The 57,130-nt window shown below is 72.7% G+C and carries 50 protein-coding genes (1 of these 50 only partly in view); 19 read left to right on the plus strand and 31 right to left on the minus strand.

From position 1 onward, the window contains the following. Positions 1-569: 569 nt before the first annotated feature. Together AB0H64_RS14755 and AB0H64_RS14760 are read right to left on the minus strand one after the other, a co-directional pair. On the minus strand, positions 570-977 hold the full coding sequence (locus AB0H64_RS14755) for a site-specific integrase (protein WP_357623938.1): 408 nt from the start codon (positions 975-977) through the stop codon (positions 570-572). After that, positions 974-1,852, minus strand: a complete 879-nt coding sequence (locus AB0H64_RS14760; RefSeq protein ID WP_357623939.1) for a site-specific integrase — start codon at positions 1,850-1,852, stop codon at positions 974-976. The genes AB0H64_RS14755 and AB0H64_RS14760 overlap by 4 nt, the downstream gene beginning before the upstream one ends. A 364-nt stretch (positions 1,853-2,216) precedes the next feature. On the opposite strand from AB0H64_RS14760, the gene AB0H64_RS14765 reads away from it, so the two are divergent. Genes AB0H64_RS14765 through AB0H64_RS14775 form a run of 3 tightly spaced genes read left to right on the plus strand, consistent with a single transcriptional unit; the run spans position 2,217 to position 4,134 of the window. Then, positions 2,217-2,414, plus strand: a complete 198-nt coding sequence (locus AB0H64_RS14765; protein WP_357623941.1) for a hypothetical protein — start codon at positions 2,217-2,219, stop codon at positions 2,412-2,414. Next, positions 2,411-3,391 carry an alpha/beta fold hydrolase gene (locus tag AB0H64_RS14770; protein ID WP_357623943.1) on the plus strand — a complete coding sequence of 327 codons (981 nt, stop codon included), beginning with the start codon at positions 2,411-2,413 and terminating at the stop codon, positions 3,389-3,391. Before AB0H64_RS14765 ends, AB0H64_RS14770 begins: the two co-directional genes overlap by 4 nt. After that, entirely contained in the window at positions 3,388-4,134 is a 747-nt protein-coding gene (locus AB0H64_RS14775) for a glucose 1-dehydrogenase (RefSeq protein ID WP_357623944.1), read from the plus strand. The genes AB0H64_RS14770 and AB0H64_RS14775 overlap by 4 nt, the downstream gene beginning before the upstream one ends. 120 nt (positions 4,135-4,254) lie before the next feature. Here AB0H64_RS14775 and AB0H64_RS14780 read toward each other — a convergent pair whose 3' ends face one another. From AB0H64_RS14780 to AB0H64_RS14790, 3 genes are all read right to left on the minus strand, one after another. Then, positions 4,255-4,770, minus strand: a complete 516-nt coding sequence (locus tag AB0H64_RS14780; RefSeq protein WP_357623945.1) for a protein-tyrosine phosphatase family protein — start codon at positions 4,768-4,770, stop codon at positions 4,255-4,257. Between the two features lie 81 nt (positions 4,771-4,851). Continuing rightward, a complete protein-coding gene (locus tag AB0H64_RS14785) occupies positions 4,852-5,442 on the minus strand; it encodes a CGNR zinc finger domain-containing protein (RefSeq protein WP_357623947.1) in 591 nt (196 codons plus the stop codon). A gap of 336 nt (positions 5,443-5,778) precedes the next feature. Next, positions 5,779-6,525 carry a TetR/AcrR family transcriptional regulator gene (locus AB0H64_RS14790; RefSeq protein ID WP_357623948.1) on the minus strand — a complete coding sequence of 249 codons (747 nt, stop codon included), beginning with the start codon at positions 6,523-6,525 and terminating at the stop codon, positions 5,779-5,781. A 185-nt stretch (positions 6,526-6,710) separates the two neighbouring features. Between AB0H64_RS14790 and AB0H64_RS14795 the strand changes: the two genes are divergently transcribed. Beyond that, positions 6,711-7,994 (plus strand): serine hydrolase domain-containing protein, encoded by a 1,284-nt coding sequence (locus AB0H64_RS14795; protein WP_357623949.1) that lies wholly within the window; start codon positions 6,711-6,713, stop codon positions 7,992-7,994. Between the two features lie 216 nt (positions 7,995-8,210). Here AB0H64_RS14795 and AB0H64_RS14800 read toward each other — a convergent pair whose 3' ends face one another. Next, entirely contained in the window at positions 8,211-9,320 is a 1,110-nt protein-coding gene (locus AB0H64_RS14800; RefSeq protein ID WP_357623951.1) for a LacI family DNA-binding transcriptional regulator, read from the minus strand. 266 nt (positions 9,321-9,586) lie between these two features. On the opposite strand from AB0H64_RS14800, the gene AB0H64_RS14805 reads away from it, so the two are divergent. The 3 genes from AB0H64_RS14805 to AB0H64_RS14815 are packed head-to-tail and all read left to right on the plus strand — an operon-like array spanning position 9,587 to position 12,818. Continuing rightward, positions 9,587-10,504: a sugar ABC transporter permease gene (locus AB0H64_RS14805; protein WP_357623952.1), complete on the plus strand. Its 918-nt coding sequence runs from the start codon at positions 9,587-9,589 to the stop codon at positions 10,502-10,504. A 2-nt stretch (positions 10,505-10,506) separates the two neighbouring features. Then, positions 10,507-11,424 (plus strand): carbohydrate ABC transporter permease, encoded by a 918-nt coding sequence (locus AB0H64_RS14810; protein WP_357623954.1) that lies wholly within the window; start codon positions 10,507-10,509, stop codon positions 11,422-11,424. Between the two features lie 50 nt (positions 11,425-11,474). Further along, positions 11,475-12,818, plus strand: a complete 1,344-nt coding sequence (locus AB0H64_RS14815; protein ID WP_357623955.1) for a sugar ABC transporter substrate-binding protein — start codon at positions 11,475-11,477, stop codon at positions 12,816-12,818. A gap of 60 nt (positions 12,819-12,878) precedes the next feature. Here AB0H64_RS14815 and AB0H64_RS14820 read toward each other — a convergent pair whose 3' ends face one another. The 5 genes from AB0H64_RS14820 to AB0H64_RS14840 form a co-directional block, all read right to left on the minus strand. Then, the gene (locus AB0H64_RS14820; RefSeq protein WP_357623957.1) at positions 12,879-14,924 is read right to left on the minus strand and encodes a beta-galactosidase; all 2,046 of its coding nucleotides are present in this window, start codon (positions 14,922-14,924) and stop codon (positions 12,879-12,881) included. Between the two features lie 109 nt (positions 14,925-15,033). Beyond that, positions 15,034-15,921, minus strand: coding sequence for a carbohydrate ABC transporter permease (locus AB0H64_RS14825; protein WP_357623959.1), 888 nt, complete (start codon positions 15,919-15,921; stop codon positions 15,034-15,036). Continuing rightward, entirely contained in the window at positions 15,918-16,805 is an 888-nt protein-coding gene (locus AB0H64_RS14830) for a sugar ABC transporter permease (RefSeq protein ID WP_357623961.1), read from the minus strand. The genes AB0H64_RS14825 and AB0H64_RS14830 overlap by 4 nt, the downstream gene beginning before the upstream one ends. A gap of 4 nt (positions 16,806-16,809) precedes the next feature. After that, positions 16,810-18,129, minus strand: coding sequence for an extracellular solute-binding protein (locus AB0H64_RS14835; protein ID WP_357623963.1), 1,320 nt, complete (start codon positions 18,127-18,129; stop codon positions 16,810-16,812). Beyond that, complete coding sequence (locus AB0H64_RS14840; protein WP_357623965.1) at positions 18,126-19,046, minus strand: PfkB family carbohydrate kinase; 921 nt, start codon at positions 19,044-19,046, stop codon at positions 18,126-18,128. The genes AB0H64_RS14835 and AB0H64_RS14840 overlap by 4 nt, the downstream gene beginning before the upstream one ends. Positions 19,047-19,222: 176 nt before the next feature. Here AB0H64_RS14840 and AB0H64_RS14845 point away from each other — a divergent pair, with 176 nt between their 5' ends. Together AB0H64_RS14845 and AB0H64_RS14850 are read left to right on the plus strand one after the other, a co-directional pair. Continuing rightward, positions 19,223-20,302, plus strand: a complete 1,080-nt coding sequence (locus tag AB0H64_RS14845) for a LacI family DNA-binding transcriptional regulator (RefSeq protein ID WP_357623966.1) — start codon at positions 19,223-19,225, stop codon at positions 20,300-20,302. A gap of 190 nt (positions 20,303-20,492) precedes the next feature. Further along, complete coding sequence (locus AB0H64_RS14850; RefSeq protein ID WP_357623968.1) at positions 20,493-21,527, plus strand: phosphotransferase; 1,035 nt, start codon at positions 20,493-20,495, stop codon at positions 21,525-21,527. 122 nt (positions 21,528-21,649) lie between these two features. On the opposite strand, the gene AB0H64_RS14855 is transcribed toward AB0H64_RS14850, so the two are convergent. After that, complete coding sequence (locus tag AB0H64_RS14855) at positions 21,650-22,567, minus strand: branched-chain amino acid transaminase (protein WP_357623969.1); 918 nt, start codon at positions 22,565-22,567, stop codon at positions 21,650-21,652. A gap of 72 nt (positions 22,568-22,639) precedes the next feature. Between AB0H64_RS14855 and AB0H64_RS14860 the strand changes: the two genes are divergently transcribed. After that, on the plus strand, positions 22,640-23,956 hold the full coding sequence (locus AB0H64_RS14860) for a PLP-dependent aminotransferase family protein (RefSeq protein WP_357623971.1): 1,317 nt from the start codon (positions 22,640-22,642) through the stop codon (positions 23,954-23,956). Positions 23,957-24,042: 86 nt separating this feature from the next. Here AB0H64_RS14860 and AB0H64_RS14865 read toward each other — a convergent pair whose 3' ends face one another. From AB0H64_RS14865 to AB0H64_RS14890, 6 genes are all read right to left on the minus strand, one after another. Further along, entirely contained in the window at positions 24,043-24,657 is a 615-nt protein-coding gene (locus AB0H64_RS14865; protein WP_357623973.1) for a response regulator transcription factor, read from the minus strand. Positions 24,658-24,689: 32 nt separating this feature from the next. Next, entirely contained in the window at positions 24,690-25,847 is a 1,158-nt protein-coding gene (locus AB0H64_RS14870) for a histidine kinase (RefSeq protein ID WP_357623975.1), read from the minus strand. Further along, complete coding sequence (locus AB0H64_RS14875; RefSeq protein WP_357623976.1) at positions 25,844-26,545, minus strand: ABC transporter permease; 702 nt, start codon at positions 26,543-26,545, stop codon at positions 25,844-25,846. Before AB0H64_RS14875 ends, AB0H64_RS14870 begins: the two co-directional genes overlap by 4 nt. A 41-nt stretch (positions 26,546-26,586) precedes the next feature. Further along, complete coding sequence (locus tag AB0H64_RS14880) at positions 26,587-27,465, minus strand: ABC transporter ATP-binding protein (protein ID WP_357623977.1); 879 nt, start codon at positions 27,463-27,465, stop codon at positions 26,587-26,589. 209 nt (positions 27,466-27,674) lie between these two features. Next, positions 27,675-28,313: an HAD family hydrolase gene (locus tag AB0H64_RS14885; RefSeq protein WP_357623979.1), complete on the minus strand. Its 639-nt coding sequence runs from the start codon at positions 28,311-28,313 to the stop codon at positions 27,675-27,677. Positions 28,314-28,381: 68 nt separating this feature from the next. Next, entirely contained in the window at positions 28,382-29,383 is a 1,002-nt protein-coding gene (locus tag AB0H64_RS14890; RefSeq protein ID WP_357623981.1) for an SIS domain-containing protein, read from the minus strand. A gap of 162 nt (positions 29,384-29,545) precedes the next feature. Between AB0H64_RS14890 and AB0H64_RS14895 the strand changes: the two genes are divergently transcribed. After that, on the plus strand, positions 29,546-30,628 hold the full coding sequence (locus AB0H64_RS14895; RefSeq protein ID WP_357623982.1) for an MFS transporter: 1,083 nt from the start codon (positions 29,546-29,548) through the stop codon (positions 30,626-30,628). Between the two features lie 21 nt (positions 30,629-30,649). On the opposite strand, the gene AB0H64_RS14900 is transcribed toward AB0H64_RS14895, so the two are convergent. After that, positions 30,650-31,879 (minus strand): hypothetical protein, encoded by a 1,230-nt coding sequence (locus tag AB0H64_RS14900; protein ID WP_357623984.1) that lies wholly within the window; start codon positions 31,877-31,879, stop codon positions 30,650-30,652. Positions 31,880-31,957: 78 nt separating this feature from the next. Here AB0H64_RS14900 and AB0H64_RS14905 point away from each other — a divergent pair, with 78 nt between their 5' ends. Next, positions 31,958-33,361 (plus strand): citrate/2-methylcitrate synthase, encoded by a 1,404-nt coding sequence (locus AB0H64_RS14905; protein WP_357623986.1) that lies wholly within the window; start codon positions 31,958-31,960, stop codon positions 33,359-33,361. A 178-nt stretch (positions 33,362-33,539) separates the two neighbouring features. Here the strand turns inward: AB0H64_RS14905 and AB0H64_RS14910 are convergent, their stop codons facing one another. The 3 genes from AB0H64_RS14910 to AB0H64_RS14920 all read right to left on the minus strand — a co-directional run bounded on the left by AB0H64_RS14910 (position 33,540) and on the right by AB0H64_RS14920 (position 39,770). Then, complete coding sequence (locus AB0H64_RS14910; protein WP_357623988.1) at positions 33,540-36,689, minus strand: chromosome partitioning protein ParA; 3,150 nt, start codon at positions 36,687-36,689, stop codon at positions 33,540-33,542. A 149-nt stretch (positions 36,690-36,838) separates the two neighbouring features. Continuing rightward, a complete protein-coding gene (locus tag AB0H64_RS14915; protein ID WP_357623990.1) occupies positions 36,839-38,536 on the minus strand; it encodes a hypothetical protein in 1,698 nt (565 codons plus the stop codon). A 34-nt stretch (positions 38,537-38,570) separates the two neighbouring features. Next, positions 38,571-39,770, minus strand: a complete 1,200-nt coding sequence (locus tag AB0H64_RS14920; protein ID WP_357623991.1) for a hypothetical protein — start codon at positions 39,768-39,770, stop codon at positions 38,571-38,573. An 84-nt stretch (positions 39,771-39,854) separates the two neighbouring features. Between AB0H64_RS14920 and AB0H64_RS14925 the strand changes: the two genes are divergently transcribed. Continuing rightward, positions 39,855-40,841, plus strand: coding sequence for a winged helix DNA-binding domain-containing protein (locus AB0H64_RS14925; RefSeq protein WP_357623992.1), 987 nt, complete (start codon positions 39,855-39,857; stop codon positions 40,839-40,841). Between the two features lie 66 nt (positions 40,842-40,907). On the opposite strand, the gene AB0H64_RS14930 is transcribed toward AB0H64_RS14925, so the two are convergent. Further along, entirely contained in the window at positions 40,908-41,255 is a 348-nt protein-coding gene (locus AB0H64_RS14930; RefSeq protein WP_357624074.1) for a helix-turn-helix domain-containing protein, read from the minus strand. 153 nt (positions 41,256-41,408) lie between these two features. On the opposite strand from AB0H64_RS14930, the gene AB0H64_RS14935 reads away from it, so the two are divergent. After that, positions 41,409-42,299 (plus strand): alpha/beta hydrolase, encoded by an 891-nt coding sequence (locus AB0H64_RS14935; protein WP_357623994.1) that lies wholly within the window; start codon positions 41,409-41,411, stop codon positions 42,297-42,299. A gap of 53 nt (positions 42,300-42,352) precedes the next feature. Here the strand turns inward: AB0H64_RS14935 and AB0H64_RS14940 are convergent, their stop codons facing one another. Then, a complete protein-coding gene (locus AB0H64_RS14940; protein WP_357623995.1) occupies positions 42,353-43,234 on the minus strand; it encodes an LLM class flavin-dependent oxidoreductase in 882 nt (293 codons plus the stop codon). A 47-nt stretch (positions 43,235-43,281) separates the two neighbouring features. Between AB0H64_RS14940 and AB0H64_RS14945 the strand changes: the two genes are divergently transcribed. Next, on the plus strand, positions 43,282-43,692 hold the full coding sequence (locus tag AB0H64_RS14945) for a MarR family transcriptional regulator (RefSeq protein ID WP_357623997.1): 411 nt from the start codon (positions 43,282-43,284) through the stop codon (positions 43,690-43,692). 15 nt (positions 43,693-43,707) lie between these two features. On the opposite strand, the gene AB0H64_RS14950 is transcribed toward AB0H64_RS14945, so the two are convergent. Next, positions 43,708-44,406: a M50 family metallopeptidase gene (locus AB0H64_RS14950; protein WP_357623998.1), complete on the minus strand. Its 699-nt coding sequence runs from the start codon at positions 44,404-44,406 to the stop codon at positions 43,708-43,710. A gap of 258 nt (positions 44,407-44,664) precedes the next feature. Between AB0H64_RS14950 and AB0H64_RS14955 the strand changes: the two genes are divergently transcribed. Then, positions 44,665-45,774 (plus strand): magnesium and cobalt transport protein CorA, encoded by a 1,110-nt coding sequence (locus tag AB0H64_RS14955; RefSeq protein WP_357624000.1) that lies wholly within the window; start codon positions 44,665-44,667, stop codon positions 45,772-45,774. Positions 45,775-45,787: 13 nt separating this feature from the next. On the opposite strand, the gene AB0H64_RS14960 is transcribed toward AB0H64_RS14955, so the two are convergent. The 3 genes from AB0H64_RS14960 to AB0H64_RS14970 all read right to left on the minus strand — a co-directional run bounded on the left by AB0H64_RS14960 (position 45,788) and on the right by AB0H64_RS14970 (position 49,661). Then, entirely contained in the window at positions 45,788-46,837 is a 1,050-nt protein-coding gene (locus AB0H64_RS14960; RefSeq protein ID WP_357624001.1) for a hypothetical protein, read from the minus strand. Further along, positions 46,830-47,480, minus strand: a complete 651-nt coding sequence (locus AB0H64_RS14965; protein ID WP_357624002.1) for a sigma-70 family RNA polymerase sigma factor — start codon at positions 47,478-47,480, stop codon at positions 46,830-46,832. Before AB0H64_RS14965 ends, AB0H64_RS14960 begins: the two co-directional genes overlap by 8 nt. A gap of 180 nt (positions 47,481-47,660) precedes the next feature. Further along, positions 47,661-49,661, minus strand: a complete 2,001-nt coding sequence (locus tag AB0H64_RS14970) for a glycoside hydrolase family 6 protein (RefSeq protein ID WP_357624004.1) — start codon at positions 49,659-49,661, stop codon at positions 47,661-47,663. A gap of 285 nt (positions 49,662-49,946) precedes the next feature. Between AB0H64_RS14970 and AB0H64_RS14975 the strand changes: the two genes are divergently transcribed. From AB0H64_RS14975 to AB0H64_RS14985, 3 genes are read left to right on the plus strand one after another with little or no spacing between them, the layout of a single operon-like run. Continuing rightward, the gene (locus tag AB0H64_RS14975) at positions 49,947-52,622 is read left to right on the plus strand and encodes a glycoside hydrolase family 48 protein (protein ID WP_357624005.1); all 2,676 of its coding nucleotides are present in this window, start codon (positions 49,947-49,949) and stop codon (positions 52,620-52,622) included. Positions 52,623-52,629: 7 nt separating this feature from the next. Beyond that, positions 52,630-52,824 (plus strand): hypothetical protein, encoded by a 195-nt coding sequence (locus AB0H64_RS14980; protein ID WP_357624007.1) that lies wholly within the window; start codon positions 52,630-52,632, stop codon positions 52,822-52,824. 48 nt (positions 52,825-52,872) lie between these two features. After that, the gene (locus tag AB0H64_RS14985; protein WP_357624076.1) at positions 52,873-52,965 is read left to right on the plus strand and encodes a hypothetical protein; all 93 of its coding nucleotides are present in this window, start codon (positions 52,873-52,875) and stop codon (positions 52,963-52,965) included. 6 nt (positions 52,966-52,971) lie between these two features. On the opposite strand, the gene AB0H64_RS14990 is transcribed toward AB0H64_RS14985, so the two are convergent. The 3 genes from AB0H64_RS14990 to AB0H64_RS15000 all read right to left on the minus strand — a co-directional run. Then, positions 52,972-54,240 carry a serine/threonine-protein kinase gene (locus AB0H64_RS14990; protein WP_357624009.1) on the minus strand — a complete coding sequence of 423 codons (1,269 nt, stop codon included), beginning with the start codon at positions 54,238-54,240 and terminating at the stop codon, positions 52,972-52,974. Further along, complete coding sequence (locus AB0H64_RS14995) at positions 54,227-55,210, minus strand: LacI family DNA-binding transcriptional regulator (RefSeq protein ID WP_357624011.1); 984 nt, start codon at positions 55,208-55,210, stop codon at positions 54,227-54,229. Before AB0H64_RS14995 ends, AB0H64_RS14990 begins: the two co-directional genes overlap by 14 nt. Before the next feature lie 131 nt (positions 55,211-55,341). Then, positions 55,342-57,130, minus strand: partial view of a thiamine pyrophosphate-dependent enzyme gene (locus AB0H64_RS15000; RefSeq protein ID WP_357624013.1) — the 3' portion only. It continues 431 nt past the right edge of the window; only the last 1,789 of its 2,220 coding nucleotides appear in the window; its start codon lies beyond the right edge, outside the window — the gene reads right to left on this strand; the stop codon is at positions 55,342-55,344.

Consider the following 57,130-nt stretch of genomic DNA (forward strand, 5'->3'; position numbering starts at 1 on the left):
AGACCTCCGCGGCACCATGTACACCACGGAGTGATGAGTGGAATCCCCCACGCAGCCTGTAATAGCTCAGGGCTACGTACACGACCGCCCTGACGTTCCCCAGCGGTGACCACGGCGGTCACGGCGAGGCTGGTCGTACGGTCGGAATTCCCAAGGCTGGACAGCCAGCTCAACACCTTTGTGACCCCACGTCGACGGTCCGCTCGGGTGGCCTTGGCCACCGGCAGGAACGGTGGTGCGGTCAGCCGGTGCAGCACCTGCTCCGTCGTCTGCGCGGTTGCCTGCCACCATGTCTCGGCGGGCCGGGGCGGGAACTGCTCCCGCAGCACGCTGTTCCGTGCCCGGGCCTGCTCGGTGGTCGCGTTCGCGGCTTGTAGCGGCCGGCGCGTCGAGTGCTTCTTGGTGATGGTCATGACGATCGCCCGAACAGCACATCCAGGGCTTCCGGGTCGTAGCCTGGTGCGGGAGGTGGCGGCACTGGCTCGGCGTGCCGGCCTGGCGGGCGTGGTGGGCCAGCACCTCGGCAACGACCTCGTCGTGGCGCGGCGCGAGGTAGACCTCGGTGGTGGTCAGTGCGCGTGTCCGAGGACCCACTGCACGTCGGTCAACGTCAACTGCGGGTCCCGGACCATGCGGGCGGCGGCGCTGTGACGAAGGTCGTGAAGCGTCCAGTCCGCACCGAAGGCGGCGTTCACCCGCTCGAACATCCGGTGAGCACCGTGGTAAGTCAGCGGCCGGATGGGCCGCCGCAGCGTCCACCACACCGGCTGCGTCCGGCCGCGCGGCACCAGCCCGTGCAGCTCGGTCTGGTAGAGCCGCAGCCACACGAACGCGTCCGCCGACGACGGCACCTGCTGCCGAGCCCGAGAACCCTTCCGCGCGACGCTGATCAGCTGCTGGCCTGGGTCGACGTCGCACTGGCGCAGGCCGATCAGCTCCGAGGCCCGGACCCCACTGGAGATCCAGAACGCGATCAACGCTCGATCGCGGTTCGACGGCAGCGCCGCGAACAGCGTGTTGAACCACTCGTCCGGGATCGAGCGCGGGATCCGGCGCGGAACCGTGGGCCGGTAGCGGCCCGCCCGCTCTGGAGCCCAGGCGTCCATCGGGTTGTGGTGCGCGTGTGCGCGGCCGGAGCGACGCGCCAGGTCCACGGTTCGCTGGCGCGGGCGCCGTTGCTGACGGCCAGCGCGAGGATCGCCCGGTCGCGGTTGGAGCGGAGGGCGGCGAACAGCTCGTTCCACCGCTTGTCGGGCATCTGCCGGGGTTGGCGCCGGGGAACCTTGGGGTTGTAGCGCAACCGGCCCTCGGCACGGTAGGGCTCCAGCGGGTTGTGGTGGGCGTGCGGTCGGCGCTTGTCGCTGCGGGCCAGCGGCACCGGGTTGACCAGCGGCCCGCCGCCCGACTCGATCCAGAAGTCGTAGAAGCTGCGCAGCACCGCGTTGCTGTGCCGGATCGTCCGTGGCTTGTAGCGGTCGTCCAGGTAGGGCTTCTTGGTGATCGGATTGGTGGTGCCGACGGTCTTGACGGAGACGGTGCGCGAGGCGGCGCTCGGCTTCGTGGCAGCACCCAGCCACAGCACGAAGTCGCGTACCTCGGCCGAGGTCGCCTTGTTCCACTCCACCTGGACGACTCGCAGCCACCGCCACCAGCGCAGCAGGTCGTAGGCGTAGCTGCGGACGCTGCCGGTGCGGTTGTCACGGGCGATGAAGTCGAGGAGGAATCGGTGGATCGGTTGCACGATTCTCCCTTCGTCGTCGAGGACCAGCCAGGGCACCACGCCCGGGTCGGGAGCCACCCGTCCCCAAAGGGGCAGGTGGATCGATCGGATGGCGCGAGATGGTTCGTTCACGTCGTTGCGCTCCCTGCGCTCGGGGGTGCGCAACGTGTACCTGCTACGTCACGGAGAGGTGGTTATTCATCACGGCGTGTCGCGTGGTAGTCCGGTCAACGGCGCGGTGTTTCCCGCCTGCGCAACCAAGAGCGATCACTTTCGGGCCGGCGGGCGAGAACGCGTAGGCGACGAGGTTGTCGATGAGCTCTGAAGCTCCGGGGGTGTTGAGGACGATGTCCTGCACAAGGGGATGCAGGCCGTCCAGGTCGAAGCGCGGCGGTCACCGAGATCCACGCCTGTCACCACAGGCGACAACCGGTGGTTGTCGGCCTGTCGCTTCCGTTGTTGGATCACGAGCCAGGGATGCCGGTTTCATGGCCGCATGCGTAGATTGATCCCCGCGGGGGACGCGACGCGGCCGGTGGAGTTCGTCCAGGACACCCTGCCCGCGCCCTCTCCCTCCGAAGTGCTGGTCAAGGCCGAGTCGTGCTCGCCGGATCGCGGTGCGCGCCTGCGCGAGCTGGGCCCCGCGGCGGTCCTGCCGGGCGAGGCCGTGCCGACGATCGGAGCATCACGATGAGCGCCGCGGAGTTCGCCGCCGCCAACCTGTCGCGCGCCACCGGAGCCGGGCTGGACCCGCACGAGTACCTGCGCGTCACCGGCGACCTCGCAGACCTGGCGGACTGGGGCGCGGCGTTCATGCGCGCCGCGCGTGGGCATCTGGCGCGCGCCGGGCAGGCGGCCACGCCGATCTCGGCCGGCGAGCACTTCCAGGTGGCGGCGCGCTGGTTCCACTTCGCCACCCTGGGGCCCAACCGTGAGCAGGCGGTCGCTGCCGCCGAGGCGGACACCGCCATGGGCCGCGCCCTGGAGCTGCTGGAGCCGGGCGCGCGCCGGATCGAGGGACCTGGTTTCGCGGGCTGGCTGCGCGGTCCCGCCGGCGCCACGGCCACCGCGGTCGTGGTTCCGGGACTGGACTCCGGCAAGGAGGAGTTCCACGACGTGGTCGACGCCCTGCTGCGCCGGGGCATGGCCGTGTTCGCCATGGACGGTCCGGGACAGGGCGTGCTCACCGCCACCACCACGGTCCGCGCCGACTACCACCAGGTGATCGGCCAGGTCGTCGACGCACTCGGCACGGCCCGGGTGGGACTCGTCGGGCTCAGCCTCGGCGGCTACTACGTCCCCGAGAGCGCCGCCCGGGAGACCCGCGTCGCGGCCGCCGTCACCGTCAGCGGTCCCTTCCGGCTGCACTGGGACGCCTTGCCGCCCCCCGTACGGGAGCTCCTCGTCCAGCGGGCCGGCGGCGAGCCGGAAGCCCGCCGCTTCGCCGGGCAGGTGGACCTGTCGGCCCTCGCGCCGGAGATCACCTGCCCCCTGCTGGTGGTGGACGGCGGCCAGGACGTCATCCCCGGCGTGACCAACGGCGAGCCGCTGGCCCGCCTGGCACCACACGGGCGGTATCTGCACCTCCCGCACGGCGACCATCTGCTCGGCAACGCCCGCCCCGACTGGCTGGCAACCGCCGCCGACTGGCTTTCCGGAGCACTCACATGACCCGTTTCACCGGCAAGACCGCACTGATCACCGGCGGCACGAGCGGCATGGGGCTGGCCACCGCACACCGCCTCGTCGCCGAAGGCGCCCACGTGATCGTCACCGGCCGTACCCGGCAGCGCGTGGACCAGGCCGCCGCCACGCTCGGCCCCCGAGCCCTCGGCGTGGTGGCGGACACCGCCGACCTCACGGCCCTGGACGCCCTGATGGACACGGTCAGGACCCGGTACGGCAGGCTGGACGTCGTCTTCGCCAACGCCGGAACGGGCACCTTCGTGCCCTTCGCCGAGATCACCGAGGCTGACTTCGATCACACCGTCGACGTCAACGTCAAGGGCGTGTTTTTCACCATCCAGAAGGCGCTGCCCCTGATCGCCGAGGGCGGCTCCGTCGTCATCAACGCCTCCTGGACCCTGCACCGCGGCAACGGCATCCTCACGTTGTACTCGGCGACCAAGGCGGCCGCGCACAACCTGGCCCGTACCCTGGCGGCGGAACTCGCGCCCCGGAGCGTCCGCGTCAACTCCATCAGCCCCGGATACATCGACACACCGATGTATCCGGCCGCGGCGTTGAGCGAGGCGGAGGCGGCGGCCATCACCGGTCGCGTCGTGGCCGGCCGGTTCGGCCGGCCGGAGGAGATCGCCGCGGCGGTGGCGTTCCTCGCCTCCCCCGAGGCGTCCTACATCAACGGCCAGGACCTGGTGATCGACGGCGGTCTCGTGAACGCGATCCCCGCCTGAGCGGGTCACCCGGCCCGAGGCGTGCGATCAAGGCCGCTGCGTGGTCCGGCCGTGCTGCGCCGGACCACCGGTCGGCGTCGTGGCGGATCGTGGGCATGGTGGGGGACGTTCAGGACCGGCTCACAGCGGACGTGGGTGGGCAGCGTCCCCGGCTGTCCGGCTTGGGAAACGCAGTACCCAGCGGCGCTGCCACGGGGTCTCGACGGCCCGACGGTGGTGATGCTCGCGCGTCCAGGCGACGGCGTCGGCCGGGTCGAGGCCGGCCAGGACGGCGAGGCAGGCGATGACCGTGCCGGTGCGCCCGACTCCGCCCCCGCAGGCGACCTCCACCGCGGCGCCCGCCCGCGCCCGCTCATGCAGCGCGCGGATCTGCCGCACGGCCAGATCGTGGTCGTGGGGGAGCAGGAAGTCGGGCCACCGGATCCACGCGTGGGGCCACCGCAGCTCGCTGTCGTGGCTACGGCGGAGCCGGTCGGAGCCGAGGTACAGGCCGAAGCCGGGCACCGGCCCCTCCGGCAGCGGATGGCGCAGGCCACGGCCACGGATCCAGGAGCCGTCCGGGAGCTGGAAGGCGCCCACGAGCGGTGGCTCGCTCAGGGGCTCGCCGGCCGCCGCGCTGTCCCCAGGGTCTCGCATCGAGGTCTCCTCGTGTCTTCACTGTGTCTTTCGTTGAGCGACGTCTTTCGTTGAGCGGCGTCTCTCGCTGGACGGCGTCTTTCACCGGGCGGTGTTGCCCAGCCGGTGTCGTGCGCGGTGATTGGCGACGTTGAGCCGGTTGCCGCACAGGTCGGGCATGCAGTAGACGCGGCGCCCCCCGCGACTGGTGTCGACGAACACGCCGCGGCAGCCCGGTGCGACGCAGGCGCGGAACCGGCTGTGGCCCAGGGCACGGACGGCGCCGAGCAGCCCGACACCGATGAGCGTGGCCAACTCGTCGGCCAGCGACGCGCCCGGCGCGGTCGGGACGTACCACTGCCACCGCCCGCCGGGATCGCGGTCCAGCACCGGGCTGAGACCGGCCCGCCTGGCGAGCACGGCCGCGCCCGCGACGGCCTGGTCCTCCGTCTCGGTCTCCACGACGCCACGCGCCTCCCGGCGCAGCAGGTGAATTTCGCGGACGTCGTCGCCGGTCGGCGGCCGCCCATCCGCCAGGGCGTCGGGTCGCAGCCCGTGCTGCGCGAGGAACCGCGTCAACGCTTCAGGGGTCGGCAGGGCCTCCCCGCTCGTGGTCTGCACGGTGGGTGAGGTGTTGGCCAGGTCGCCGGCCACGGCCGCCCCCACGGCATAGTCGGTGATGGAGATCCGCATGCCTCACTCACTTCTCGGTAACCGATAAAACGAGAATATACCCCTTACAGAGTGGTGCGGATCAAGACATGACCGTCCCTGGCTGCCGAGACGAGGAGGGCACCTGCCCGGCGCCCCAACCTCACCGCCGAGGCTGCCGCGGGGGCAGCCGGCGAGCTGCCGCCGGACCGGCCCACGGTGACCGTCGCCCCCACCTGCACCGCCTGCGAATGCGCCCCGCCCTCGTCGCCGAGCTGGAGCGGCTCGGATGCCGGAACGTAGGCCTGTACGCCGACGGCAGGTCGGGCCGTCTCCAGCGGCAGGCCCGCTCCGGCCCGGCCTTCCTGCGACCCGAGACTACGACCTGAGGTTTTCCAGCCGCGCCTGGAGCCCGTCGAGGAAGCGCTCCAAGCCGTAGGCGAAGCTCTCGTCGCGCAGCCGCGTCGGGTCCTCACCGGCCCGCGTGTCGTACCCCTCGCGCAGCAGCGGCAGGTCGCGCACGGTCTCCTCGGCGACCCGCCGCAAGCCCTCCATCAGCTCCTGCTCGCTCTGCCCGCTGCGAGCCAGCATCGACAGGTACGCCGCCTCGCTGACGGTCATGCCGATGACGTACGCGATGACGGTGTTCATCGCCCGGTCGGCCTCGTCCGAGGGGAAGCCGGCACGGTGGAACAGGGCGAGCATGCGCTCGGACCGCCGCGTCAGGTTGGGGCCGAGCTGGGCCAGGCCGACCTGGCCGAGCACCGAGGCGACCCACGGATGGCGCAGGATCATCGTCCGCAGGCTGCCCGCGGACGCGGCGACGGACTCCCGCCAGGCGCCCGGCTCCTCGGAGCCCGCGGGCTCGGGCACCTCCAGCTCGCCGTACACCTCGTCCACCACCAGCTCGATCAGCTCGTCCTTGTTGGCGACGTGCCGGTAGAGGGAGGTGGCGCCGGCGCCCAGCCGGTTGCCGAGACTGCGCATGCTGAGCGCCTCGATGCCCTCCTCGTCGAGCAGGCGGACGGCCTCGGCGACGATCCGGTCCTGGCTGAGGGCGGGCTGCGCCCGCTTGTGTCGCTGCCGCGCCCACACGGAGGGGACGGCCGGCTTGCCGGTCGGCATGACGCCTCCTTTCCCGCCCCACCCTAGCGCACGGTGTACGCATCAGCGTACATGCCCTATGACTGCGCGATTGGCTCTGCTGGCGCCCCCACCGTTCCCGTTTGCGTACGGCATGCCGTTGTGCGTACAGTGTTCGCAACGGCGAGGAGCGTACGTCGATCAGGGAACGCGAAAGGACGGCCACCATGCCGAAGACCACCACCTGGGACATGAGCGGCACTTGGGACTCCAAGGGCGGCTGGGCCACCCAGGGAAGATGCGACGAGCACGCCCCGGCCTCCGGCGGCCTGGCCCCGGCCGGGCTGGCCCGGATGCGCGAGGTGCTGGCGCGGCCCGTCGAGTCCGGGGCGATCCCGGGCCTCGTCGCCCTCGTCGGCCGCGGCGACCAGACGCACGTCGAGGTCATGGGCACCCTGAGCGCCGGGGGAGGCGAGCCCATGGGCAGGGACACGATCTTCCGCATGGCCTCCGCCACCAAGCCCGTCACGGCCGCGGCCGTGATGGTCCTCGTCGAAGAGTGCCGGCTGCGGCTCGACGACCCCGTCGACCCGTGGCTGCCCGAGCTGGCCGAGCGGCGGGTCCTGAGGAGCCTGGAGGCGCCGCTGGACGACACCGTGCCGGCCGAGCGGCCGATCACGACGCGCGACCTGCTGACCTTCACCTTCGGCTTCGGCGCCGTGCTCGCGCCGCCGGACACGTATCCCATCCAGGTCGCGATCCGCGAGTTGGGCCTCGACACCACCTCGCCGGACTTCGGGCCCGACGAGTGGATCAGGCGGCTGGGCGAGCTGCCGCTCATGCGCCAGCCCGGCGAGCTGTGGCAGTACCACACGGGCTCCGACGTGCTCGGTGTGCTCATCGCCAGGGTGTCGGGGCAGCCGTTCGAGACGTTCTTGCGCGAGCGGATCCTCGACCCCCTCGGCATGAAGGACACCGGCTTCCACGTGCCCGAGGACAAGATCCACCGGCTGCCCGTCTGCTACGCCCACGACCCGCGGACCGGCGGACTGACGGTGTGGGACGAGGCTGCCGGGGGGAAGTACAGCCGGCCGCCGGCGTTCACGGCGGGCGGCGACGGCCTGGTCTCGACGGCCGACGACTACCACGCCTTCTACCGGATGCTGCTCAACAAGGGCACGCTCGGCGGCGAGCGCGTCCTGTCGCGCGCCTCGGTCGAGCTCATGACCGGCGACCGGCTCACGCCCGCGCAGAAGACGGAGAAGGACGCCTTCGGCGACCATTTCGGCCACCACGGCGGCTACGGCTTCGGCATGGCCGTCCGCACCCACCGTCGTGACCTGGCCTCACCGGGCCAGTTCGGCTGGGACGGCGGCCTCGGCACGAGTGTGTACGCCGATCCTGCCGAGGGGCTCGTCGGCGTCCTGCTCACCCAGACGGCCCAGGACTCCCCGGACACGCCGAACCTCATCAAGGACTTCTGGACCGCCGCCTACCAGGCCGTCGCCTGACCTCGTGCCGCGTCTCGTCCATCATCGTCATCCGGCCCGCCGGGGTCGGAGGGCGCCAGGACCACAGCCAGGTTTGGTGATCGACGGTCTGTTGATGATCTTCGGGTGTGGGCGTCTGGTCTGAACGCGTTGTTCGGGTGGCGGCCTGTTCGGGCGGGGGAGCCGCGCAGGCAGGCGCGGGACCGGCACCGGGAGACAATGACCAGTTCCTTGGCTTCAAGCCGGGCGTGGTCCGGCCGTGCTGCGCCGGACCACCAGGCTGGTCGGGACGAGGTCGGTGCCGGGGGGCGAGGGGCGACCTTCGCGGATCTGGACCAGGGCCTGCTGCACGCACCTGCGGCCCACCTCGGCGAAGTCCTGGTGAACGGTGGTCAGGGGCGGGACGAAGAACTCGGCGTCCGGGATGTCGTCGAACCCGACCACGCTGATGTCGCCGGGGACCGCCCGGCCGCGCTCGTGGAAGGCGCGCAGCAGCCCGAGGGCCATCTGGTCGTTGGCGGCGAACACCGCCGTGCAGCCTGGCTCGTCGGCGAGCGCAAGACCGGCGGCGAAGCCGGACTCGGCCGACCAGTCGCCCTGCAGGGGCGGCGGCACCGGCCGTCCGGCCTTCTCCAGCGTGGTGCGCCAGGCGCGGGCGCGGCTCTGGGCGGCGTAGGACGTCCGCGGCCCGGTCACGTGCCAGACGGTGTGATGTCCCAGGTCGAGCAGGTGGTGGACGGCCCGTCGCGCCCCTTCGGCCTGGTCGGTGTCGACGACGCTGTAGCGGTCGCCGGCGTCGGAGTCCACGACCACGATGTGCACTCCGGGCGGCAGGGTCACGGTGCCGGAGTCGAGCAGGTGGATCTCGATGATGACGATGACCGCGTCCACGGCCAGCTCGCCCATCCGGGTGAAGGCTCCCAGCACGTTGTCCTGGGTGGGCACGTCGATGGGGATGAGCGTGATGGCGTACCCCTCGGCCGCGGCGTGGGTGGCGATCGCCTCCACCGTGCGGCTGTTGCCGGTCGAGGCCAGGCTGAAGAGGATGACGCCGATGGTGTTGAACTGGCCGTACCGCAACGCGCGGGCGGCGCTGTTGGGCCGGTAGCCCAGCTCGCGCATGGCCGCGAGCACCTGCTCGCGGGTCGAGTCGATCACGCCGGGATGGCCGTTCGAGACCCGTGACACGGTCTGCGACGAGACGCCCGCGAGCTTGGCGACGTCGGCCATGGAGACGCGCTGCTTGCGGCGCCCGCCGGGGATGCCCGACCCGCCGCGTTGCGCGCCGCCGCTGGGCACCGCCCCAGAAGCCGCACCAGAACCCGCGCCAGGCACCGTGTCCGGCATCGTGCTCCCTTGTTCCCGACCGCCCCGGTTCATTGCTTCCTCCCTGGCGCCCTTCCGCCCCCGTCCGAGGACGGTCGTTGACGTCGGGGAAACCTTGACGACCCGTGTGGCGGGTGCCACGATACCGCACGGACGTTTACGTAAACATCACTTTTCGATCATCCCTCGTCACCCTCGGTCAGCCGGCCGGGGGCTTTCTCGTCAGTCTCATGTTCACGTGAACGCCACGCTGAGAGTCGGGTGTCCCGGCAGGGAGGAGTGGACCGGTGGTCGCAACACCGCAGGCGGGCGCGCCGGGCGGCTGGAGGGCGGCGCCCCGGAGGCGGCGACCGTGGACGGGATGGCGGTTCGTCGGGCCGTTCATGGCGGTGTTCGCGCTCGTCTTCCTGGCGCCGATCGCGTACTCCGTCTACCTGAGCCTGTTCCGCACCCAGTTGATCGGCGGGACCACCTTCGTCGGCGCCGACAACTACCTCAAGGCGCTGGGTGACCCGCAGTTCTGGTCCGCCTTCGGCAGGGTGGCGATCTTCCTGGTCGTCCAGGTCCCGATCATGTTGTTCCTGGCGCTGCTGGTGGCTCTGGCGATCGACAGCGGCCGGCTGTACGGGACGAGCTTCTTCCGCATCTCGGTGTTCCTGCCCTACGCGGTGCCCTCGGTGGTCGCGGCGCTGATGTGGGGCTTCATGTACGGCACCCAGTTCGGCCTCATCGGCAACCTGAACGAGACGCTCGGGCTGTCGCTGCCGGACCCCCTGTCGGCCGACCTGATCCTCGCCTCGATCGGCAACATCGTGACCTGGGAGTTCGTCGGCTACAACATGCTGATCCTGTACTCCGCCCTCCGCGTGGTCAATCCGTCCCTGTACGAGGCGGCGGAGATGGACGGCGCCGGCCAGCTCCGCATCGTCTGGTCGATCAAGCTCCCCGCCCTGCGCGGAGCGCTGCTGATCTCGACCATCTTCTCGATCATCGGCAGCTTCCAGCTCTTCACCGAGCCCAGCATCCTCAAGGACCTGGCCCCGAACGCCATCACGACCTACTTCACCCCGAACTACTACGCCTACTCGCTGTCCTTCCGGGGCCAGCAGTTCAACTACTCGGCGACCGTCGCGATCGTCATGGGCGTGATCACCATGGTGGTCGCCTACGTCGTCCAGCTCCGCGGCATGCGGAAGGGGGCCTGACCATGGCAGCCACCACCCACGCTCCCCGCCGCGCGCGGACCTCCTCCCGCCCTCTGGTCATCCGGCGCAGGCCGCAGCGCAGGCGGCGCAGCGCCACGCTGACCGCCCTGACCGCGATCATGCTCCTCTACACGCTGCTCCCGCTGGCCTGGCTCGTGATCAACGCGACCAAGACCCAGGAAGGGCTGCTCGGCACGTTCGGCCTGTGGTTCGACGGCGACTTCGCCCTGTTCGCCAACATCGGCGACACCTTCACCTACGGCGGCGGCATCTTCACCCGCTGGCTGCTCAACACCCTGCTCTACGTCGTCGTCGGCGCGGGCGGCGCGACGCTGCTGGCGACGATCGCCGGGTACGGGCTGGCGAAGTTCGACTTCCCCGGCAAGAAGGCCGTCTTCGCGATCGTCATCGGGGCGGTCGCGGTCCCCGGCACCGCGCTGGCCGTCCCGACCTTCCTCATGTTCTCCGGCCTCGGCCTGACCGACACCCCGTGGGCGATCATCATCCCGTCGCTCATCTCGCCGTTCGGCCTCTACCTGATGTGGACGTTCGCCTCCGACGCCGTCCCCGACGAGATCCTCGAATCGGCGCGCGTGGACGGGGCCCGGGAGTTCCAGACGTTCTTCCGCATCAGCCTGCCGCTGCTGGCGCCCGGGATCGTCACGGTCCTGCTCTTCACCGTCGTCGCGACCTGGAACAACTACTTCCTGCCGCTGATCATGCTCAAGGACCCGGACTGGTATCCGCTGACACTCGGTCTCAACAGCTGGAACCGCCAGGCGGCCACCGCGGGCGGCGAGGCCATCTTCAACCTGGTGATCACCGGATCACTGCTCACCATCGTCCCGCTGATCGCGGCGTTCCTGCTGCTCCAGCGGTACTGGCAGTCGGGACTGTCGGCCGGAAGCGTCAAGGGATGACCGACGCCACGCCCGACCGTCCCCAGGCACACCCCATGAAAGGGCCATCCATGACGATAACCCGCCGCCACGCCCTCCTGCTGGGCGCGGCACTGTCGGTATCGCTGTTCGCCACCGCCTGCGGCTCCTCCGGGGACGGCGGCTCCGGGACCGCCGCCACCCGGAGCGCGTCCACCGACGACCTCCAGGCGGCGCTGGACGCCGGCGGCAGCATCACGGTCTGGGCGTGGGAGCCCACCCTGAAGAAGGTGGTCGCCGACTTCCAGGCCAAGTACCCGAAGGTCAAGGTCAACCTGGTCAACGCCGGCACCGGCAACGACCAGTACACCGCCCTGCAGAACGCGGTCAAGGCCGGCTCCGGCGTGCCCGACGTCGCCCAGATCGAGTACTACGCCCTGCCGCAGTTCGCGCTCGGCAAGTCGGTCGCCGACCTGACGACCTTCGGCGCCGACAAGCTCGACGGCACCTTCACCCCCGGCCCGTGGGGCTCCGTCCACTCCGGCAGCGGGATCTACGGCCTGCCCATGGACTCCGGCCCCATGGCCCTGTTCTACAACAAGGACGTCTTCGACAAGCACAAGATCGAAGTGCCGGCGACCTGGGACGAGTACATCGCGGCGGCCAAGAAGCTGCACGACGCCGACCCGAAGGCGTACATCACCAACGACACCGGCGACGCCGGCTTCACCACCAGCATGATCTGGCAGGCCGGCGGCAAGCCCTACCAGGTCGACGGGACCAAGGTGAGCGTCAACTTCTCCGACGCCGGCACGCAGAAGTTCACCTCGGCCTGGCAGCAGCTCGTCAGCGGCAAGCTCGTCGCGCCGGTCAGCTCGTGGAGCGACGCCTGGTACAAGGGCCTCGGTGACGGCAGCATCGCCACGCTCGTGATCGGCGCCTGGATGCCCGCCAACCTCGAGACCGGCGTCAAGGCCGGGGCCGGCAAGTGGCGGGTCGCGCCCATGCCGCAGTGGGAGAGCGGCGGCAAGGCCACCTCGGAGAACGGCGGCAGCTCGCTGGCCGTCCCGGAGGCCGCCGCCAACAAGAAGCTGGCCTACGCCTTCGCCAAGTACGCCAGTGTCGACGAGGGCGTGCAGGCCCGCGTGGACGGCGGCGCGTTCCCGGCCACCAAGGCGCAGCTGGAGTCCCCGGCTTTCCGTGACAAGAAGTTCGCGTACTTCGGCGACCAGCAGATCAACCAGGTGCTCGCCGAGTCGGCGAGCCAGGTCGTCCCCGGCTGGTCCTACCTGCCGTACCAGGTCTACGCCAACAGCGTCTTCAACGACACCGTCGGCAAGGCCTACATCAGCGGCACCACCCTGCAGGACGGCCTGAAGGCGTGGCAGGACGCCTCCGTGAAGTACGGCCAGGAGCAGGGCTTCACAGTCCAGTAGCCCCCCACCAGAACCGTCAAGGCCGGTCGCGGGACACCGCGACCGGCCTCGTCATGTCCGTCAGGACCCGTGCGGGCGGCGCAGGACGCACACCTGGCGGGGGCCCAGTGTCGGGCCGGCGGCCAGGCACGGCCCCCGGAGCACCTCGCCGGCCACGCCGTCCACGACGACGCTCTCGTCGGTGCGGTTGATGAGGAACCAGTAGTCGGCGTCGGCACCGGCCCGCACCGCCAGCTCCACCGCTCCGGCGACGGCGGCGGGAAGCTCCGAACGCACCCCGCTCGTGGCCAGGAGCAGGGCCAGCACCGGCCGCAGCCCCTCGGGGCCGAGCCTGGTCGAGACGTAGGACGCCGAGCCGGTGCCGACGGGGCGCGTGGTGATCGCGGGCCGGCCCGCGTGCTCGCCGGACGTGTAGCCGGCGACGACCTTGACGTCGCTCCCGGTGACGTCGATCCGGTCGCTCCACAGGGTCCCGGACACGCCGAGGTCGAGGTCGACCCGGTCGCCGTCGAGCAGCGGGCCGAACTCCTCGATCCGGATGCCGAGCAGGTCGCGCAGCGCGCCGGGATGGCCGCCGAGCCACACGTGGTCGTTCTCGTCGACGATGCCGGAGAAGTACGTGGTGACGAGATGGCCGCCGCCGGCCACGTACCCGCTCAGGCGGTCGGCGAGCGCCTGCGGCACGACGTACAGGATCGGGGCGACGAGCAGGTCGTAGTGCGACAAGTCGTCGGCGGAGCCGATGACGTCCACCCGCACGCCGGCCGCCGCGAATGCCGAGTACCAGTCCAGCGCCTCCTGCCGGTACCGCAGGCGGGACGTGGGATGGGAGTCCAGCTCGCTCGCCCACCAGGAGTCCCAGTCGAACACGATCGCCGCCGCTGCCCGGCGACGGCGCGTGCCCGCCACGGGGGCGAGCGCCTCCAGGGTCGCGCCGAGGTCCACGACCGAGCGGAACACCTCGCTGTCGGTGCCGGCGTGCGGGATCATCGCCGAGTGGTACTTCTCGGCTCCGCCCGCCGACTGCCGCCACTGGAAGAAGCACACGGCGTCCGCCCCGTACGCGACGTGGGTCAGCGAGTCGCGGGCCATGCCGCCGGTCCTCTTGGCCAGGTTGACCGGCTGCCAGTTCACCGCGCTGGTGGAGTGCTCCATCAGGAACCAGGGCTCGCCCCCGGCGAGCCGGCCGGTCAGGTTGGCCGAGAACGACAGTTCGTCCTGGGCCTGCGGGCCGGTCAGCAGGTAGTGGTCGTTGGAGACGAAGTCGACCTCGCGCGCCCAGTCGGCGAAGTCCATCCCCTTGGTCTCGCCCATGACCATGAAGTTGGTGGTGACCGGGATGCCGGGCGTGAGCTCGGTCAGCACGCTCCGCTCCGCCCGCAGGTAGTCCTTCAGCGCGTCCGAGGAGAACCGCTTGAAGTCGAGCTGCTGGGTCGGGTTGGGGTAGGACGCGGCCAGGCGCGGCGGCAGGATCTCCTCCCACGCGCCGTACTCCTGCGACCAGAACGTCGTCGCCCAGGCCCGGTTGAGTCCCTCGATCGTGCCGTACCGGTCGCGCAGCCAGGTGCGGAAGGCCGCGGCGGCGTCGTCGGAGAAGTCGTAGACGTTGTGGCAGCCGAGCTCGTTGGAGACGTGCCACGCGGCCAGGGCCGGGTGGCTGCCGTACCGCTCCGCCATGGCCCGGACCAGCCGCAGGGCGTGCTCGCGGAAGACCGGTGACGTCGGACGCCAGTGCTGGCGCGCACCCGGCCACAGGGTGCGGCCGTCGTGGTCGACGGGGAGGATCTCGGGGTGCGCGGTGGTCAGCCACGGGGGCGGGGACGCGGTCGCGGTCGCCAGATCCACGGCGATGCCGTTCGCGTGGAGCAGGTCCATCACCTGGTCCAGCCAGTCGAAGGCCCAGCGGTCCGCGCGTGGCTGGAGGCGGGCCCAGGAGAAGATCGCCAGCGAGACGATGTTCACTCCGGCCCGGCGCATCGCCCGGACGTCGTCCTCCCACACCTCCGGGGGCCACTGCTCCGGGTTGTAGTCCGCGCCGAAGGCGAGCCGTCCGCGGGAGGTGTCCGAGGGCCAGCGAAGCCAGCGGGGTGCCTGATGAGCTGTCACTGCTACTCCTGCAGACCGATGTTTACGTAAACATAGGCTACCGGACATCGCCCGCGAAAGGGCGGGCGGCCGCTCGTCGCAAGAGCTCCGCCCGCCCGTCACCTGCCGCCTACTTGCCGACGCCCTCCGTCAGCCCGCGCAGGAACTGGCGCTGCCCCACCAGGAACAGCACGATCGTGGGCAGCGCCGCCATGGTGAGACCGGCCAGCACCACCGGCCAGTCCGTCAGGAGACGGCTCTGCATCGACACCAGGCCCACCGGCAGCGTCTTCAGCGACTCGTCACTGACGAACACCAGCGCGAACGCGAACTCGTTCCACGCGAACAGCGCCTGCAGCAGCGCCGCCGACACCAGGATCGGCCGTGACATCGGCAGGATGACCCGCCAGAAGATCTGTGCCTTCGAGGCCCCGTCGATCGTGGCCGCCTCGTCCACGGAGCGCGGCAGCTCGATCATGTACGCCCGGATCAGGAAGATCGTGAACGGGATGCGGAAGGCCGTGTAGAGCACGATCAGCGCCCAGTACGTGTCGAACAGCCCGATCGCGGTCAGCAGCCGGAACAGCGGGATGAGCGCCACCGTCGGTGACAGCAGCAGCCCGCCCAGCACGAGCAGCGCCACGGCGTTGCCGAACGGCAGCCTGAGCCGGCACAGCCCGTAGGCCGCCCAGGCGCTGATCAGCGTGGTGGCCACGATGGACGCCGAGGTGACGATGACGCTGTTGGTGAAGTAGCGGACCACGCCCGTGTCCCAGGCGCGGGCGTAGTTGCTCCAGCGCAGCTCGCCCGGCAGCCCCCACGGCTGGTTGAAGATCTCCTGGTTGTCCTTGAACCCGCTGAGCACCATCCACAGCACCGGGTACAGCACGGCTACGGCGAACGCCCCGAGCAGGGTCCATCCCAGCACCCGCCCCACGACGGTCCGGAAGCCCACGCTGGCGCGGGGCCGGTGCCGGGCGGCGGCCCGGCCGTCGAGCGCCGAGTTCAGCGCGATCACGTGTCATACCTCCGGCGTCGGGACACGGCCAGCTGCGCGGCCGCGATGGCGAACGTGATGACGAAGATCACCGTGGCCACGGACGCGGCGTAGCCCATGTCGTCCTCGAAGAAGGCCTTGCGGTACAGCCACGTGCCGAGCACCTGGCTGGAGTTGTCCGGGCCGCCGGCCGTCATCACCATGACCTCGTTGAAGACGAGGAACGCCCCGGAGATCGTGAGGATGACGATCAGCGTCGTCATCTCGCGGACCATCGGCAGCGTGATCGAGAAGAACGTGCGCACCGCCCCGCTGCCGTCGACCTTGGCGGCCTCGTAGTACTCGCGCGGGATGCGCTGCATGGCCACCACGAACAGCACCGCGGTGTAGCCCACCCCCTGCCACTGGCTCATCCCGATGACGCTCCAGATGGCCGACGACTCCTCGCCGAGCCAGGCCCGGGCCAGGTGGCCGAGGCCCACGGCCCACAGCGCCTCGTTCACCAGCCCGTACCTGGGGTTGTAGAGGAAGGAGAACAGGACGCCCGCGACGGTGATCGACATGGCGGCCGGGATGAAGTACAGCGTGCGCAGCAGCCCGCGCAGCCGCTTGCCGACGAGCTCCTCCAGCAGCGCCGCGAGCACCAGCGACAGGCCGGCCTGGAAGACCAGGGAGACGACGGCGTAGGCGACGTTGTTGAGCAACGCCCGCCAGAACACCGGGTCGGTGAACGTCTCGCGGTAGTTGTCCAGGCCCACGAACCGGGGCTCGGGGGAGAAGGCGTTCCAGGAGAAGAAGCTCAGCCGCAGGTTGTCCACGATCGGGTAGTAGACGAACACCAGCAGCAGGGCGACGGCGGGCAGCACCCATATCCAGGCGCGCCAGCGGGTCAGCAAGGCGCCCATGGCATCAACCGACTTCCTTCTTCGCCTTCGCGGCCGCCTCGCGGACGCCGGTCATGACCTGCTCGGGGGTGCGGGAGCCGGACAGCATGCCCTCGACGCCGGACAGGTACGCGCTGGCGACCTCAGCGTGAGTGATCGTGTCCAACCAGATCGCGAAATTTCCGGCCTTGTCCATGTCGGCCAGGGCTTCGGTGAGCTGCGTGTCGGCCTCGGCCGCGGCCGCCGAGCCCTTCACCGGGCTGAGCCAGCCGATCTCCTTGGTCATCGCCGCCGCGTTCTCCTTGCTGGACATGAACTTCAGGAAGTCCACCGCCAGCCCCGCGTTCTTGCTCTTGGCGTTGACCAGGAACCCGTCGGGCGCGCCCGTGAGGGCCGAGGCGTCGCCGGGGGCGCCGGACGGCGCGGGCAGCCGGAAGAAGCTCCACTCGAGCGGCGGCTTGGCCTTCTCGACCGCCTCGAACTCGACCGACTCCAGGTAGTGCATGCCCGCCTTGCCGGACAGGAACTGCGCCTGCGCGGTCTCGTGCGACAGCCCGTTGGCGTCCTTGGTGCCGCACCGGCCCACCAGGTCGGCGAACTGCTTGAGCGCCGTGACGTAGCCGGGGTCGGTGAACGCGCCGCCGGCCGGGTTGTAGTCGGCGGTCAGCGTCTGGGCCGGCACGTCGTAGGCGTTGAGCTGGGTGATGTAGTGGATGGCCGCCCAGCCGTACTGGTTGCCGAACGCGATCGGCTGCACGCCCGCCGCCTTCAGCTTGTCGCAGGTGGTCAGCAGCTCCTCGAACGACTTCGGAACGGTGACGCCCGCCTTGTCGAAGACCGTCTTGTTGTAGGCGAGGTACTTGCCGTCGAGGTCGATCGGCATGCCGTAGTTCTTGCCGCTGTACTCGAACGCCTTGAGCGCCGCCGGGGCGAACGTCGAGCCCCACGGGGTGCTGGGGCCGAGGACGCTCGTCAGGTCGGCCGCCAGGCCGGCCCGCACGAACTTGTTGGCGAAGTCGCCCGCCCAGGAGAAGTAGATGTCGGGCAGGTCGCGGGACGCGCTCAGCACGCGGATCTTGTCCTTGTACGCCTGGTCGCCGACCTGCTCCAGCTTGATGTCCACCTTCGGGTTGGCCTGCTCGTAGGCGGCCACCACCTTCTCGAAGTACGGGGCGTACTCCGGGGAGGCGAACTTGGTCACCATCGTCAGCGTGCCCGACTTCTCCTTGGGCGCGGCCAGGTCGGCCTTGGCGGGCGCCGCGTCGGACCCGCCACCGCCGCCGCAGCCGGCTGCGGCGACGAGGACGGTGACCAGCGAGAGCGCGCTCCAGCGGTGCTTGTTCATGCTGACTCCTTGCTCTTGGGCGTCGTTGCCTCGGCCCCGGAGGTGTTCCGGAGCGTCTCGGCCCCGGAGGCTTCCCGGAGCGGCTCCGGGGCTTGGGGGGTGGCGAGGGTGGCGTCGAGGGGGGCCTCGTGCCCGAAGGCCCCGTACGAGGTGCAGGCGAGGGAGGCGTAGGCGGTGGCGGCCGCGGCGAGGTCCGGCAGGTCCTCGCCGCGGACGGCGCCGACGAGCAGGCGGGCGATGAACGCGTCGCCGGCTCCCAGGGTGTCGACCACGTCCACCGGCTCGGCGGGGGCCCAGGCCGTCTCGTCGCCGCTGACCAGCACGGCTCCGTGGGAGCCGAGCGTCACCGCGACGAGTGAGGGGCCGAGGTCCCGCACCCGGCGGGCCAGCGCGAGCGCCTCGTCGCGCGAGCCGGACGGGGACGACAGGATCGCTATGCCGGCGTGGCGGGCGTGGGTCTCGACGTACTCCCAGGGGCGCTCGGAGAAGTCGAACGACAGCCGCCGCGCGGCCGTGGCCAGCTCCGGAAGCTGGTCCTCCAGTAAGGAGCACTCGCCGGTGTGGACCAGGTCGGCCTCCGCCAGCCGTTCGAGGTCGGCGGGGGAGATGCGGAACCGGGAGACCCCCTCCTGCCCGCCGGTGAACTTGCGCTCCCCGGCGACCAGGCGGACGGTCGCGGAGGCGTTCGGCCCGTCCACGGTGCGCAGCAGGGACAGGTCCACACCCTCGCCGGCGAGCGCGGCGCTGACCACCCGGCCCGCCGCGTCGGTGCCCACGGCGCCCAGGTAGCCTGAGCCGGCGCCGAGCCTGCGGGCATGGACGGCGACGTTGACGGCGTTTCCGCCGGGATACATGACGCCGAGGTCGGGGTAGCAGTCGACGACGTTGTCGCCGACGGCAACCAGGCGTGGGTTCACACGGGCTCCTGTGACTGGGAAGGTTCTCACTCACTTGGGTGAGAACGTTCTCAATCTGTGGGACCCATGTCAAGGGTTGCCGCCGAATCCGCTACGGTGGCCCGTTGATCACCCCTTTCGCTCTCCTCGCTGAGGGATGATGTCCAGGACACGACCAAGCAGCACCGGGGGTGCGCATGAGCGGCAGCGTCCGGCGGGCCATGCCGTCGATCGAGATCGTCGCCAAGGAGGCGGGCGTCTCCACCGCGACGGCCGGCCGGGCACTGGGCGGCTACGGCTCGGTGAGCAGGAAGAGCCGCGAGGCCGTCCTGGCCGCCGCCGAACGCCTGGGCTACCGGCCCAACAGCCTGGCGCGCAGCATGATCACGGGTCTGACGCACACGCTCGGCGTGCTCGTACCCGACATCGAGAACCCGTTCTTCTCGCGCGCCCTGCGCGGCATCGCGGACGCCGCGCACGAGCGCGGCTGGGAGGTGCTGCTCGTCAACACCGACGAGGACCTCACGCTCGAACGCAAGGCGCTGAGCGTGCTCACCGAGCGCCGCGTCGACGGCCTCGTCGTGGCCCCGACGGACGTCGCCGACCGCGACGCGCTGCAGGCCGTCGTGGACGCCGGCATCCCGGTCGTGCTGCTCGACCGGCGGGTGCCCGGCCTCGAAGCCGACACGGTCGGCATCGACAACCGGGCCGCCGCCAAGGACGCCACCGAGCGGCTGCTCAAACTCGGGCACCGGTCGGTCGCATTACTGACCGGCGGCGATGAGAAGCTCCGTGACAAGCTGTCCCGTCCCGGCCTGCGGGGAGTGGAGCGACTGGCGGCCACCACGGTCGGCGCGCGCGCCGCCGGCTACCGCGACGCGTTGGTGGAGGCGGGGGTCGAGCCCCGGCCGGAGCTGGTGAGCGCCGAGGGCTTCCGCCGGGCGGACGCGGCCGCCGCCACCCGGCGCGTGCTCGCGCTGCCGGACCCGCCGACGGCGATCCTCGCCCTGGACAGCCTCCTGGCGCTGGGGGTGCTCCAGGCGCTGCGTGGGCTCGGGCTGCGCTGTCCGGCGGACGTGTCGCTGGTGGCCTTCGACGACGCGGACTGGGCCGAGGCGATCTCGCCACCGCTGAGCGTGGTGGCGCAGCCGATCTACGAGCTGGGGGCGGAGGCGGGGCGGCTGCTGCTCGACCGCGTCCAGGGCAGCGACAAACGCTTCACCCACCGGAGGCTGCCGACCCGCTTCATCGAGCGGGAGTCCGCCTCATCTCGATGATCTTCTGTTACGGCTCCGCCTGGTCGGCGCCAGTCGTCGTACGGGGCTGGGGGCCTCCAGGGAGACGGCCGCTGAACCCGCACATGGCCGGGCGCCGTTACGCGCGTCCTCTCGGCCGTCGCCGGGGCATTCCGGTTACGCTGAGTTAACGGGATGCCGGCGGCTCGGGCCGCTGGTTAGCCTCTGAGGCGTGAAAGAGCGGCCCGAGGGCGTCGGCGACGAGGACGTGCGGCATGCCCTGGCGGCGTGGGGGATCGGGTCTTCGGTGTCCCTGGAGTACGCGCCTGTGGGCTTCGGCGACTACCACTGGACCGCCACCGTCCCCACGACCGCTCCCGCTCCCGCCGAGGGTGCTCCCGCCGGGCGGAAATGGTTCGTCACCGTGGCGGATCTGGGTGCCAAGGAGTATCTCGGCGCCGGGCCCGACGCCGCCTACCGTGGGCTGACGAGGGCCATGGACACGGCCGCCCATCTGCGCGAACACGGAGGGCTCGACTTCGTCGTGGCGCCCGTGCGAGCCGCCGAGGGCGGCGGGACCGTGCGGCGGCTCGGGGTCCGCCACGCCGTCAGCGTCCTGCCGTTCGTCCCCGGCACACCGGGCCACTTCGGCCGGCCCCTCACGCCCGCCGCGCGGCACCGCGTCATCGACCTGCTCGCCTGCCTCCACCAGGCGCAGCCCCCGCCCTCGCTCCCCGTCGCCCCGGTGGCCCTGCCCCAGCGCGCCGGCCTGGAACAGGCGCTGGACGACGCGCTGGACGACCGGGCGGCCCCCTGGCTCGGCGGCCCGTTCGGGGAGCCGGCGCGAGCCCTGCTGTCCGCCCACGCGGGCGCGCTGCGCGACCGGCTCGCCGGGCTCGACCGGCTGACCGGGGAGCCGGCCGGGCGCCGGCGCGTCGTGACCCACGGCGAGCCGCATCCCGGCAACGTGCTCACGCTGGGTGACCGATGCCTGCTCATCGACTGGGACACCGTGGGGCTCGCGCCGCCCGAGCGCGACCTGTGGCACGTCGCTCAGGACCCGGCCGACCTCGATCGCTACGCCGAGGCGACCGGCCACCGTCCCGACCGGTCCCTCCTGGACGGCTACCGGCTGCGGTGGGCGCTCGACGACGTGGCCGCCTTCGCCGTCTGGTTCCGCGCGCCGCACGACGGCGGGGCCGACAGCGAGGAGGCGTGGGCCGGGCTCCGCGACACCGTCGCCTGGCTGGTCTCCACGCGCGCCTGACGGGGTCCGGGCAGCGGGCGAGAAGGGCCGGACCAGCCGGCCCTTCTCGCCGGTGATCGCGACGGCCTCGGCCCGCGCGTCTGCTCGGCCGTCGCCGGGGCACCGCCGCGGGCACCCGCGGATCAGGGGAGCAGGCCGGCCGACAGGCGCGGTCGTACCGGGGTCAGCCAGTGCCGGTAGCGGGGGTCGCGGCCGTGCACGGCCTCGGCGTAGGCGGCGGCCAGCGCGGTCGTCACCGGTCCGGGGACGGCCAGCTCGCGCCCGTCGACCGAGCGCACCGGCACCACCCCGGCGGCGGTGCCGCACAGGAACACCTCGTCGGCGCCGTAGAGGTCGGAACGCATCACGTCGTGCCTTGTCACCGGCATGCCGAGGTCGGCGGCCAGGCGCTCGACGGTGTCCTGCGTGATGCCCTCCAGCGCCCCGGCGCTCGACTGCGGGGTGCCGACCCGCCCGTCGCGGACCACGAACAGGTTGGCGGCGGTGCACTCGCTGACCTGGCCGGCCGCGTTCAGCAGCACCGCCTCGTCGTAGCCGGCCTCGACCGCCTCGGCCTTGGCCAGCACCGAGTTGAGGTAGGGGCCCGTCGCCTTGGCGGCCGTCGGCACGGCCGCCTGGTCGTTGCGCCGCCACGAGCTGGTCATCAGCCGCACGCCGGTGGCCGGCGCCTCCCACTCCCACGTCGCGATCGACACCACGACCGGGTTGGCGCGCGCGGCCAGGCCCAGCTCGCCGTAGCCGCGGTGCACGAGGTGTCGGATGTAGCAGGCGCGGTGGCCGTTGGCGGCGACGGTCTCCAGCGTGGCCGCCTCCAGCTCCTCCACCTCGTACGGGACCCGCATCCCGACGATCCGGGCGCTGCGGTGGAGCCGCTCGAGGTGGTCGCGCAGCCGGAAGACCGCCGGCCCCGCACCGGTGTCGAACGCCCGTGTCCCCTCCAGCACGCCCGTGCCGTAGTGCAGCCCGTGCGAGAGCACGTGCACCCGGGCCTCGCCCCACGGGACGAGCGTCCCGTCCATCCAGATGCGACCGGTCTCCATGGACGCCACCTCCTCAAGTGGCTCAGCACGGTACGCCACTGATTGTAAAAGTGGCAAGCTAGTATGTGCCTCATGGAACCGCTCGTCACGCTGGTCCTCGACCGTATCCGGCTGCACCAGGGCGCGCCGAGCCGCCGCCTGGCGGGTGCGCTGGCCGACCTCGCCCAGACCGGCGCCCTCGCACCCGGCGACCGGCTGCCGTCGGAGCGGGAGCTGGCCCAGGCCGTCGGCATGAGCCGGGGCACGGTGGCGGCCGCGTTCAACGCCCTGTGCGAGGAGGGGCTGTGCGAGCGCCGCCACGGCAGCGGCACCTACGTCACCCGGACGCGGTCCCTGGCGGGGCTGCTCACCGATGCCGTCCTGCCCGCCGACCTGTCGACCTCCGTCGTGCCCGACGCCTCCCACCTGGCGATGCCGCCGCTCGATCCGGCCACGCTGCTGCGCAGCCCGAGCGGCCACGGCTACGACGCCATGGGCGACCCGCGCCTGCGCGCCCTGCTCGGCTCCGGCGACGCCGCGGCGGCGGGCGGGTCCGTGCTGATCACCGGAGGGGCGCAGCAGGGCATCGACCTGGCCGCGCGCACGCTGCTGCGGGCGGGGGAGCGCGTGCTCGTCGGCGACCCCACGTACGTCGGTGCGCTCGCGGCGTTCCGCAGGGCCGGGGCGCACGCCGTCGCCGTGGACCTCACCGACCCCGGAGCCGTCGAGGCCGCCTTCGCCCGGCATCGCCCGGCCGCCGTCCACGTGGCCTGCGTCGACAACCCGACGGGAGCCGTGCCCGAGCTGCGGCATGTCGCCGAGCTGGCGAGGACCGCCGGAGTGCCCCTGGTGGAGGATCGCGCCCTGGCTTCCCTCGTCCACGACGGCGCGGCGCCGCCCGAGCCGCTGTCCCGGGTGCACCCGCACGGCACGGTGACGGTGGGCTCCCTGTCCAAGGTGCTGTGGGGCGGCCTGCGGATCGGCTGGCTGACGGCGCCCGAGGCGCTGCTGGCCCGGATCACCGAGGTCAAGCTGGACTCCGACCTGGCCACCAGCGCCGTGGCGCAGCGGCTGGCCGCCGAGCTGCTGGAACACAACCCCGTCGGCCCGTGGCTGGAGGAGCTGGCACGCCGCCGCGACCGCTTCACCGCCGTCCTGGCCGACCGGCTGCCCGACTGGTCCTGGGCTCGGCCCGCCGGGGGCCTGTCGGTGTGGGTGCGGCTGCCGGGCGCCGACGGCGACAGGTTCGCGGCGCTGGCCCGCGAGGAGGGGGTGGCGGTCGCGCCCGGCTCGCTGTTCTCAGGGGACGGCCGCCATCGCGACCATCTGCGCCTCAGCTTCGCCTTGCCGCCGCCGGTGGCCGACCAGGCCGTCGCGGCGCTCGCGCGCGCCTGGGCACGACTGGGATGACCGGAAAAGGGCGTCGCCCTGCTGGGAGAACCGCGGATTACAGCTGCTTCCCAGGTCAAGGGTGTGACCGAGAAACGCCTGACCGCTCAGACCAGCCAGCCCTTCTCCTCGGCGATCTCGACCGCCTCGGCCCGGGTGCGGGCGCCGAGCTTCTGGATCGCCGCCGACAGGTGGTTGCGCACGGTGCCCGGCGACAGGTAGAGCTCGCGGGCCAGCTCGGCGATGGTGCCGTGCCCGCGCGAGGCGGCGAGGATCTCCGTCTCGCGCGGCGTGAGCGGGGAGGAGCCCTCGCTGAGCGCCTGCACGGCGAGAGCCGGGTCGATCACCCGCTGCCCGGCCGCGACCCTGCGGACGGCGTCCGCCAGCTCCGTGACCGGCGCGTCCTTGAGCAGGAAACCCGAGGCCCCGGCGGCGAGGGCCGCGTGCAGGTAGCCGGTGCGGCCGAACGTGGTGACGATGACCACCTTGGTCCCGGGCACCGCCCTGGACAGCCTGCGCGCCGCCTCCAGCCCGTCGATGCCCGGCATCTCGATGTCGAGCAGGGCGACGTCCGGGCGGAACGCCTCGCAGGCGCCCACGACCTCGTCACCGCGCCCGACGTCGCCGACCACCTCGATGTCGGGCTCCATCCCCAGCAGGGTCGCCATGGCGCCGCGGAACATGGTCTGGTCCTCCGCGAGAAGGACGCGGATGGTGGTCATGCGGATCTCCCTCGGATCGGCTCGGGTGGGGGTCAGGTGAGGGGGACGCGGACGTGGAGGCGGAAGCCGCCGCCCTCCGGGCGTTCGCCGGCGGTGATCGTGCCGCCCAGGGCCGCGGCGCGCTCCGACAGCCCTACGAGCCCGTTGCCCCCGCCCGCCCGGCCCGGCCCGGCCGGCGTGCCAGGCCCGCCCGATCCGCCTGATCCGTCCGATCCGCTCGGTCCGTCCGGCTCGGCCGGGCCCGCGCCGTCGTCGCGGATCTCGACCCCGGCAGTACGCTCGTCCAGGGTCAGGGTGATGGAGCAGGTCCGGGCCTTGCTGTGGCGCAGGATGTTCGTGACGCCCTCCCGTACGGTCCAGGCCAGCAGCCCCTCCACCGGCACCGGCAGGTCCCAGGTGTCCGGCATGGTCACCGCGCACGGGATGTCCACCGAGCGGGTCGCCGACACCGCTCCGGCGATCTCCGCGGCCAAGGTCGGCTGCTTGTAGTTGGTGACCGCCTGCCGCACCTCCGCGAGGGCCCGGCGGACCACGCCGTCGATGTCGGCCAGCTCCGCCTCCGCCCGTCCGGGGTCGACGGTCACGAGCCTCCTGGTCAGCTCGGTCTTCACAGCCACCACCGAGAGGCTGTGCCCGACGAGGTCGTGCAGGTCGCGGGCGATGCGGTTGCGCTCCTCGACCACGGCGAGCCGGGCCAGCTCGCGCCGCGTCTCCCGGAGCTCCCCGATCAGGTCGGCGGTCCGGCGGGACTGGGCGGCGAACAGGCCCGGCAGCAGCACGAACGCCCCCACGACGACCACCACGCTCGGATCGGCGCGATGCGCCAGGGCCAGCAGGCACGCGGCCGCCGTGATGCCCGCCACCTCCTTGCCGCGTAACTTCCAGCCGGCGACCCGGGTCGCCCACGTGGCGAGGACGGCCCAGTGCCAGCCCGCCCACGCCTCCAGCGCCAGGCAGGCCACGACGAGGGCGACGTACCAGGACCGTTCGGGGCGGACCTTGGCCAGGCCGCCGAGTACGACGACGCCGAGCGCCCACGGCATGACGAGGACCCGGCTCCACAACGGGGGCTCCTGGGCGATGTGGTAGAGCACCGCCCACCCGGTGGCCAGGAGCATCAGCAGTGACCGGGAGTCGTAGAGCCCGGCGAGCGAGGCTCGCCGAGCTCTCCATCGGTCCAGCAGACTCATCGGGCGTGGGACTCACGTCGCCACAGGGCCAGGGCCGCGGCCCCGGCGACGAGCGTCCAGGCGGCGAGCACCGCCAGGCCCGTCGCCGCCGGCCCGTGCCCGCCGACGATCGCGAAGCCGGCTTGGGCGAGGTTGTAGGTGGGCAGGTAGTGCCGGATCTGCTCCAGCGCGTACGGCAGGGTGCCGGACCCGATGAGCCCGCCCAGTGCGGCCAGCGCGAAGAACACCACCACGATGCCGACCTGGGCGCTCTTGCCCTTGAGCGTCAGGCCCAGGGACAGCCCGAGCAGCGCGAACGGCAGCGAGCCGAGGAGCAGCAGGCCGAGCAGCGCGGCCCACCGGCCGGCGGACAGGTGGACGTGTCCGGCGGTCACCGCGGCGAGCGTCACGCCGGCGACGCCGGGCACGATCATCAGCACACCCTGGACGATCTTCCCGGCCAGCCAGTGCCGGTCGGCCAGCGGGGTGACCTTGAGCTGGCGCAGCCAGCCGCGCATCCGGTCCTCGGCGACGCCGCCGCCGGAGCCGATCAGGCCGCCCGCCGCGGCGGCGTACACGGTCATGGCCACCATGGCGAGCGCCGAGTCGGACGTCCGGCCGTAGACCAGATACAGGCCGACGGGCGTGACGACGAGGAAGAGGAGGTACTTGACGTTGCGAAGAGCTCTGGTGACCTCGAACCGCACGAAGCTGAACATTACGCACTCTGCCTTCCGGACGTAAGAGGGATCTTGAACGGTCAGTTCCGCGCCGAGGTGAGCTTGATGAGGGCGTCCTCCAGGTCGGCGCCGGAGACGTGCAGGTCGCGCACGCCGCCGATCGAGGAGTACAGCGCCGCGACGGCGCGGTCGGCGTCGCCGGCCCGGAGGGTGACGTCGTCGCCGTGCACCTCGACCTCCAGCACGCCGGGCAGGGCGAGCAGCCGCGCGGGGTCGGGGGAGTCGAGCACGCACCGGATGGTCCTGGCGCCCGCCATGGCCTTGACGGTCGAGGGGGTGCCGCTGGCGACGACCCTGCCGCCGGCCAGCACGATGACCCGGTCGGCGTGGGCGTCGGCCTCCTCCAGGTAGTGGGTGGCGAACACCGTGGTCGTCCCGCTCGCGCGGACCGCGGTCCAGAACGCCCGCCGGGACTCCACGTCCATGGCGACCGTCGGCTCGTCGAGGAAGAGCAGCTCCGGCCGCCCGGCCATGGCGACGGCGAAGCGCACCCGCTGGGCCTGGCCGCCGGACAGCTCGTCGCATCCGCGCCGCGCGAGGCCGGTGAGGCCGGCCAGCTCCAGCACCTCGGCGACCGTGCGCTTCCCGCCGTAGAGCCGGACGGCCAGCGTGACGACGTCGGCGACGGAGGTGTCGGCGGGCAGCCCGCCCGACTGGAGCATCGCGCCGACCCGGCCCTGGGCCACCGCCCGGCCCGGCTCGGTGCCGAGGACGGTGATCGTGCCGCGGTCGGGCTTGGCGAGCCCCAGCATGAGGTCCACGGAGGTGGACTTGCCCGCGCCGTTGGGGCCCAGCAGCGCCACGGTCTCGCCCCGGGCCACGTGGAAGGTGACGTCGTCGAGGGCGCGCACCCGTCCGTAGCTCTTGCTGACTCCGGTGAAGGTCACGGTGTTCGTCATGTCTTCGACGGTAGGTCCGCGATCTTCCCGGGATAAGTGTCCCCGGTCGTGACCTGACCCATGACGACCGTCACAGGCGCACCCCTGATGGGATGGATCGGCGCAGGTCAGGAGCATGGCGGCGGGAACGTCGAAGGCCGCCTCCCGAGGGGTCGGGCGGGGCGGCCACGGGGGCCGCCCCGGATACCCGGCGAGGGAGGCGGCGGGTGTCAGCCGAGAGCGGCGACGAGGCCCGGCAGGACGGCGGGGTCGTCGAACAGGCCCGTGGCGCCCAGCCCGGACAGACGCTCCGCAGGAGTGAGCCCTCCCGTGAACGCCAGGCAGCGCATGCCCGCCGCCCGCGCCGCCCGCACCCCGAACGGGCTGTCCTCCACCACCACGCACCGCTCGGGCGGGACGCCCATGGTGGCGGCGGCGTGCAGGAACAGGTCAGGGGCCGGCTTGCCCCGGGCGACGTCCTCGGCGCTGAAGACGCGGCCGGCGAAGCGCGCGGCCAGGCAGGTCAGCCGCAGGCTGCGCGCGATCTTGGCGTGCCCGCCGTTGGAGGCGACGCACGCGGGCACGGTCAGGCCCTCCAGTGCCTCGGGCATGCCCGGCACCGGCGTCAGCTCGGCCTCCATGGCCGCGTCGTGCTCCTCCGCCAGCCGTTCCCGCCAGCCCGGCGGGACGTTCGCGCCCACCTCGCGCCACCAGTGCTCGTCGCTGCACCCCACGAACCTGGCGGCGTACTCGCGCTCGTCGATCTCCCACCCCAGCCGGCGCAGCGCCGCGGTGCCGACGCGGACCGAGATGCGCTCGCTGTCCACCAGCACGCCGTCGCAGTCCAGGATCACCAGCTCGACGGGCAAACCCCCTCCTTTCACGACGGTCCCCCGCCGGAGCTCCGGCGGGGGACCGTTCAGGCCCGCGTACGGGATCAGTAGTCGACCTTGAACATGTAGTTGCGCTTGTCCAGGTCGTGACCGCGCACGGCCTCGTAGTGACGGGCCACCCGGTCCATCAGCACGGCGATCGCCAGCGGCGACACCTCGCCGCGCAGCTCCGCCGGGATGCCCGGCAGCGTCAGGCTCTTCGTGTCGATGTGGAAGGTCTTCTTGCTCGCGTACGTGTCGAGGAAGCGCTTGGCCCGCTCGGCCATGGGCCGCGACGCGTCCTCGCCGAGCAGGTTGATGACCGCCACGTCGTCGTTGACGACCTCGAACGCGCCCTGGAAGAACTCACCCGAGTTGAAGGCCGCCGCGTGCTTCCACTGCATCTCCTGCAGGAAGCACATGGCCAGCCCGTACGCCCAGTTGTAGCTGGGGCCGGAGCCGAGGACGTAGGTGATGGGCTCGTCCTTGAGCGTCTCGGCGATGATCCGGGCCTGGTCCTCGTGCTCCTGGGCGGCCGACAGCAGCGCCTCGGGCAACGCCTCCAGAGCCTGGTCGAGCAGCGCCCAGTCACGCTGGACGCCGCTCTGCCGCATGACGGCGTACGCGGCGAGCTGCAGGAACAGGTCGCTCTGACCGGTGAAGGCGACGTTGGCCGCCTCGGCGAGCGGCCCGCCCTCCTTGCTCACCACGGCCACGGTGGCGCCCGCGCTGCGGGCGTACTGGGCGGCGGCCACGGTCTCCTTGGTCTTGCCCGTGTAGGAGGCGAGGAAGACCAGCGAGCCCTCACCCAGCCGCTTGGTGCGCCCGGTGTTCAGCTCGTCGCTCTGGAGCTTGTAGACGGGGACGGTGTCCTCGCGCTCCAGCAGGTAGTGGCCGGGGTAGGCGGCGATGAGCGAGCCGCCCGCGCCCACGAAGAACACGTTGCGCAGGCCCTTGCCGATGGCCTGCGCGACGAGCTCCTCCAGCTGGGGACGCTGGCTGATGGTCTGGCGCGCCTTCTCCGTCAGGTCGGACTCGATGGGCTTGAGCGGCAGCTGGTCGGTCACGGTCTCTCCGTTCGTTTCCCAAGAATTTGAGAACGTTCTCAACAATGCGTTGGTAACGTTCTCACCGGAAGTGAGAGCTCGTCAAGAGCCGGAGCGGGAGAGGGGGCGCTGATAGCGTCTGCGTGTCACAGTGCGAGACGCCTCTTCACATAATGAGACAAAATGCCGCCTACCGCCCAGGCCGAGGCGCTCGGCCGCCCCCGGGTCGCGGTCGCGAGCCTCTGCGGCACCGCGATCGAGTTCTACGACTTCTACCTGTACGGCACGGCGGCGGCGCTGGTGCTCGGCGGCGTGTTCTTCCCCGGCATGGACTCCGTGGCGGGGCGGCTGGCCGCGTTCTCCACGTTCGCGGTGGCGTTCGTGGCGCGGCCGCTCGGCGCGGCTGTGTTCGGCCACTGGGGCGACCGGGCCGGGCGCGCCTCCACGCTGGTCGTCTCGCTGCTGGTGACGGGGCTGCCGACCGTCGCGATCGGGCTGCTGCCGGGGTACGCGGCCATCGGGGTCGCGGCGCCCGCGCTGCTCGTGCTGCTCCGGCTCGTCCAGGGCGCCGGGCTGGGCGGGGAGTGGGGCGGCGCCGCGCTGCTCGCGGCCGAGCACGCCCCGCCCGGCCTGCGCGGACGGTACGCGATGTTTCCGCAGCTCGGGCCGCCCATCGGGTTCGTGGCGGCCAACGGGCTCTTCCTCGTGCTCGGGGTGGGCATGACCGAGGAGGAGTTCGCCGGGTGGGGATGGCGGGTGCCGTTCGTGGCGAGCCTGCCGCTCGTGGCCGTGGGCCTGTACGTCCGGCTCCGCGTCCGCGAGGCGCCGGTCTTCCGGGCGGCCGTGGACGGCGGGCTGATCGCGCGGGCGCCGTTCGCCGGGCTGATGCGCCACCAGTGGCGGCGGGTGCTGCTCGGCGCGGGCGCGATGACGATCGCGTACACGCTGTTCTACACCGCCACCACCTACTGCCTGGCGTACGGCACCGCGACGCTCGGCATGCCCAGGACCACCATGCTCGCGCTGACCCTGGCCGCCGTGGGCGCCATGGCGGCGGGCACGGCGGCGTCGGCGGCGGCCTCCGACCGGTTCGGCCGCCGCCGCACGCTCATCGGCGGCGCGGCCCTGGCGGCGGGGTGGGGGCCGGCGATGTTCCCGCTGATGGAGACCCGGTCCGTCGCCCTGACCGGGCTGGCGCTGGCCGGCGCGCTCGACGCCGCCGGGCCCGACCGGTCGCTTGACGGCCCGGCTCAGCCGCCCTCGTAGCCGGAGAACAGCCGGCCCGGCTCAGGCGGTCTCGTAGCCGGGGAACATCAACGACAGCTCGCGCGGGTGTGCCGCGATCAGCCGCAGCTCGTCGTCGGTGAGCGGGCGGCCGGTCATCGCGTTGCAGAGCTGCACCAGCCAGAACGTCAGGTCCTCGTCGCCCACCTCGGCGCCCAGCCCCTCCATGACGTGCCGGAACCCCGCCTTGCCGCCGTACTCGCCGGTCAGCACGACCCGCCCGGCCCTGGCGTGCCAGTCCTCCGGGAACGGCCCGAGCGTCGCCTCGTCGTACAGCTCGTAGTTGCCGTGGTCCTTCAGCGCGCCGTCGGCGTGGATGCCGCTCTCGTGCGCGAACGCGTTCCGTCCCACCCCCACCTGGTTGTACGGCAGCGGCTGGCCCAGCGCGTACGCCGCCCACAGCCCGAACCGGCGCGCCCACGACAGGTCGATCGGGTCGCCGATCTCCGCGTCCTTCGCCTCCAGCCCGAACCCGTGCCGGAAGGCCAGGATCGTGGACAGCAGGTCGGCGTTGCCCGAGCGCTCCCCGACGCCGTTCACGCAGGTGTTGACCCACGCGTCCTGGCCTGCCTCCAGGTCGCCGAGGGCGCCGGACACGGAATTGGCCACGGCCATCCCGAGGTCGTTGTGGCAGTGCGTCTCGACGGGCATGCCGGTGGCCGAGGCGAGCCCGGCGAACCGCTCCCGGATGCGGCCGGGCGTGTCGCCGCCGATCGTGTCGCAGTACCGCACGCGGTCGGCGCCCGCCTCCTTGGCCGCCAGCGCGAACTCCGCCAGGAACCCGGCGTCCGTGCGCGACCCGTCCTCCGCGTTCACGCCGACCGTCTCGGCGCCCGCGTCCTTGGCGGCCCGGACGGCGGCGGTCATCTCCCGGACGATCGCGTCACGGTCGAGCCGGCCCCGGAACTTGTTCTGGATCATGTAGTCGGAGGTCGAGATCGACAGGTTGTAGTGGCGCAGGCCCAGGGGCGCCGCGCGCTCCACGTCCGCCGCCACGCCCCGGCACCAGCCGGACAGCCGCAGGCCGCCGAACGCGCCGGCCTCGGCCAGGGCCACCTGCGCCCTGACGTACGGGACCTCGTGGAACAGGAACGGGAACCCGATCTCGGACTGCGCCACGCCGAGCTTGGCCAGATAGAAGTTGACCATGGTCTTGCCGAACTTGGACAGGCCGGTGCGCGCGGTCTGCACGCCGTCCCGGTTCGTCACGTCGAGGAAGTGAATCTGGGGCATGCCCTCACGTTGACATGGTCGTTCAATGTGTATCAATATTGATTTTCGTCAATATCGAGGGAAGTGCGGAGGCGGGACGTGGAGTGGATCGACGCCGCCACGGCGGCCGAGCGGCTCGGCGTGAAGCCGGCGACGCTCTACGCGTACGTCAGCCGCGGCCTGCTCACGCGGCGGCACGGCGACGACCGCAGGAGCCTGTTCGAGGCCGGTGAGATCGAGCGGCTGGCGCGGCGCGGGCGGCCGCGTGGGCAGCCGCCGGAGCTGGTCGTCGAGTCGGGCGTCACGGCCCTCGGCCTCGACCGGCCCTACTACCGGGGGCGCGACGCGCTCGGGCTGGCCCGGACGGCCGGGTTCGAGGCGGTCGCCGAGTGGCTCTGGAGCGGCGACCCCTCCGTCCTGTCTGTGGTTCCACCGGATGGGTCCTCGCCGGACGGCGTGCCGGTCCAGGCCGTCTGGCAGTGTGAGCCGGAGGCGTTGCGCGCCACTGTGCAGGCGCAGCGGGGCCTGCCCGCCGACCTGTCGCCGCTCGACCGGCTCCAAGTGATCACCACCGTGCTGGGGGCGTCCGACTCGCTGCGTCACCAGCTCGACCCCGTCTCGGTGGCCGCCACCGGCCGCCGCCTCATCGCGGGCCTCGTCGACGCCCTGCCACCCGCCGCGAACCCGCCTGCCTCCGACCCGCCTGCCTCCGGCCCGCTGACCGCCGGCCCGCCTGCCTCCGGCCCACCGGCCGCGGGTCCACCGGCCGAGGACCCGCTGCCCGACCTACCGCCCGCCGGCCCGCTGACCGCCGGCCCGCCGGGCGGCGGGCCGGGGGAGGGGCGGGTGGCCGAGCGGTTGTGGGCGCGGCTGTGCCCGCGTCCCGCCACGCCCGCCCTGCTCGCCGCCCTGGACGCCGCGCTCGTCCTCCTCGCCGACCACGAGCTGGCCGCCTCCACGCTCGCCGCCCGGGTCGCCGCCTCCGCCCGCGCCGACCCGTACGCCGTGGTGCTCACCGGCCTCGGCGTGCTCGGCGGCCCGCTGCACGGCGGCGCCTCGTACGGCGCCGAACGCCTGCTCGCCGAGGTGACCGAGCCGGAGCGGGCGGCGCGCGTGATCGCCGACCGGGTACGGCGCGGCGAGCGCATACCGGGCTTCGGCCACAGCGTCTACAAGAACGGCGACGCCCGCGGCGACCTGCTTCTCACGCTCGTCCAGGAGGCCGCCCCCGGCCACGACCGGCTGGCCGCCGCGCAGGCCGTGCTCGGCGAGGTCCGCAGGCGCCGGCTCCCCGAGCGGAACGTGGACTTCGCGCTGGCCGCCCTCACCGCCGTCGCCGGGATGGTGCCGGGCGCCGGGGAGGCGATCTTCGCGGTGGCCAGGACGGCCGGCTGGCTGGCGCATGCCATGGAGGAGTACGAGAAGGGCTCCCTGCTGCGCCTGCGCGCCTCGTACACGGGCCCGCCCCCCGAACGCGCCCCCGTCCACCCGGCCGCCACCTGACAGGAGCGCCCATGCCCGGCCGAGCGAGCTGCTGGAGCTCGACCGCCAGCACGTCTGGCACCCGTACGCCCCCATGCCCGGCGTGGTCCCGCCGCTGCTCGTCGAGTCGGCGTCGGGCATGCGGCTGCGCCTGGCCGAGCCGGTCGGCGGTGTGCGCCCCGCGGCGAGCGGCACAGGGTCACACCGGGGCGGGAGTCCTGTCCACGTACGCCGCCAGCGCCCGCACCCGCTCGGCGTGCTGGTCGTGCCCCACGATCACCGGCGGCTCGTTGTACGGCATGGCGTCCGACGAGCGCCGCAGCTTGACGTACTGACCGCAGGCGTCGATCGCGTAGGGCTCCATGTCGTCCTGCAGCGCCCCGATCACCGTGATCCCGTACGTCTCGCCGATCCGCCGGAACAGCGCCACCGCCTCCCGCCGGTGCTCCTTGCCCAGGTTGCGGCCCAGCTCGTCCAGCACCAGGCACAGGTGGCCGCCGCCGGACGACGCGATCGCCGCCGCGCACACCAGCTTGACCGCCTTCTCGTCCATGAGCGCCGTGTTGGCCCGCCGGTTGTACGGCACGAACCCCTGGCCCTCGCCCCGCCGCCACTTCGGCGTCACCCGCCACTGCCAGCGCTGCTCCGGGTCGGCGGGCGCCGGCGGCACCGGGAACTCCAGCGTCGCGCCGTAGCCGCCGTACGAGGTGTCGAGCTTCTCGAACTCCTCCGCCACCCGGGTGAGCCGCGCCTTGATCGCCGCGCTGAGCGCCGCCCGGTGGACCGCCGTGGACTGGGCGGCCTCCTCCGCGCCCTTGTCGGCCGCCGCCAGGTCGCGCTGCCTCGACACGACCTGGGCCTCGATCTGCCGCCGCTGGTGCCTCTCGTAGTCCTCCTGGCCGCGCAGGTACGACGCCAGCGCCCCGCACACCGCCGCGAACGTCGCCTGCTCGCGCGCCGTGCTGCCGCCGCGCTCCGACAGCAGGAACCGCAGCTCCTCGGGGATCTCCGCGTCCTCCTCCGGGAACGTGTCGCGCAACGCCTGGTCGAAGTGGCGCTCGGCGATCCGCCACCACTCCTCGGCGGCGCGCGGACGCTCCTCCTCGGGCAGCGCCCGCAGCCACTCGCGCGCCGTCTCCACCGTGCCGCCCCAGTCGGCGGCCAGCGCGGCCAGCTTCAGCGCCTCCCGCTCGCCGCCGACGCGGGTCTCCTGCTCCCGCGCCTGCGCCCGCTCGGCCTCGTGCCGCTGCCGCCGGCCCTCCAGGCGCTCGATCTCCATGTCCCGCGTACGGGCCCGGAAGTCGAGCCCGGCCGCCTGCCGCTCCGCCTCGGCCACCGCCGGGACGACCTCCTCCAGCGCGCCGGCCAGCTCGGTCAGCCGGGCCCGCCGCTCGGCCAGCCGAGTCTCCACCTCGGCGAGCCGCACCCCGGCCTTCGCGCCGTCGAGCCGCCGCTGCGCCTCCGCGACGGCCTCCTCCTCGTCGTGCACGGCCTGAGCCGCGGTCTCCTGCGTGTCGCGGGCCCGGTTCAGGCGCTGCTCGGCGGCCTTGATGCGCGCCTCGCGCCCGGTCGCCACCCCGTCGAACGCCCCGACGACGCTCACCCCGGCGGCGCTCACCAGCACCGACCCGGGCAGGTCGCGCAGCGCCTGAGCCGCTTCGTCCAGCCGGCCGGCGTCGACGATCACCGCGTGCTCGTGCGGCCACCCGCGCAGCCCGCCCAGGCCCAGCTCCGGGACGCGGGACTGGTCGCGAGCCTGCTCGGCCACGTCCAGGGCGTCCAGCAGGCCGGTGGCGTGCAGGCCGGCCGCGGCCAGCGCGTTGAGCTGCACGGCGGCGGGGCCGCCCTCGGCGTCGTCCAGGGCCGCCTGCGCGGAGGCCACCTCCCGGTCGGCGACGCCGAGCGCCTTCAACGCCTCGTTCAGGCGCAGCCGCGCCTCCCGCAGCTCCCGCTCCGCCGCCGCCACGTCACGGCCGTCGGCGAACCGGCGCGCCTCCTCCAGCTCCGGGATGCGGCCGCGCAGCTCGTCGGCGGAGTTCTCCGCCACGGCCCGGTCGGCCTCCAGCTTCGCGGCCCGCGCCTGGAGCGCCGCCAGCTCCCTGCGCGCCTCGGTGGCGCCCCGGTCCAGCGTGTCGTCCTTCAGGGTGGCGATCTCGGCCTTCACCAGGGCGATCGCCTCGGCCGCCGCCGCACCGGCCGCGCGATGGCGTTCGAGCTCCGCGGCCAGCGCCTCGTCCTTGGTCGCCGCGTCGGCCAGCTTGCGCGCCTGCCTGCCCCGCCAGCACCGCAGTGCCTCCGCCAGCCGTGTCCGGGCCTGGTCACGGCGGTCGAACGTGGTCAGCAGCGCCTTCGACTCCGCCTCGAACTCCGCCAGCCGCTCGGCGGCCTGCGCGGCCCGCACCCGCTTGGCGTGCTCGTCACGGCGGGCCTCGCGCTCCTGCTCCAGCTCGGCGTCCAGTCCGGTCAGCGCCGCGATCGCCTCGAACACCCGCTCCGGGGTGATCTCGTTGAGCGGCTGGGAGAGCAGGTTGGTGGCCACCTTGCTGCGTACGGACGTCGACAGGAACGACACGCAGCGGACCCGGTCCCCGTACAGGACCTTGGTCAGGTCACGCGCCACCACGTCACGCCGCCCCGCGGACCGGGGCAGGGACGCCCAGATCTCGTCGGCCCTGGCCATCCGCTCGGCCTCGGACGCCGCGGACGCCAGGTGGACGCCGTCGCGCCAGCGGATCTCCAGGTGCGGCGCCTCCTGGTTCACGCGGAGCCACACGGTCATGGCCCCGCCGGAGGTGTCGGGCACGGCGAACAACTCCCCGCTCCCCAGCGCCCCGCCACCGTCCTCCCCGGCACCCTCGCCGCTGGAGCGACCGCCTTGCCCGGCATCATCGCCGCTGGAACGGCCTCCGCCTTCACCACCGCCGCTCAGGCCCGCGCTCCCGCCACCGCCGCTGCCGGGATCGTCGCCACCGTCGCCCGCACCGACCCCAGACGGCAGGACGCGGGAGAAATCACCCGCACGCACCTCCGGCGGGCCGAACACCCCCACGATGTAGCCGTGGTCGGCGCTCGCCCACTGCCGTCCGCCCGCCCCGCTGGCCAGCTCCGCGTTGAACAGCAGCTCCGACACCGCCTTGGCGCCCGAGGCGAACCGCCACTGCTCGTCACCCAGCAACGCCGTGATCGACGCGATGAACGACGACTTGCCCGCCCCGTTGGAGTCCTTGGGCCCCGCGCCTGCGACGACGATGAGCGTGCCCGGGACGGTCGGCACCGGATGGGTCGAGAGCCGTGAGATGTTGACCGCCTGCACGGCGATCAGCACCCGGTCCCCGACCACGTTCTCCATCTGCGACACTCGAACTCCAGCCACCCTTCCTACGCCGTCACGCCATGCGCTGCCCCGGCCCGCCGCCGGACAGCCCCCACACCTCTCCGCCCGCCCCCTGGGGGCCGGGCGGTCACGCCTGCCGCCCGCCCGCTCACGGCCGGGCGGCCCTACTCGGCGGATCTTCGAGCACGTACGGCCGTCGCCAGCGGTGTGTGCGGTCCGGCCGCCAGGATCAACTCCTCCTGCAACCGCCGCCGCGCCGCCGGGGTGAGCCGGTGGAACTGCGATCCGGGCACGTACCCGCCCGCCTCCTCGCCCGCCTTCACCTGGGCGACCAGCCCGGCGTGCCGCAGCACCCGCAGCGCCCCCTCCAGCTCGCCGATCGGCACCTGGGTGTGACGCCGCAGCTCCTCGACAGGCGTGGCATGGGGAGAGAGCCACGTGTCCTCCGGCAGCACCCCCTCCGCCCGGGGGATCGCCACGGAATGCACGAGCACCAACGTCAGCACCGCCCGCTCCGCCTCACCCAGCCGCACCGGATCCCGCGGGCCCCGGCTCCTGGCCGACGGAGCGACCGGGCCGGCCCCGACCGCGCCGTCGCCCGGCGCGCTCCCGTTCGGGCCGCCACCGACAACTGACGACCCGGTCGAGCCCTCGTCGACCGCGGCGGCCTCGGGCTGCGTGTCGGCGTCCGGCTGCGGGTCGGGGGTCTCCTCGGCCGGGTCGCCGGGGAGGGCGACGCCTTGAGCCGCGGCGGCGCCGTCGAGAGAGGGGGATGCGCCAGGATTGCGGAGATCCCGGACGGCTCGGGCGGCGGTCTCGTCGGCGTAACCGGAGATCCAGCGCTCGCGGTGCTGGATGAGCGTGCGGCCGCGCCGGGCGAGCATCTCGCCGAGCGTGTGCCGCAGCGCCGGGTCGCGCAGGGCGGCGAACCGCGCCTCCTGCACGGGCTCGGCCGCGTACTCCACCACCATGAACGCGGCCACCAACTCGGCCCGCCGCCGCTCGTCGTAGGCGCCGAGGAGGTCGTCGAACTCCGCCTCCCCGCCCTCGACCCGCCCCCCAGCGCCCGGCAACACCATCGGTGCCCCGACGGCCGAGGGCACGGCCGCCTCAGCCGCAGGGGACGCAGCCGCCTCCGCCGCCGAGTGCACGGCCGCCTCCGTCGCAGGGGACGCGGCCCGCGCGACACCGGCCCGCCCGTCCTCTCCCGCGCCACCTGCCGCCACGTTCCCGCCGGTCTCGGCGTGCGCGCTCGGGCCTGGGCCCGTCGTGGGGGCCGGTGTCGCGCGGGCCGCGGCGACGATGTCGGCGTCCGCGACCACCGTCAGTTCCTGCCGCTCCGGCTCCGGGATCCGTCGTACGAGCTCCTTGAGCTGCGCCAGCGACGAGACCGGCCACAGCGCGCACCTCGGGCCCAAGGTGACCAGCCCGTCGGCCATGACCACCCACGCCGAGTCGTGCAGCCGCCGCAGCGCGCCCACCGCCCAGTTGCGCATGAGGTCGTCCGTGCGCCCGATCAGGGCCCGGTACGTGGCCAGCACCAGCTCCACCGGCGCGGGATCGCCGGGCCACGGGTCGACGGAGTGGTCGGTCCAGCAGCACTTGAGGCAGGCGGCCAGGACGCGGCGGGTCTCGCCGGAGCGCTCCACCGCCACCGGCGCCACCTGGTGCTCCTCCAGCAGCGCCGGGGTGACGCCGTCGGGCCACACCGGCAGCGCCTGGCCGGTGGAGTCCGGCCGGGTCAGCCGCAGCATGCCCGGCGGCGCGGCCGCCCCCGGGCCGAGCGGGAGGGGACCGCCGGCGCGGGCCAGCACGTGGGCGGCGGCGCCGTCGGACGGCGCGCGCCGCGAAACGCGCGTCATGAGCCGCTCCGCGCGCCGCTGAGGAAACCTGAGGTCATGGGGTGCGCTCCAGGCAGCCGTGGGAGAGCCAGGCCGGCTCGTGGTCCGGGTCGATCGTGAGGTCGTCCGACCAGGTCAGCCGGTACGGCAGCTCGGGCCGCAGGTCGATCGTGGTCAGGTCGGCGAGCAGGCGGCGGGCGGACGGCCAGTCGGCGCCGAGCACGTCGGCCAGCGCCACCTGGGACGACGGGCCGAGCAGCGACTCCGCCAGCGCCGTCAGGCGCTCCACGGCGGCCCCGGGCGAGGAGTCGAGCGAGTCCTGCGGCCCCGGGTCCGGCAGGGCCGAGCGTGGGGGAGTGGGCTGCGCCGGGGCGGGGCGCGGGGCCTCGTCCACGGCCCGCGCGATCGCCGCCGGGTCGTGCCACGGCGCCGGCGCGTCGAACACGAACCCGTCGAGCACCGCCGCCAGCCGCTCCTTCGAGGCCGTCTGCGTGAAGGTCCGCCACATCTCCGTCGGCAGCAGCGTCAGGTTGCGGGTCGTGCCCGCCGAGTCGGCCAGGCGGCCGGCCGCCCGGCGTGAGGCGTCGCTGTAGGCGTAGATCGCGGCCCGCAGGTCGGTGCAGACCCGGTCGAGCTCCGGCCAGCGGGTCAGGATCGTGCCGTGCAGGCTCTGGGCGCGGCGGGCGATCTCCTCGGTGCCCCACAGCTTGGGCGCCTGCTCGCGCAGCTCCTCGATCGTGCCGGTGGTGAGGGTGATCAGCTCCAGCGCCCACAGCCGGAACGCGCGGGCGAGGTTCGCGGCGCTCTGCCGCGCCTCGTCCATGGTGGTGCGCGGGTCGGCGACGTTGAGGTCCTCGAGGGCGAGCAGCCGGTGCATCTCGGACTGGCCGCCGTCGTCCATCATCCGCCTGATGAACATCAGCCCCACCACGCTGGTGAACGACGCCCGGTAGCGAAGCTGGTTGGGCTTGGGGAACACCTCACGGATGGCCCCGAGCCCCTTGAGCACCCGCAGCCGGTTGTCGAACTGGTCACCCGGGTAGGCCCGGCAGACGAAGCGCATCTGCTCGTGCGTCAGCCACTCCTCGCCCGCCTCGGCGAACGCGGCGAACAACGTCTCGGCGATGTCGACCAGGGCCGGGTCGTCCACCACGGCCCCGCTGTCACGGGCCAGGGCCGCGAACATGCGGCGGTAGGTCGACAGGACCGCCTCGTCGGAGAGGGCGGCGTCGAGGGTCAGGGGCTGATCGGGCACGCGCTCTAAGGTAAGGCTTCCGGCCGACATTCTCGGACCGCCACGGGGCGGGCGTGCCTCGGCCCTGCGCGAAAGGAGCGGACCGTGACGTCATGCGCGCAGGCGCCGAGGAGCGCCGAGGCGCAGTTGCTGCACCGGCCACCGGGTCTGGGAGCCGGTGACGTGGTGCGGCGTCTCCTGGCCGTGCAGGCCCAGGACGTCACCTCCGCGTACCTGGCCTTCCGCGCCCGGTCCGCCGCCCTGCGCGTCGCGGACGTCGAGACGGCGTGGCGGTCGGGGGAGATCGTGCGGACCTGGGGCCCGCGCGGCACCCTGCACTTCGTGCATGCCGACGATCTGCCGTGGCTGCACGCCCTCACCCGGCGCGACACCGGCATCCTGCGCCGCCTGCGCCAGGAGGGCGTCACCGGCGACGACCTGCTGCCCCTGATCGAGGGCGCCCTGGCCGGCCAGGGGCCGCTCACCAAGGCCGAGCTGGAGGTACGGCTGGCGGGCAGGGCGCGCGGGCAGGGGGTCGTGCACCTGGTCGCGCTGGCCGCCTTCCACGGGCTGGCCGTCCTCGCGCCGCCCCGGGGCGGCAAGCCCACGTACGTCCACGCCGCCGACTGGCTCGGCGCCCCGATCGCGCCGGAGCCCGACCGGGAGCGGGCACTGGCCGAGCTGGCCCGCCGCTACCGCCGCGCCCACCGGCCGTCGGAGCCGGAGGACCTGGCCGCCTGGTCCGGGCTGGCCCTCGGGGAGGCGCGTACGGCGTGGCGCCTGAGCGGCGCCGGTCCGGGCACGGCGGACCCGCTCCCCGCGGCGGACGTCCCGGTACGGCTCGTTCCTGCGTTCGACGAGTTCCTCCTCGGCTGGCGGAGCCGCGACCCCGTCGTTCCGGCCGGCCACGCCCGTCAGGTGTTCCCCGGAGGCGGCATCCTGCGCCCGGTGGTGCTGGCCGGCGACGTGGCCGCGGGCGTCTGGGAGCGCAGGGGCGCGGAGGCGACCGTGAAACCCTTCGGTCCTCTGCCGGCGGGGCCCCTGGCGGAGGAGATCGACGACGTCCGCCGCTTCCTGACCCACGATTCCTGACCCGAAAGGCTCCCCTGCGAGGACGAGCGCCGGCGGGCGCCTCCCCGGGCCGGGCGCGGGTGTCGCCTACGCGGCTCCCTCGTCGGGAATCGCCTCGATCCTTTCCATGTGCTTCTCGCCCCAGTCGCCGAGCGGGAGCAGCGCCTCGTTGAGCGACTGGCCGAACTCGGTCAGGGAGTACTCCACCTTGGGCGGCACCTGGTGGTACACCTCGCGGTGGACGAGGCCGCAGCGCTCCATCTCACGGAGCTGAAGGATCAGCATCTTCTCGCTGATCCCCGGCACGGCCCGGCGCAGCGCGCCGAACCGCACAGGCTCATGGTGCAGGGCCCACAGGATCAGTGCCTTCCACTTGCCGCCCACCACGTCAACGGCGGCGTCGAGCCCGCACGAGTAGCTGCGCTTCTTCACCATCACTCCCGACACTGACAAAAAGGTACGTACCTGAACAAATAGTAGGTACTTGTGACGGATTCAGCGATCCATGAGGATCGCTACGACCGCGGACGACGAACCGGCCGCGGCTCCACACACACCCATATACGCGTCACCTGCACGGAGATCACCATGAAGAACGGGCGCATCACCGCCAACGGCATCGATTTCGCCTTCGTCGAGGAAGGGCAGGGCCCGCTGGCGCTGCTGCTCCACGGCTTCCCCGAATCCGGGGACGTCACCTACCGCCACCTCATCCCCGCCCTCGCCGCCGCGGGTTACCGGGCCGTCGCCCCGAACATGCGGGGTTTCGCGCCGACCTCGTTGCCGTCGGACGGCAGTATGCGACTCGCCGATCTCGTCGCCGACGCCAACGCCCTGCACGAAGCGCTGGGCGGCGACGGTGAGGCCGTCCTGGTCGGCCACGACTGGGGCGCGGGGACCGCCTGGGCGGCCGTCCTCGCCGCACCCGAGCGTTGGGCTCGCCTCGTGGTCAGCGACGTACCGCCGCTGCGGTTCTTCGGCGCGTACGCGGGAACGTTCCACGGCATCCAGAACATGAGTCACTTCTGGTTCTTCCAGATGGCCATGGCGGATGACATCCTGGCGGCCGACGACATGGCTTTCCTGCGGCAGATCCTGCAGGAGAGGTGGACGGGTCCCGGATACGACGCCACCCCGGACTTCGAGGGCACCCGCAAGGCCCTCGGCGAGCCGGCCAGGCTGGGGGCGGCCCTGGCGCTCTACCGGACCAACTTCGGCCCGCAGCAGATGGGCACGCCGGAGTGGGCGGCCGAGCAGGGCGCCCTGTGGGGGGCCCTGCCGACGCAGCCGACCCTCTACCTGCACGGCACCGAGGACAGGAGCGTGGTCCTGGACGAGGCGACCCTGACGGCGATCGGCGAGGCGCTCGCCGAGGGGTCCGAGGCCGCCTTCGTCGAGGGCGCGGGGCACATCGTCCCGGCCGAGAAGCCGGAGCGGTACAACGAACTCGTGCTCCGCTTCCTGCGGAAGGCGATCTAGCGGGCGGCGGCACGAGCTCCGAGGCCGTCGGCCGGTGTCCGACCGGCCTCGGGCTAGGCGGTCAGCGGGGCGATGATCTCCTCCACGGCCCACCGCGCGACGCCCTCGGGGAAGGGCGGGCGGAGGTTGAGCACGATGTGGGTCACGCCGATCGCCGCCAGCTCCTTGACGGCCGCGCGGGTGGCCCCGGGGTCGTCGTACGCGGCCATGACCTGGGTGGACCGGGTGAGCGTCGCGGGGTCCCGCCCGAGGGCGGCGCACCGCTCGTCGAGCGTCCGGGAGCGCTCGGCGATGAAGTCCAGGGAGTTGTGCGGCGGGCCGGGTACGTTCCAGATGTCGGCGTGCTCGGCGACCACGCCGAGCGTCCTGTCGCCCCAGCCGCCGATGAGAAGCGGCGGCCGGCGGGCCGGCTTGGGCTCGCAGATCACGTCGCGCAACCGGTAGTGGCGGCCGTCGAAGTCGAACCGGTCCTCGGTCCACATGCGCTTGATGATCTGGCACGACTCGGCGAGCCTGGCCACGCCCTCGCCGGGGGTGGCGATGGTGAGCCCGTACGCGCCGTACTCCCTGGGCACGAGGGTGTCGCCGGGCTGGTGGGTGCCTCCCACGCCCAGTCCGAGGACGAGCCGACCGGGCGCGACGGCGTCGACGGTCGCCGCCATCTTGGCCAGCAGGGCAGGCGACCTGGTGAGGTTGCTGGTCACCAGGTGGCCGAAGCCGAGGCGCTCGGTGCGGGCGGCGAGCGCGGCCAGGATGGTCCAGCCCTCGTGGATCGGGGTGTCCACCGGCCCGAACAGCGGCAGGAGGTGGTCCCACAGCCAGGCGTGCTCGATGGCGGGCAGCTCGTCCGCCTCCTGCCAGACGCGCAGCAGGTCGGGGTACGTGACGCCGACGGGGATGGTCTTGATGCCGAAGCTCAGCAATGTCAGCTCCACTGATCGTCAGTAAGACTGATGATTAGGCTAGTGCGAGAATGACCCCTGTGTCGAGACGCCGCCTGGGCTACCTGTTCAAGCACGCGCAGTCGCGGCTGGCCGGGCTCACCGGGCCGGCGCTGGAGCCGCTGGGCGTGGACACGCGCGAGCTGGCCGTGCTGACCGTGCTGGACGCGCGGACGCCGATGTCGCAGCAGCAGGCCGCCCAGGCGCTGCGCATCGACCGCACCACCATGGTCGCCATGGTCGACGCGCTGGAGGGCAAGGGCCTCGTTTCGCGCAGGCCGCACCCCGACGACCGGCGCAAGAACGCGGTGGAGCTCACCGCCCACGGCCGCGACGTGCTCAGGGACGGCTCGGCGGCGATCGACGAGGCCGAGCGCGTGTTCCTGGCGCCGCTGTCGGAGGACGAGCGGCGCCTGGTCCGCGACGCCCTCGACCGGCTGGCCTCCGGCTGACGAAGGTCCGGTCGGTCAGAGGGGGTTCATCAGGTACGCGCCGGCCACCACCGACGCGCACGCCACCACCAGGAAGAAGAACACGTAGAAGCCGCCCGGCAGGATCGTCAGCCGGGCGAGCTGGTCGGCGTCGGAGTCGCGGGCCTGCCGCAGCCGCCGCTTGCGCTGTAACTCGACGATCGGCCGCACCCCGCCGAACAGCAGGAACCACACGGCCGCCATGGCCACGGCCTGCTGCACCTGGTTCGGCGCGTACATCGACAGGGCGAACACCGCCCCGCCCGTCGCCAGCAGGATCAGTGCGCCGTACAGGTTGCGGATCAGCAGCAACATGCAGACGAGGAAGAGCAGCACGCTCCAGATCAGCAGCGTGATGCGCCCCTGCTCGGTCAGCCACGCCGCCGCCAACCCGAGCAGCGACGGCGCGAGGTAGCCGGCGAGCGCGGTCAGCACCATGCCGGGACCGGTGGGGCGGCCCCGGGTCAGCGTCACTCCCGAGGTGTCGGAGTGCAGCCGGATGCCTTCGAGCTTGCGCCGGGTGAGCAGTGCCATCAGCGCGTGGCCCCCTTCGTGCGCGATCGTGATCAGGCCTCTGCTCAGCTGCCAGGGGGTCCTGAACGAGACGACCGCGAGCGCCGCCAGAGCGGTGACCGGCACGACCCAGGGGGAGGGGTCGGGTTGTGCCTTGATGAGGTGGGCCCAGAGCTCGTCCATCGAGACAAGACCCTATCCGGGTCACGGCCCTCGCGTGCGGCCCGCTTGACGGCCGTCCGGCTGGGCAGGGGACGGGCGCCGGCGCTTCCGCGTGGGGGCGCGTTCGCGCGCTGGTCACGGGCCGTTCGCCGGGACGACGTACCGGACGTGATCTGATAAAAAAGTGAAGGATCGGCTGGATATATGGCACGACACCACCCGGGACCGTCGGAGACGGTCACCCGATCAGCCGGCGGGAAGAGGAACGGCGTGGCACGGATGAGGAGCTTCAGGCGCGGCGAGGCGGCCCGCCAGGACGCGCCCGAGCACGAGATGGACCCACGCGCCGCCGAGGAGCCCCCGTACCGGCCGACCGTCATCGACAACGCCGTCTACCAGGACGGCCAGCGCGTGGACAACCCCGGCTCCATGGCCGACGCCTTCGAACGGCTCAACAAGACGCCGGACAGCCTCGCCTGGATCGGCCTCTACCGGCCCAAGGAGTGGGAGCTGGTCAAGCTCGCCGAGGAGTTCGAGCTGCACGAGCTGGCGCTGGAGGACGCCATCGTCGGCTCCCAGCGGCCCAAGGCCGACCGCTACGGCGACACGCTGTTCGTGGTGCTGCGCGCCGCCCGCTACCTCGACGACGTCGAGGAGGTCGCGTTCGGCGAGCTGCACGTCTTCGTCGGCCCCAACTTCGTCATCACCGTCCGGCACGCCGAGGCGCCCGACCTCCAGGGTGTGCGCAAGCGCATGGAGTCGGACCCCGACCTGCTCCGCCAGGGACCCCAGGCGGTCCTGTACGCCATCCTCGACGCCGTGGTCGACGGCTACGCGCCGGTCGTCGCCGGGCTGCAGAAGGACCTGGAGGAGATCGAGGGGCAGGTGTTCAGCGGCGACCCGTCGGTCTCGCGGCGCGTGTACGAGCTGTCCGGCGAGGTCATCGAGTTCCAGCGGGCCACCGCGCCGCTGGTGCGGATGATCGACGGCTTCATCGCCGGGGCCGCCAAGTACGGGGTCAACGAGGAGCTCCAGAGCTACCTGCGCGACGTGGCCGACCACGCCATCACGGTCAACGAGCGGGTCGCCGCCTTCCGCCAGATGCTCCAGGACATCCTCGTGATCAACTCCACGCTCGTCACCCAGGCGCAGAACGCCGAGATGGCCAAGATGACGGAGGCCAGCATCCGGCAGGGCGAGGAGGTCAAGAAGATCTCCGCCTGGGCGGCCATCCTGTTCGCGCCCACGCTGGTCGGCACCATCTACGGCATGAACTTCGACGTCATGCCGGAGACCCACTGGGTGCTCGGCTACCCGTTCGCGATCGTGCTCATGGGCGTTGTGTGCGTGACCCTCTACCTGGTCTTCAAGCGGCGCGACTGGTTGTGACGGGCGGCGCCGGTCACGGCGGGCCCTCGTCGGTCCAGCCGGCCGTCAGGACGATCTCGTCACGGTGCGTTGGGGAGTCCCGCCCGGTGCCGTCCGCGCTGTCGCTGCTGGACAGCACCTGTGAGCTGGCCGGGTCGACGACCAGCGTGCGCCGCACCCCCGTGGCGGCGTCCGGCGTGAACGCGAACGCCTCGCCCGGCCGCCCCTTGGGGTCGGTGGTACGGCCCAGGTAGCGGACGTTCGGCAGCTCGGCGAGCAGCCGGTAGGCGGCGGCCCGTACGGCGGGCGGCGACGGCTTGCTCCACAGCAGCCCGCTCACCGCGTCGGCCAGCACACCGTCGCCGGAGCCGGGCGGCAGCAGTGCCGCGACCCGCCGCTTGAGCGCGTCCGTCCCGGCGGGCAGCCGCTCGATCTCCGTGAGCGACAGGGCCCGGCCCGCCATGGTGAACGGCCTGGCGAGCGGCTCCACCCCGGTGCCGGGGGCCGTTCCCAGCGCGTGCTCGGCGATCCAGGCGCGGCCGTCGCGGGCCGCCCACAGGGTCGTGACCTTCGCGCCGCTCTGCCGGGAGACGCGCCAGTACGCGCCCCGCGTCGGAGGCTCCGACGCCGCCGTGGCCGCCGCCGCCAGCAGCACCGACCTCCCCTGGAGCGTCGCGGTGCCCTCCACCGTGTCCCGCGCCGTCCCGTCCCGCGCCGTCCCGTCCCGCGCCGTCCCGTCCCGCGCCGTCCCGTCCCGCGGCGTCCCGTCCCGCGGCGCCGCCCCGTCCTGGGCCGTGGCCGTGCTCCGCGCGGGTCCGGCCGGGGTGCCCGCGCCGCCGGGGAGGCCGTACGCGAACAGCACGGCGGCCAGCGTCGCCACCGCGCCCGCCAGCGGCGCCGCCCACAACCCCCGCCGCCGCCCCGGCCCTCGCCCGCGCGCCCGCCCCGCCGGCCGCGGGGCCCACGGCGCCCGCCCCCGCGCGGGGCGCCGTTCCTCCAGCCGGGCCCGCACCCGGGCCCTGACCGCCGGGTCCGGCCGCGGCGGCTCGCCGTACAGGTCGCGGACCAGCTCCAGCTCATCCACGGCCGGCCTCCTCCAGCTCCAGCATCGGGTTGCTGCCGCCGAGCGCCTCGCGCAGCTTGCGCCGGGCCCGGCTCAGCCGCGAGCCCACCGTCCCGTACGGGATGCCGAGGGCCGTGGCGATCTCCTCGTGACTGAGCCCGGCCAGCGCCACGAGCAGCACCACGTCGCGGTCACGCGAGGCGAGCCCGGCCAGGGCCGCCGCCAGCTCCGGCCGCAGGCTCTGCGCGCTCACCCGCGCGCTCACCCGCTCCTCGTGCCCCGGCGCGCTCTCCGCCTCGGACCCGTAGCGGCCCAGCGCCCGCAGCGCCCGCGCCTCCTGGCGGCGGTGCCGGCCGACGAGCCGGGTGGCGATGCCGTACAGCCAGGCCCGCGCCGTGGCGCGCGCCGGGTCGTACTGGCCGCGCTTGCGGAAGGCGATGAGGAACGCGTCCGAGACGACGTCCTCGGCGTGGTCCGGGCCGAGCCGCTGCGCGACGTAGGCGTGGATCTCGCCGAAGCACGCGTCGAACACCGCCGCGAACGCCTCGGCGTCATCGAGCCGCCCGGAGTCCAGCCGCCCGGGTTCAGCCCGTCCGGGTCCAGGCTGCGCGGGTTCAGGCCGCGCGGATTCAAGCCCCGCATCGGGCCACGGCAACGCCGTCACGATGCTTCCCCCGTCATCTGCCACCCTCCGGACGCGAACCGCGGACATCTCTTATCGCCCGATCCGCCCGATCACTTTCACGCCCGGGAACGCGTCCCGGAAAGGGTACGGCCCCGGGCCCGCCGACGGGAGCGGGGCCGGGGCCGTACCAGACCTACGGAAAGGTCTTACCGGGGAGGGTTACACAGGCGGGTTCGCGTTCTGCAGGAGCTGCCGGAACTGGGCGGAGAACCAGTGGCCGGACAGCGGCGCGCCGGGCAGCGCCCCCGTCAGGTTGTTGCCGTTGCGGTCGTTGCCGGTGTACGTGGGGTCGCACATCCGGTCGAAGCCCTTGCCCTCGTCGTTGTCGATCGCGGTGCTGGAGCCGTCGGACTCACCCGGAGGCTTGATCCACACATACGCGTCGAGGCCGGCCGCCGGGTTGGGGCGCGGACGCTCGCCGAGGCCGGCGCCGCTCTGGTTGCACCAGTTGCCGGCGTGGATGCGCCGGTCGACGCGCGACTGGTTGACGAAATCGTCCACGTTGGTGGCGGTGCTGGGACCGGTGGGCCGGGCCGAGCCGCCCCAGCCGTTGCGCGAGGTGTCGATCAGCATGCCGATCGTCGACGGGAAGCCCTTCGACACCAGCGCGTTCCTGAACGCCTGGGCGAAGGTCAGCTCGTCCACGTAGTCGTTCCAGTCCAGCCACTTCGACTGGCGCACGGACGTGCCGCCCACGGAGGTGGTTACCGAGAAGTACGGCTCGGTGAGGGCCGAGTAGTTGGCGGTGTTGGTGATGAAGCCGTCCACGCTGGCGTAGCCGGCCGTGGTGCCGCGGGCGGTGGAGGCCATGAGGTCCGCGGTCGGGCCGAAGTTGCTGGACCAGCCGATCCAGCCGTGGTGGGCGGCGTCGAGGTAGGTGTAGACGTTCGGGATGGCGTGCAGCTTGTTCAGGGCGTACTGGATGCCCTGCACGTACGCGCCGGACGACTGCGCCTCGGCGCACTTGGCCAGGTTGGTGTTCGTGACCAGGTTGGGCAGCGAGTCGATCTCGACGACGGTCACGATCCGCAGGGCCGCGTACTTCGGGTCCGCCAGGATGTCGGCGATCGGGTCGATGTACTCGGTCTTGTAGCGGGCCAGGCCGTTCTGCGAGATGAGCAGCTCGCCGTTGGAGGCCAGCGCGGAGCAGTCGCGGTTGGGCAGGTTGTAGATGACGAACTGGATGGTCAGCGGCGCGCTGCCGTTGGCCGCGTCCTGGGTGACGGCGGCGTCGAGGTGGGCGCGCACGCCCTTGGCGCCGCCGGTGCCGGCGATGGCGGCGATGCGGTCGATCCACACGCCGGTGGAGGTGTTGGCGACCGCCGAGCCGCCGGGCTCGGCCGCGGCCTTGGCCGACCAGTCGGCGTTGACGTAGCCGGTGGCCCCGGCGTACGGGTTGTCGACGTGGCCGGTGCCGCCGCCGGTGTCGTTGTCGGCCTCGGTGGCCGTGACGGTGACGCTGGTCAGGCCGGTCGAGGCGACGGTGATGGGCCGCGTGCCGTTGGCGGTGTCGCTGTCCTCGGCGGCCGAGACCGTGACGTTCTGGGGGGTGTTCCAGTTGGCCGAGGTGAAGGTCAGGCTCGCGCCGCCCGTGACGGTGAGGTTGCTGTCACCGGTGCCCGCCGTGGAGGTGACGGTCACGTTCGCCGACGGCTGCTTGGCCAGGCGAACGGCGTAGGTGGCGCCGGCGCCCTCGGGCACGCTCAGCGAGGTCGGCGTCACCTGGAGGGCCTGCTGGCCCGGGTCTGGTCCGGGACCGTCGCTGCCGCAGGTCACGCCGTTGATCGCGAAGCTGGTGGGGTTGGTGTTGGTGCCGCTGTAGGAGCCGTTGAAGCCGATGGTCCACTGCGCCCCGGTGGCCTGGCTGCCGTTGTAGCCCAGGCTCGCCGCGGTGACGTTCTGCCCGGACTGGCTCCAGTCGGCCTGCCAGCCGTTGGTCACCTGCTGGTTGCCTGCCCAGGCGTAGGTCAGCCGCCAGGAGGTCAGCGGATCACCCGTGTTCTTGATGGTGACGTTGGCGCCGAAGCCGCTGCCGCTGTCCCAGGTCTTCGCGTACGTGACCGAGCAGGCGACGGCGGCCTGCGCCGGTGCTGCCGACATCAGCGCCGTGGCGAGCCCTGTCAACAGGGCGCACACCGCGACGAGAAGGCGGTTTCTCATGTGGGGGGTCCTCTCAGAAGGTGGGAGCGCTCCCATGCATAGCTCGGATTCACATCCGTGTACAGACTCCGGTGAGACGGCGCCCCGAACCCGCACCAGAGCCGTGAAACTTTCATCCCGGCCCGTCACCCCGCAGGCCGCGCGGTGAAACTTTCACGGCCACGCCCGTCCCGACCTGGAAACGGCCGTCCCCTCGCGGGCCTCTCCTGGGCGGCGCATCGGCGCACGCTTAACATCCGCGTAACCCCAGCGTGTTGGGAGCGCTCCCATTCCGAGAGGACTTTCATGAGACATCGTCTCCTCGTCGCGCTCGCCGTCCTCGTCTTGTCCGTCTCCACGGCGCTGGCCGGCGCGGGCACCGCCATGGCCGCGGTGGCCTGCTCGGTCACGTACGTGAAGTCGTGGGACAGCGGCGGCGGCTTCGGCGCCAACGTCACCATCACCAACACCGGCGATCCGCTGACCTCCTGGCGGCTGACCTACACCTGGCCCGGCAGCCAGCAGGTCACCCAGGGCTGGCAGGCCAACTGGAGCCAGTCGGGCCAGAACGTCACCGCCACCAACCTCAGCTACAACGGCAGCCAGGCCACCGGCGCCCAGTGGACCATCGGCTTCAACGGCTCCTACAGCGGCACCAACACCAACCCCACCAGCTTCGCGATCAACGGCGTGACCTGCGGCGGCACCGGCCCCGACCCCGGGCAGCAGGCCATCCAGGTCAGCCCGGCGGCGGTGATCGTGCCCGAGGGCTCCAGCGCCACCTACGGCGTCCGCCTGGCCACGCAGCCCTCCGCCAACGTGACCGTCACCTCGGCCGCCGGCAGCGGCGACGCCGACCTGACCATCACCTCCGGCGCGAGCCTGACCTTCACCTCCGCCAACTGGAACACGGTCCAGAACGTCACCGTGTCGGCCGCCCAGGACAGCGACACCACCAACGGCACGCGGCCCATCACCGTCGCCTCGACCGGCCTGACCAGCGTCGCGGTCACCGCCACCGAGGCCGACGACGACGCGCCGCAGAGCAACTCGTACCTGACCGAGTTCACCAACCAGTACAACAAGCTCAAGGACCCCGCCAACGGCTACTTCTCGCCCGAGGGCATCCCGTACCACTCCGTCGAGACCCTCATCGTCGAGGCCCCCGACCAAGGCCACGAGACGACGTCCGAGGCGTTCAGCTTCTGGCTCTGGCTGGAGGCGCAGTACGGCAGGGTCACCGGCAACTGGGCGCCGTTCAACAACGCCTGGAACGTGATGGAGCAGTACATCATCCCGTCGGCCGCGGGCCAGCCGGGCGGCTCCTCCACCTACAACCCGAGCGACCCCGCCGATTACGCGCCCGAGAAGCCGCAGCCCAGCGGCTACCCGGTGGCGCTGGACACCGGCGTCGTCGCCGGCCAGGACCCGCTCGCCAACGAGCTGCAGAGCACGTACGGCAACCGCAACATCTACGGCATGCACTGGCTGCTCGACGTGGACGACGTCTACGGCTACGGCACCGGCCGCGGCGCCAGCCTCAGCGAGTGCGGCGACAACACCAAGCGCGTCACCTACATCAACACCTTCCAGCGCGGCCCGCAGGAGTCGACCTGGGAGACCGTCGCGCACCCGTCGTGCGAGACCGGCCGCTACGGCAAGTCCGGCGCCGGCTACCCGCCGCTGTTCATCCAGGGCGGCGGCGCCAACCAGTGGCGCTACACCAACGCCCCCGACGCCGACGCCCGCGCCGTGCAGGCCGCGTACTGGGCGCTGACCTGGGCCACCGCGCAGGGCAAGCAGTCGCAGCTGTCCACCACCCTGTCCAAGGCCGCCAAGATGGGCGACTTCCTCCGGTACTCCTTCTACGACAAGTACTTCAAGAACCCCGGCTGCACCTCGCCCTCCTGCACTCCGGGCACCGGCAAGAGCAGCTCCTCGTACCTGCTGAACTGGTACTACGCGTGGGGCGGCGACACCGGCGGCGCCTGGGCGTGGCGGGTCGGCTCCAGCTCCTGGCACCAGGGCTACCAGAACCCGCTGGCCGCCTGGGTCCTGTCGCCCTCCGGCCCGGCCTCGCTGCGCCCGCAGTCGCCGACGGCCGCCTCCGACTGGCAGACCAGCCTGAACCGGCAGCTCGACTCCTACCTGTGGCTCCAGTCCGCCGAGGGCGGCATCGCCGGCGGCGCGACCAACAGCTGGAACGGCTCCTACGAGGCGCCGCCCGCCGGCACGCCCACCTTCTACGGCTGGGCCTACGACCAGCAGCCCGTCTACCACGACCCGCCGAGCAACCGGTGGTTCGGCTTCCAGGCGTGGTCGCTGGAGCGGGTGGCCGAGTACTACTACGTCACCGGTGACGCCAAGGCCAAGTCCATCCTCGACAAGTGGGTGCCGTGGGCTCTGGCCAACACCACGTTCGGCGCCGGCGGCAACTACCGCATCCCCAACGACATGACCTGGTCCGGCGCCCCCGCGGCCAGCTACAGCGGCGGCGGCGTCCCCGGCCCCAACCCAGGACTGCACGTCACCGTGGTCAACACCACCAACGACGTCGGCGTGGCCGCCGCCTACGCCCGCACCCTCGCCTGGTACGCCGCCAAGTCCGGCAGCGCCACCGCCAAGGCCGGGGCCAAGAACCTCATCGACGGCATCCTCACCCACAAGGACTCCAAGGGCGCCACGGTGAGCGAGACCCGCGAGGACTACAACCGCTTCGACGACCCGCACAACGACGCCACCAACACCGGCCTGTACATCCCGCCGGACTACACCGGCAAAATGCCCAACGGTGACGTCATCAGCTCCGGCAAGACGTTCCTCGACATCCGCTCCTTCTACAAGAACGACCCCGACTGGTCCAAGGTCCAGAGCTACCTGAACGGCGGCTCGGCGCCGTCCTTCACCTACCACCGCTTCTGGGCGCAGGCCGACATCGCCATGGCCGCGGCCGACTACGGCACCCTCTTCCCGAACGGATGACCGCTCCATGACCCGACCCATCACCACGAGCCTGATCGTGCTGCTCGCGCTGATGGGCGCGCTCCTGCTGATCCCGCGGCCGGCCTCTGCGGCGACCGGTCTGCGGGTCAGCGGGACCCGCGTCGTCGAGGCGAACGGCAGCGCGTTCGTGATGCGGGGCACCAGCCACGCGCACACCTGGTACCCCAGCGAGACCGGCTGATCTGCGTGCTGGAGAACCACGACACCACCGGCTACGCACAACGGCGCGATCGCGGCGGGCGGGACGGCCACGTTCGGGTTCCTGGGCAGCTGGAACGGCACCAACGCCGCTCCTGCCCTGTCCTGCTCCCGCACTCCCTGATCCGGCCTAACGGAAGGCGGCGGCGATCTCGGCGAGCAGGGCGTCGAGGTCGCCGCGCAGGCCCGGCTCCACCGCGCCCTCCCGCAGCCGGTCGCCCAGCTTGCGCCGCACCTCCGCGACCCCGCCGCGCGAGGTGACGTGCGCCAGCGTCTGACGCAGGTCCAGCGCCACGTCAGGACGGATCCGCCCGGCCGCGGCCCCCGCCGCCAGCTCGTCGTGGAAGCGGCCCAGCGCGTGGGGGAGGGGGCGCGCCGCGAACGTGAACCGCGGCGAGGAGGAGACCAGGGGCAACGTGGAGACCAGGGGCGCCGCCGCTGGGAGGTCGGCGCGCGTCTCGGGGGGCTGTGGCTCGGCCACCACCGAAGGTGGGCCGGACGGCACGCGGGTTTCCTGCTCGGCGGCCCGCGGTCCGAGCCACAGCACCGTCCCCGCGACCGGCGCCAGCGCCAGCACCGCCAGGCCGTACCTGAGCCTGCGGCGCGCCGCCGAGCGGCGCAGCGCGGCTGTGAGCTGGTCGGCCACCTCGCCCGCCGTGGGGCGCCGCGCGGGCGACGGGTCGAGGCAGCGCCGGCACAGCAGCCCCAGCTCGCCGGGCACCCCGGCCGGGCGCGGGCACGGCCGGCTCCGGCGCGCCGTCTCCAGCTCCTCCCACGTCCGCTCCGGGTACGGCGGGGCGCCGGTGACCATCTCGAAGAACAGCACCCCGAGCGCGTACACGTCCACGGCCGGGTGGACGGGCACGCCGGCCAGCCGCTCCGGCGCGACGTACGGCGGCGTGCCCCGCTGGTCGTCCGGGTCCCCCGCGGGGGCGGCGATGCCGAAGTCGAGCAGCTTCGGCCCGGAGCCGGTGAGCAGCACGTTCTCCGCGGACACGTCCCGGTGGACGATGCCCTGCCGGTGCGCCGACTCCAGCACCCGGGCGATCCGCGCCGCCGTGGCCGCCGCCTCCTGCCACGGCAGCGGCCCCGCCGACAGGCGCTCGGCCACGGGCACGCCGTCGAGCAGCCGCATCACCACGTACGCGGCGACCCGGCCCTGCGCCGTGACCGTCTCGCCGTAGTCGTAGATCTCGATCGCGTCCGGGTGCTCCAGCCGGGCGGTGGTCCTGGCCTCCCTGCGCGCCAGCTCCCGCTCGTCCTGCAGCACCTTCACCGCGACGAGCCGCTCCAGCGACGCGTCCCGCGCCCGCCACAACACCGACGTGCCGCCGGAGGCGATGCGCTCCAGCAGCACGTAACGACGGGCCAGGACGTCCCCCGGCTCATGCTGATTCACGGACGATCAGCTCCGCGGGCAGGATCGGGTTGACGGACACGGTCCCGGACAGCAGCAGCCGGATGGCGAGGATCGCCAGCTCCTCCACCGGCTGGCGCACCGTGGTCAGCGCCGGCACGGTGCGACGCGCCACCGGTGAGTCGTCGAAGCCGATCACCGCGACGTCGTCCGGCACCCTGCGGCCGGCGCGGGCCAGCGCGTTGATCGCCCCGGCCGCCATCAGGTCCGACGCGGCGAACACCGCGTCCAGGCCGGGCGAGCGCCGCAGCAGCCACTGCATGGCGTGCGTGCCCGACGGCAGCCCGAAGTCGCCGTACGCCACCGGCACGTCGGTCGACCCGGCCTGCCTGAGCGTCCCGACGAAGCCCTCCAGCCGGTCCTGCGCGGCCGGCAGGGTCGGCGGGCCGGCGATCACGCCGATCGAGCGGCGCCCGCTGAGCAGCAGGTGCTCGGCCGCCTGCCGGGCGCCGTCGCGGTTGTCCACGTCGGCGTACGGGACCTTGACGTCGTCGGGCGGCCGTCCGATCCCGCGTACCGGGATGCCGGAGGTGGACAGCGTGATCGCCAGCGGGTGCTGCTTGCGGGCGGCGATCAGCAGCACCCCGTCGGCCCCGGACGCGAGCGTGGGCAGCATGCCCGGGTCGGCGGGCGGCACGGTCATCACCATCATCGGCAGGCCCAGCTCGGCCAGCGCGTCGCCGCCGGCCGACAGGAACCGCGCGTAGTAGGGATCGGAGAACAGCCGGTGGAGATGGTCGCAGATCACCACCGCCACCCCGCCGGCCGCCCGGCGCGCCGGAGCGCCGCGGGGCGCCCGGTGGCGCACGTACCCCAGGCGTGACATCGCGTCGTAGACCTGACGGCGGGTCGACGTGCTGACCCTGACCGTGCCAGTCAATACGCGCGAAGCAGTGGCCTGGGAGACCCCGGCCTCGGCCGCTACCTGTGCGAGCGTGGGCAAATCGGTCACGGCGCACCTCGCCCAAGATCTATTGGGAGCGCTCCCTAAACTACCAGTGTTTCGGGTCTGTTAACAGATGCAGTCACGTGCCCGGTCAGGAAGTGAAGGTCGCCGCGCCGGCCGTACGGGTGCTCCGGAGGTCATCCCAGCAGCTTGCGGGCCGCCTGCTCGATCTCCTCCTCCGACAGCAGCACGTGGTTCGCCGCGCCGCCGAGGGGGATGAAGCTGTCGGAGGACGTGACCCGGGCGATCTGCCCCGAGAAGCCGGCGTCCACCAGCTCGGCCACGATGCCCTCCGACACCGCGCCGGTGTGGCGGGTCTCGTCGGCGATGAGCACCTTGCCGGTCAGCTCCGCCGCCCGCAGCAGGTCCTCGACGGGCAGCGGCGCCAGCCAGCGCAGGTCGAGCACCCGGCAGCTGAAGCCCTCCTGGGTGAGCCGCACGGCGGCCCGCAGGCTCATCCGCACCCCGTTGCCGAAGGTCACGATCGTCAGGTCCCGCCCGTCGCCGTACGAGCGCGCCCGGCCGATCGGCACGTGCGTCTCGCTCCAGCGCGAGGGCGGCGTGTACGGCGCCAGCCAACCGCCGTCGCCGTCCTCGAACAGGTCCTTGGTGTGGTAGAGCGCGATCGGCTCCAGGAACACGCACACCGACCCCTCGGTGCGGGCCGCCGCCAGGCAGGTGCGCAGCATGGCCGAGGCGTCGTCGGGCCGCGACGGCGAGGCGATGACCACCCCGGGGATGTCGCGCAGCGCCCCCACGGCGTTGTCGTTGTGGAAGTGGCCGCCGAACCCCTTCTGGTAGGCGTAGCCGGCCACCCGCACGACCAGCGGGTTGCGGTAGGCGCCCCTGGAGAAGAACGACAGCGTCGCCGCCTCGCCGCGGATCTGGTCGAGCGCGTTGTGCAGGTACGCCAGGTACTGGATCTCGGGCACCGGCAGCATCCGCGACACCCCCGACCCGAGCGCCAGCCCGAGGATGGCCTGCTCGTCGAGGTGCGTGTCGAACACGCGGCCCGGGCCGAACCGCTTCTGCAGGCCGCGGGTCACGCCGTAGACGCCGCCCTTCTTGGCGACGTCCTCGCCGAAGACCATCATCTCGGGGTGGACGGCCAGCGCGTCGGCCAGCGTGCGGTTGATCGACTGGCAGAGCGTCATCGGCTTCTCCGCCTCGGGCGGTGCGCCGGCGAAGGCCCGCTCCCTGACGGACGGCTCGGCGGCGACCGGCGCGATCTTGGCGATGAGCTCGGGCCGGCGCGGCGCGAGCGGCGCCATGATCTCCGCGGCCGAGCCCAGCCGGGGCGCGCGCGTGGTCTCCAGCGCGATGCGCAGCACGTGCTCGCGCGTCGACTCGTACTTCCTGAGCAGCTCCTCCGGCGTGACCAGGCCCGCCTCGACGAGCAGGCGGGCGCCCACGACCAGCGGGTCGTGCTCCAGGTCGGCGCGCAACTCGCGCTGGGTGCGGTACGCCGACTCGACGTCGGAGCCGGCGTGACCCATCAGCCGCACGGTCCTCAGGTGCAGGAAGGCGGGGGAGCGGTGGGTGCGCACGTGCTCGGCGGCCCGCACGGCGGCGTCGTGGGCCTCGACCAGGTCCCAGCCGTCGGCGGAGAAGTACGCGATGCCGGGGCGCCGCGCCGCGGCCTCCACCCAGCCCTTCGGGGTGCGCACGCTGATGCCGATGCCGTTGTCCTCGCAGACGAACAGGATCGGCATCGCCTGCCCCTGGTGGGTGGCGTACGCGGCGGTGTTGAAGCCGGTCAGCGCGGAGGCGTGGTTGATCGAGGCGTCGCCGAAGCTGCACACCGCGATCGCGTCCTCCGGCCAGGCCGTGCGCACGCCGAGCGCCCGGCCCCGCTCGATGGCGAAGGCCACGCCGACCGCGCGCGGCAGGTGGCTGGCGATCGTCGAGGTCTGCGGGATGATCGCC

This window comes from Nonomuraea sp. NPDC050733, assembly GCF_040654215.1.
Lineage (GTDB): Bacteria > Actinomycetota > Actinomycetes > Streptosporangiales > Streptosporangiaceae > Nonomuraea.

Coding starts and splice junctions, on each gene's coding strand:
- AB0H64_RS14970 (WP_357624004.1), bottom strand. CDS start 49,661: ATGAGAAACCGCCTTCTCGTCGCGGTGTGCGCCCTGTTGACAGGGCTC.
- AB0H64_RS14895 (WP_357623982.1), top strand. CDS start 29,546: ATGCCGCCTACCGCCCAGGCCGAGGCGCTCGGCCGCCCCCGGGTCGCG.
- AB0H64_RS14765 (WP_357623941.1), top strand. CDS start 2,217: ATGCGTAGATTGATCCCCGCGGGGGACGCGACGCGGCCGGTGGAGTTC.
- AB0H64_RS14870 (WP_357623975.1), bottom strand. CDS start 25,847: ATGAGTCTGCTGGACCGATGGAGAGCTCGGCGAGCCTCGCTCGCCGGG.
- AB0H64_RS14880 (WP_357623977.1), bottom strand. CDS start 27,465: ATGACGAACACCGTGACCTTCACCGGAGTCAGCAAGAGCTACGGACGG.
- AB0H64_RS14780 (WP_357623945.1), bottom strand. CDS start 4,770: ATGCGAGACCCTGGGGACAGCGCGGCGGCCGGCGAGCCCCTGAGCGAG.
- AB0H64_RS14875 (WP_357623976.1), bottom strand. CDS start 26,545: ATGTTCAGCTTCGTGCGGTTCGAGGTCACCAGAGCTCTTCGCAACGTC.
- AB0H64_RS14845 (WP_357623966.1), top strand. CDS start 19,223: ATGAGCGGCAGCGTCCGGCGGGCCATGCCGTCGATCGAGATCGTCGCC.
- AB0H64_RS14855 (WP_357623969.1), bottom strand. CDS start 22,567: ATGGAGACCGGTCGCATCTGGATGGACGGGACGCTCGTCCCGTGGGGC.
- AB0H64_RS14785 (WP_357623947.1), bottom strand. CDS start 5,442: ATGCGGATCTCCATCACCGACTATGCCGTGGGGGCGGCCGTGGCCGGC.
- AB0H64_RS14910 (WP_357623988.1), bottom strand. CDS start 36,689: ATGGAGAACGTGGTCGGGGACCGGGTGCTGATCGCCGTGCAGGCGGTC.
- AB0H64_RS14835 (WP_357623963.1), bottom strand. CDS start 18,129: ATGAACAAGCACCGCTGGAGCGCGCTCTCGCTGGTCACCGTCCTCGTC.
- AB0H64_RS14815 (WP_357623955.1), top strand. CDS start 11,475: ATGACGATAACCCGCCGCCACGCCCTCCTGCTGGGCGCGGCACTGTCG.
- AB0H64_RS14830 (WP_357623961.1), bottom strand. CDS start 16,805: ATGGGCGCCTTGCTGACCCGCTGGCGCGCCTGGATATGGGTGCTGCCC.
- AB0H64_RS14950 (WP_357623998.1), bottom strand. CDS start 44,406: ATGGACGAGCTCTGGGCCCACCTCATCAAGGCACAACCCGACCCCTCC.
- AB0H64_RS14935 (WP_357623994.1), top strand. CDS start 41,409: ATGAAGAACGGGCGCATCACCGCCAACGGCATCGATTTCGCCTTCGTC.
- AB0H64_RS14915 (WP_357623990.1), bottom strand. CDS start 38,536: ATGACGCGCGTTTCGCGGCGCGCGCCGTCCGACGGCGCCGCCGCCCAC.
- AB0H64_RS14930 (WP_357624074.1), bottom strand. CDS start 41,255: ATGGTGAAGAAGCGCAGCTACTCGTGCGGGCTCGACGCCGCCGTTGAC.
- AB0H64_RS14810 (WP_357623954.1), top strand. CDS start 10,507: ATGGCAGCCACCACCCACGCTCCCCGCCGCGCGCGGACCTCCTCCCGC.
- AB0H64_RS14775 (WP_357623944.1), top strand. CDS start 3,388: ATGACCCGTTTCACCGGCAAGACCGCACTGATCACCGGCGGCACGAGC.
- AB0H64_RS14795 (WP_357623949.1), top strand. CDS start 6,711: ATGCCGAAGACCACCACCTGGGACATGAGCGGCACTTGGGACTCCAAG.
- AB0H64_RS14955 (WP_357624000.1), top strand. CDS start 44,665: ATGAGGAGCTTCAGGCGCGGCGAGGCGGCCCGCCAGGACGCGCCCGAG.
- AB0H64_RS14900 (WP_357623984.1), bottom strand. CDS start 31,879: ATGCCCCAGATTCACTTCCTCGACGTGACGAACCGGGACGGCGTGCAG.
- AB0H64_RS14980 (WP_357624007.1), top strand. CDS start 52,630: ATGACCCGACCCATCACCACGAGCCTGATCGTGCTGCTCGCGCTGATG.
- AB0H64_RS14770 (WP_357623943.1), top strand. CDS start 2,411: ATGAGCGCCGCGGAGTTCGCCGCCGCCAACCTGTCGCGCGCCACCGGA.
- AB0H64_RS14860 (WP_357623971.1), top strand. CDS start 22,640: ATGGAACCGCTCGTCACGCTGGTCCTCGACCGTATCCGGCTGCACCAG.
- AB0H64_RS14800 (WP_357623951.1), bottom strand. CDS start 9,320: ATGCCGGACACGGTGCCTGGCGCGGGTTCTGGTGCGGCTTCTGGGGCG.
- AB0H64_RS14865 (WP_357623973.1), bottom strand. CDS start 24,657: ATGACCACCATCCGCGTCCTTCTCGCGGAGGACCAGACCATGTTCCGC.
- AB0H64_RS14790 (WP_357623948.1), bottom strand. CDS start 6,525: ATGCCGACCGGCAAGCCGGCCGTCCCCTCCGTGTGGGCGCGGCAGCGA.
- AB0H64_RS14975 (WP_357624005.1), top strand. CDS start 49,947: ATGAGACATCGTCTCCTCGTCGCGCTCGCCGTCCTCGTCTTGTCCGTC.